Origin of the sequence: Marinobacter persicus (assembly GCF_002934325.1) — a bacterium.
Classification (GTDB): domain Bacteria; phylum Pseudomonadota; class Gammaproteobacteria; order Pseudomonadales; family Oleiphilaceae; genus Marinobacter; species Marinobacter persicus_A.
The window spans coordinates 1-56,551 of sequence record NZ_PTIV01000023.1 but is presented as its reverse complement, the minus strand read 5'-3'; the positions used below and the strand labels follow the sequence as shown (position 1 = coordinate 56,551).

The window sequence follows — 56,551 nt, the reverse complement described above, 5'->3', positions numbered from 1 at the left end:
CAGTTTGACCCGGCTCAGGATGACAGAATTGTTTCCGTCGATGGTCAGGGTCTTCTCTGCCGCATCGTGACGCAGCACTGCCAGCACGGTGCCGGAGTCGGTGCCGGTCATCACCGAGTTGACGACTTCACCGGCGCTTTTGTCGCCTCCCAGTATTTTTGTGCCCGGCACTGGAGCGGTTTCGGAGCCTTGGAAGTCCAGGCGGAACAGGCTCTTCTTCAACTGGCCAAGGAAGTGCATGCGCGCCACCACTTCCTGTCCGGTGTAGCACCCTTTCTTGAAGTGAATGCCCTGCAAGTGCTGAAGGTTCAGCATCTGGGGTACGTAGGCTTCTGTTGTGGCTTCGGTCAACCAGGGCACGCCGGCGGCAATGCTTGATGCCAGCCAGTCGTCACTGGACAGCTGTTCAAGCTCCTGCGGCACCACGGGCTCACCCCCGGTCTGCCAGAATTCATAGCGGGCCACCGGACCGGGCATGTCTTCGATGCGTATCAGGAAGCCCTCGCTGGTAGCCAGTACCTGGCCGGGGTTCGTAAGCGACACTGCCTCTTCGCCTGCGACGGCCCTGGCGGCCAGTTGGCCAATGAGCCCTGTGATTTGGGCCTGGTCCAGGGGTTCCATGGTCGTTCCCCGAAACAGCATCAGGTACTTTCTCAGCTGCCCCAGGGCCCGTTCGGCCAGGCTGTCTTCCACGTCCATCAACAGGTCGTCGCCGTCGCGTACAAAGCGCGTCAGGCAATAGGCTCGGCCTTTGGGGGTGCAGGCGGCCGCCCGCAGCGATTGGTGGGCGGTTATCTCGTCCACGTGCTGGCTGAACTGGCCTTGAACGAACTTATCCGTGCCGGACCCGCTAATGCGGATCATCCGTTTGTGCTCGAGTGGGGCGTAACCACCGCGATTCTCCCACAAGCTCGGTTCAGTGATGTCAGTGGTCATCGTGTTCTCCGGTCGGGTCGGTGAACATCATCAGGCAGGGTGGGGGTAGCCGAGTCTCAGCCACATTGTCAGGCGCCGGATATCGTCGGCTGGCGTATTGGCCCGCAATGGCCCCAGGTCGCTGATGATCAGGGTAAACAGTGTACCTGAGGTGGCGCCGGTTGGCCGAAGTTTCAAGGCCAGAAAACGACTTCCGACACAACTGCTGGAATCGACCGTCACGGGCATAACCCGACCATCGCCACAGCGACAGAACAGGCCGCTATGATCGGCCCTGAGTCCGACGACTGCGGTTTTCCCCCTGAGCAGGCCGCAACCCCGGAAACTGTGCCAGGCAAGGCCTGCGAGGATTGGAAGAAACAGTAAGAGCAATGGCCAGCCCAGGAGCCCGGCCACGGCGGTGAAGCCTGCCAGCGCCAGCCAGGGCGCGGAAGCCAGCAGGCCGGCGGTGGCAGAGGGAAGGAGGTTCAGCTCAATCCGGCTGGACACGGTTCAGAATCATATCCACGATGCGCTGCAGGTCCGGATCCTCCGGCCGCCCCTGCTGCATGAACCACTGGAACATGTCGGCGTCTTCGCAGGTTAGCAGCTTTTCGTAGCGAGCCTGGTCCGCTGGGTCGAGGTCCCGGTAGGCTTCTTCCAGAAACGGCAGGAGCAGCACGTCAAGCTCAAGCATGCCGCGGCGGCTGTGCCACCAGAGGCGGTTAAATTCGATGTTTTCTTTGGAATCGGTGGTCGCTGACATAGATGGGTCCGTTGTAAGAACTGAATGAAACTCCCGCTTCAGGGAGTCTGGGTTCGATAGGTGGTCGGTACCAGGATGGTATCCCGGATTTCGTTCTGGAGGCCCGGGTAATCCAGTGTGTAATGCAGTCCCCGGCTTTCCTTGCGTTGTAATGCCGAGCAGATGATCAGGTCTGCCACGGTTACCAGGTTGCGCAGTTCTATCAGGTCATTGCTGACCCGGTAGTTGCTATAGAATTCATTGATTTCACTGTGCAGCAGGTCCACCCGGTGCTTGGCCCGCTGGAGCCGCTTGGTGGTGCGTACAATGCCGACATAATCCCACATGAAATGACGCAATTCATCCCAGTTGTGGGAAATGACCACGTCTTCGTCAGAATCACGAACCTGGCTTTCGTCCCAGTCCGGCGCTTCCGGGGCGGCCGGGATGTCCGCTTCCCGGCGGGTGATGTCGGCCGCAGCCGCCCGACCGTAGACCAGACACTCGAGCAGCGAGTTGCTGGCCATGCGGTTGGCACCGTGCAGGCCGGTGAAGGCAGCCTCGCCAACGGCATAGAGCTGGTTGATGTCGGTGCGGGCGCGGTCATCGGTCATGATGCCGCCGCAGGTATAGTGGGAGGCCGGCACCACCGGAATCGGGTCGGTGGTGATGTCGATGCCGAACTCCAGGCACTTCTGGTAGATGGTCGGGAAGTGCTGCTTCACGAACTCAGCCGGCTTGTGGCTGATGTCCAGGTAAAGGTGGTCCGCGCCCAGCCGTTTCATTTCATGGTCAATGGCCCGGGCGACAATGTCCCGGGGGGCCAGTTCCGCGCGTTTGTCGAAACGGTCCATGAAGCGGGAGCCGTCCGGGAGTGTCAGTATCCCCCCTTCGCCGCGCACCGCCTCGGTGATCAGGAAGGACTTGGCGTGCGGGTGGTACAGACAGGTGGGGTGGAACTGGTTGAATTCCATGTTCGCCACCCGGCAGCCCGCCCGCCAGGCCATGGCAATGCCATCACCGGACGCACCGTCCGGGTTGGTGGTGTAGCGGTAGGCCTTGGAAGCACCACCGGTCGCCAGAATGGTGAAGCGGGCCCGAAACAGCTCAACGTGGTTGTCTTCCAGGTTGAGAATGTAGGCGCCGACGCAGCGGTTGCCCGGAAGGGACAGCTTGCGGTTGGTGATCAGATCCACCGCGACCCGGCGCGACTTCAGGTCAATGTTCGGGCGTGCCCGGGCCTGGTCAGCGAGGGTGGTGGACACCGCCCGGCCGGTGGCATCGGCGGAATGGATGATGCGGCGATGACTATGGCCGCCTTCCCGGGTCAGGTGGTACTGATCGTTATCGTCTTCGCGGGTGAAATCCACGCCGGCATCGATCAGCCAATCGATGCTTTCCTTGCCATGCTCCACGGTGAAGCGCACCGCGTCCTCGTGGCAGAGGCCGCCGCCGGCTTGCAGGGTGTCCCGGATATGGTCCTCCACCGAATCGGTGGCATCCATAACGGCGGCAATACCACCCTGGGCCCACAGGGTGGCGCCGGAATTGATGTCGGCCTTGCTGATCACGCACACGCGCAGGTGCGCCGGCAGATTGAGCGCTACGGTGAGGCCGGCAGCGCCGCTGCCGATAATGAGGACATCGTATTCGAAGGACTGTGGCATTGAATCGTTATCGCGGGCCATAATGTGAGTGCGTATTGAACTAAACTTTGCGCTTGCTGTCTATTTGGCCTGACGGTTCCTGCTTATGCTCGTACCCGCCAGAGACTGAGGGTTCATGAACGACCACCGGAAAATGCCAATGACACAAGCCGAACAGATGAAGGTGGGGCCGAAGCCCGCCAGAATCCCAGGACACTCTCGAACTCCAGGACACGTCGTTGCTTCGTCCATGACCCCAGAGAATGAACGTAAATCGGCTGAACAGACCGACAGTCAGACCGATCTTCAATTGGTGCGCAAGGTTCGCAGTGGTGACCGTGCTGCCTTCGATTTGCTTGTGGTCAAGTATCAGTCCCGCGTGGCGTCCATAATCAGTCGTTATGTTTACGACAATCAGGAGGTCATGGACCTGACCCAGGAGACCTTCGTAAAGGCGTTCCGGGCCATCGACCGTTTCCGGGGCGACAGCGCATTTTATACCTGGCTGTACCGGATTGCGGTGAACACAGCCAAGAACTTTCTTGAAGCCCGGAACCGCCGGCCGCAAGGTTCGGCCGACGCCAGCGATGCAGAGAATTTCGACGATGGCGGTCGTCTCCGGGATCTGGCTTCCCCGGAAAGGCTGTTGCAACGTGAGCAATTGCAGAAAGCGCTATCGACAGCGATTGCCGGTCTGCCCGAGGAACTGCGCTCGGCATTCCTGCTGCGCGAATACGATGGTCTGAGCTATGAGGACATTGCCCGGATCCTGGAGTGTCCGATTGGCACCGTTCGGTCCCGTATTTTTCGGGCACGAGAAGCAGTGGATCGTCAACTTAGCCCTTTGCTCAATCATTCAGCGACGTAAGTGAGGTTGCATCCGATGGACGAGCGTCTTAGAGAAACCCTGTCAGCGATGATGGATGATGAAGCGGATGAACTGTCGGTTCGTCGCTTGCTGTCGCATCAGGAGCAGACCGACGTCCGTGACCAGTGGCAGCGCTGGCAACAGATCCGTGACCTGATGCACGACCACCATGGCCCCGGCAGTGGCGTCGATGTGGCATCGGCCGTACGAGCGAGCCTCGATGGGCGGGATCAAACCGCGCTCGCGACACCGGCTGCCCCGCCATTGAAGGCCTGGGGTTGGCCATGGTCGGTGGCGGCCATGGTGATGCTGGCCATGGTTGTCGGTTTTGGGGCCGGCACGGGCTGGGAATCCTCGGAAGGCCCAGACGGTCAACTGGTTGCGCACCAGCCTGACGTGCCATCTTCCGCATTGCCGGTATCCATGGAAGAGTTGTCATTGCAGGGGCTGGATGAAGAGCAGCTCAAACAGATGCGCCAGTTCATGCTGGAGCATGCCCAACACAGCAGTGTTGGCGCCGGGCGGGGTTCCGTGGGCTATGCCCGGGTGGTCAGTGCCAACAGTGGCTACTGAATCGGCTATTGGTAAAGGTGTTATTGAATGAATCGTTGGGCGATCGGCAAACAGATAAACCTGGTGGGATGGACGGCCCTGGCGCTGTCCATGCTGTTGTGGGTGTCTGTTGTCGCCGCCCCGGGGGCTTATGCTGCTGAATCGTCCCCTGAAACGCCGGAAACCGCTGTTGACTGGCTGGAACGGCTCGGTCCGGCTTTGAACATGACCTCCTATAAAGGCGTCTTTGTGTACATGCGGGGCGGTCAGGTGCATTCCATGCGCATCGCCCATCGTTTCCGGGAGGGCCGGGTCGAAGAGCGGCTTGTGATCCAGGACGGCGGCAGTGGTGAAATTGTCCGAAAGGGCATGGATGTGGTCTGTGTGCTGCCCGACCAGGGCCGCGTCCGGCTTGATGATGTCATTCCCTCCGGCCCGTTTGCCGAAGCCTTCGCGATGCAGTTCATGCCGGTGGTGCAGTGGTACACGCCGGAACTGACGGGTGAAGACCGGGTGGCCGGATACGACACGGTGACTGTGGCACTGCGGGCGAAAGACGAGAATCGCTATAGCTATCGTCTCTGGCTTGAGCAAGATACCGGTCTTCTGGTGAAAAGCCATGTGCTGGATACCGATGGGAGCGTGCTTGAACAGTTCCAGTTCACCAGCCTGGAAATTACCGACAATATCCCTGACCGGGAGTTTGAGGTGCAGACCGAAGGGCATGAAATCAGCCGGACGCTGGATGGCCCGGAAAATAACCAGTCGCCGTTGCCCCGGATGAATGGCTGGACTCTGGACTGGCGACCGGAGGGCTTCATGCCGGCCGCTGCGCCGCGGTCCAGCAAGGGCAAGGCCGTGGCCTTTTCCGATGGACTGACCGCGTTTTCGGTGTTTGTTGAGCCGGCAGGTAAATTGAAGATGCCCACCGGTGTCTCCCGGGTCGGGGCAACAACGATATACCTGCGCCAGGTTGATGTGGTCGGTCACCCCTTCCTGATCGCGGTGGTGGGGGAGATTCCGCCCAAGACAGCCGGTAAATTGGCCGAAGCTGTACGGATTAATGACGATCTGGCATTGGAGTTGTTGGGGCCATGATCACCGAAACCGGCAAGGTGGTGGCTGTTGATGGCGACCAGGCGTGGGTGCAGACCATTCGCACCAGTGCCTGTCAGAGCTGTTCGGCGAAAGCGGCCTGCGGTCAGCGGGCGTTGGCCCAGGTGACCGGTGGCCGGGCCAATCAGGTGTGTGTGTTTAACAGCGTCAATGCCCGTGTTGGCGATGAAGTCGTGCTGGGTATTGATGAGCAATCGCTGTTGCAAGCGTCTATATGGGTGTATGGGCTGCCCCTGCTGTTGATGGTGCTGTTCAGCATTGCCGGCCACCAGTGGCTGGGCGGTTCCGATCTGTTCGCCATCTTGGGAGCTTTGCTGGGGTTGGCGGGCGGCTTCATCCTGGTGCGGTGCTGGCAGGACCGGGTTGCGGGAAGGCTGCAGCCCAAGATGCTGCGCGTTAATCGGATTGCGACTGTTAATTGCCTGTGATTCCTACGATTTTTTAAGTTGAAAAACACTCTGGTGCCTCCAGAATGTTCACCAGTCAACGACAAAACAGGGGGTTTGACATGCCGAGCGCAAAAACTAAGGTTGCCACGGTATCAAGGGTGTACAGCCCGGCCCGGGTGATCGTCGCCTTGCTGATGCTGGCGGCCATGGTATCGGTTTTCTGGAGTCAGCCACTGGCCGCTGCCCAGTTGCCGGATTTCACCGAACTGGTGGAAGAGAACTCCAGCGCCGTGGTGAACATCAGCACCACCACGGAACCGAAGCGCCAGGGATCAAGGTTCCACGGTTTGCCTTTTGACGAGGACCAGCTTGATCAGTTGCCTCCGTTCCTGCAGGAGTTCTTTCGCGGCCCGCAGTCACCTTTCGGACAATCCCCTCACTCACAGCAGCCCCGTCGCTCCATGGGGTCGGGCTTTATTGTTTCCGCTGACGGCTATGTGTTGACCAACAACCACGTGGTGGAGAACGCCGATGAGGTGATTGTTCGTCTCAGTGATCGCCGTGAATTCAGTGCCACCATTGTTGGCACCGATCCCCGGTCAGACATGGCGGTGCTCAAGATTGAAAACGGTGAAGACCTGCCGGTGGTTCGTATTGGGCGCTCCAGGGATCTTCAGGTAGGTGAATGGGTATTCGCCATTGGCTCGCCCTTCGGTTTTGATTACACGGTAACCGCCGGGATTGTCAGCGCTTTGGGGCGCTCGCTGCCCACCGAGAACTACGTGCCGTTCATCCAGACCGACGTGGCCATCAATCCTGGTAACTCGGGCGGCCCCCTGTTCAACATGGACGGCGAGGTGATTGGTATCAACTCACAGATCTATACCCGTTCCGGTGGGTTCATGGGGGTTTCCTTCGCGATTCCCATCGATGACGCCATGAATGTGTTCCGGCAGATTCGTGACGATGGCTCTGTGGCACGCGGCTGGCTGGGTGTGCTGATCCAGGAGGTAAATCGGGACCTGGCGGAAACTTTCGGACTGGACCGTCCCAGAGGTGCCCTGATCGCTGAGGTCATGGAAGGGTCGCCAGCGGCGGCCAGTGGTTTGCGGTCGGGCGACATCGTTCTGGAATTCAATGGCCAGGACGTGGAAACGTCCGCCGATCTGCCGCCGATGGTTGGCCGCACGCCAGTGGGCGAATCTGCCCGCCTGACCGTGCTGCGAGAGGGCCGGGAGATCGAGCTGGATGTGCAAATTGGCCAGCTGCCGGATGAACGTAACGTGGCGCAGGGCGATTCCAGTCGTGGCAGCCAGGGTGATACGGCTTCCAATCCGCTGGGGCTGGGTGTGGACCCGCTGCCTGCGGAACTGGCCAGTACACTGGGTGTTGAAGGCGGTGTGGTTGTCTCCGATGTTGAGCGCGGGCCGGCGTATGATGCGGGCATCCGGCCGCGTGACATCATCACGGAGATTGACCGCAAGCAGGTGAGCTCGGTGGAAGAGTTTCGCGATGTGGTGGCTGACCTCCCGGAGAATCGTGCGGTTTCCGTGCGTATTGTGCGTGAGGGTCGGGCCAGCTACCTCGTCATGCGTCCTTAAGTTCCGGTGATCCAAAGCCGGACCAACTGGTTTTCATTGCCTACAGCCCAGCCTCTGGGCCGTCCTGGCCCCCGCTGGGGCTGCCAGGCATCGGCAAGGGGCGGCCCGCCCGCGCTTTGCCCGCGTCAACCGGGGCCTTCAGGGCGACAGCGGGGCCCTTTCGCGTTACAATGCCTGCCGTTTTTTTAACTTCCACACCGGGTCATTTTACGATCGTCACACCCGAGTGTTTACACCAGTTGGATTTTGATGAATGTCTGAAGCCGAAAAAGATAACGACATCAATCGTATACGAAATTTCTCCATCATCGCGCATATCGACCACGGCAAATCTACCCTGGCCGACCGCTTTATCCAGATCTGCGGCGGGCTGACCGATCGTGAAATGGCCGAGCAGGTGCTCGACTCCATGGACCTTGAGCGGGAGCGGGGCATTACTATCAAGGCCCAGAGCGTGACGCTCGATTACAAGGCCCGTGACGGTCAAATCTATAAGTTGAACTTTATCGACACGCCAGGCCACGTCGATTTTTCCTATGAGGTATCCCGGTCACTGTATGCCTGTGAAGGTGCGCTGCTCGTTGTGGACGCGGGTCAGGGCGTGGAAGCGCAGTCGGTAGCCAACTGTTACACCGCCATCGAACAGGGCCTGGAAGTGGTGCCGGTCCTGAACAAGATGGACCTGCCCCAGGCCGAGCCGGACCGGGTCTCCGAAGAGATTGAGGACGTGATCGGCATCGAGGCCACCGACGCCGTACGATGCAGCGCCAAAAGCGGCATGGGCGTGGAAGACGTCCTGGAAGACCTGATTCGCCGGATTCCACCCCCCAAAGGCGATCGGAAGGCACCGCTGCAGGCGTTGATCATTGATTCCTGGTTCGACAACTACCTGGGCGTGGTCTCGCTGGTGCGTATCACCGAAGGCACCCTGCGCAAGGGCGACAAGATCGTGATTAAGTCCACCGGCAAGGCGTGGAACGCCGACAAGGTGGGTATTTTCAATCCGAAACCGAAAGACACCAACATTCTCGAAGCCGGTGACGTGGGCTTTGTAGTGGCCGGTATCAAGGATATCCACGGTGCTCCGGTGGGCGACACCATCGTGCACCAGAAGTACGCCGAGGAAACGCCGATGCTGCCAGGCTTCAAGAAGGTGAGGCCGCAGGTCTATGCCGGTTTGTTCCCGGTCAGCTCGGATGACTACGACGACTTCCGGGATGCCCTGGAAAAGCTCACCCTCAACGATGCCTCCCTGTTCTTCGAGCCGGAAAATTCCGACGCCCTGGGCTTTGGCTTCCGCTGTGGTTTCCTGGGCATGCTGCACATGGAAATCATCCAGGAGCGGCTTGAGCGCGAATACGGCATTGACCTGATCACCACGGCGCCGACCGTTATCTATGAGGTGGTGACCACCCAGGGTGAGACTCTGTCGGTGGACAACCCCTCACGCCTGCCGGATATTGGCTCCATTGAAGAAATGCGTGAGCCAATTGTTGAAGCCAGCATCCTCGTGCCCCAGGAGCATCTGGGTAACGTGATCGCCCTGTGTGAAGAAAAGCGCGGGGTACAGAAGAACATGCACTTCATGTCCAACCAGGTGCAGGTGACCTATGAGTTGCCCATGGCGGAAGTGGTGCTGGATTTCTTCGATCGCATCAAGTCGGCGAGCCGGGGCTTTGCTTCCCTGGACTACCAGTTTGTGCGTTTCCAGACCGCCAAGCTGGTTCGTCTGGACGTGCTGATCAACGGTGACCGCGTGGATGCTCTGGCGCTGATTGTGCACAAGGACCAGGCACACTACAAAGGCCGTCAGCTCATCGACAAGATGAAAGAGTTGATCCCCCGCCAGATGTTTGATATTGCCATCCAGGCGGCCATTGGCAACCAGGTGGTGGCTCGGGTAACCGTCAAGGCGCTTCGCAAGAACGTAACCGCAAAATGTTACGGCGGCGATGTCAGCCGGAAGAAAAAACTGCTCCAGAAGCAGAAGGAAGGTAAAAAGCGCATGAAGCAACTGGGTAATGTTGAAGTGCCCCAGGAAGCGTTTCTTGCCGTATTGAAAGTGGATAACTAAATCGAAGGCGCTTGAATGGATATCAATTTTCCGCTGGTACTGGTGGTTCTGACCTTTGCCACCGGCGTGATCTGGTTGGCTGACAAGCTGTTTCTGAGAAAACGCCGGCTGGCTTCGGCTGGCCTGGAAACGGTAGAAGCGGCCGGAGCCCAGGAAGAGCAGGAAGAGCCCAAGGAGCCCTGGCTGGTGGATGTCAGCCGGTCTTTTTTTCCGGTGCTGGTCATCGTGCTGGTACTGCGCTCCTTCCTGGTTGAGCCGTTCCAGATTCCATCAGGTTCGATGCTGCCCACCCTTGAGGTGGGTGATTTCATTCTGGTGAACAAGTACGCCTATGGCTTGAGACTGCCGGTGGCGGGCACCAAAATCCTGGAGGTCGGCGATCCGGAAAGGGGTGATGTCATGGTGTTCCGTTTTCCCGAAGATGGAGAAACCAACTTCATCAAGCGGGTGATTGGGTTGCCGGGTGACCATATCCGTTACCGGAACAAGCAGCTATTTATTAACGGTGAACCCGTGCCCCGGGAATTCGTGGCCCGGTTGCCGCCGCTGGAGCGTTGGCGCGAACAGCTTGGCGATGTGGAACACGACATCTATCTGAGCATGGGGCGTTTGAACAGTGCCGGCGAAGGTGAATGGGTGGTTCCAGAAGGGAATTACTTCGTCATGGGCGATAACCGTGATAATAGTAACGACAGCCGGTTCTGGGGCACCGTGCCCGACGAGATGGTTGTGGGCAAGGCCTTTGCCATCTGGATGCACTGGCAATCGCTGACCAGTCTGCCATCTTTTGAACGGGTAGGCAGCATTGAGTGATTCAGCACTTTAAGGAGCGAAGCGGTCATGAAAACTGATCATCCCGTTGGTACCCGGCAACAGGGCGGGGCCCTGGCCAATGTGATTGTGGCGCTGTTTTTTGGTGCCTTATTGACTGTGGCGATCAAGATTGGCCCGGTCTATATCGATGACCTTACCATCCAGGAAGCCCTGGAAAGCCTGGAAGGGACCGAAGGGCTGTCGAGCATGGGGCCGGCGGAGGTGCGCCGCCTGATCAACAAACGGCTAAGCGTGAACAACGTCAGTGGCTTCGATGCCAAGAACATTTCCGTGGAAAAAAATGGCGAATTTGTAGTGATCTCGGTCGACTACGAAGTACGCAACAATCTTTTTGGCAATGTGGACAGTATCGTTCACTTCCAGCATGAATATGAGTTGAAGGGCCAGTGAATTCACAACCAAACCTTGACGAACTTCAGCGCCGCATCGGCTACCAGTTCAAACAGCCTGAACGACTGCTGCTGGCGCTGACCCATCGCAGTTTTGGTAATCAGAACAACGAGCGCCTGGAATTTCTGGGCGATTCCATCGTTAACATGGTGATTGCCGAGCATCTGTATCAGCATTTCGAGAAAGCCCGGGAGGGCCAGCTCAGCCGCTTGCGGGCGCGCATGGTCAAAGGCGTGACGCTGGCGGAGATCGGACGCGAGTTCGAACTGGGCAAGTATCTGCGCCTGGGCTCGGGCGAGCTCAAGAGCGGGGGCTTCCGCCGGGAATCCATTCTCGCCGATGCCATTGAGTCGATCATCGGCGCGATCTACCTGGACAGCGATTTCTACACCTGCCGTGAGCAGGTGCTGCGCTGGTTTGAGCATCGTCTGGCGCGGCTGGATATCCAGGATACCCAGAAAGACCCCAAGACCCGCCTGCAGGAATACCTCCAGTCCCGACAGTTCCCCCTGCCCAACTACGAAGTGATTTCCGTGGACGGTGAGGCCCACAACCAGACGTTCCACGTTTCCTGTGCCTTGCCCTCGCTCGATCGGAAAACCACCGGCACCGGCAGCAGCCGTCGCGTGGCGGAGCAGCAGGCAGCACGCAATGCGCTCAAGCAGTTGGGCGTGGAGACGGAATCATGAATGACATTACTCGCCCGGAAAACCCGGACAGTCGCTGTGGCTTCGTGGCCATTGTCGGCCGCCCGAACGTGGGTAAATCCACATTGCTCAACCACATTCTGGGCCAGAAACTCAGTATTACGTCTCGCAAGCCCCAGACTACCCGCCATCAGGTACTCGGTATCAAGACCGAAGGGCCGGTGCAGGCCATCTACGTGGATACCCCGGGTATGCACGAGGATGAGCCCCGGGCACTGAACCGCGCGATGAACAAGGCGGCCTCCTCGGCACTGATTGATGTGGACGTGGTGGTCTTTGTGGTGGACCAGTTGAACTGGACCAGTGCCGATGAAATGGTGCTCGAGAAGCTGAAGCGGTTGAGCTGCCCGGTCATCCTGGCGGTGAACAAGGTGGATCGCCTGGAAAACCGGGAGCTGCTGTTGCCGCATCTCGATATGCTGTCGAAAAAGCGGGAGTTTGCCGAGATTATCCCGCTATCAGCCCTGAAAGAGACCAACCTGGAGCCGTTGGAGCAGGCAGTGGGCCGTTTCCTGCCGGAAAGCGTGCACTTCTATCCGGATGACCAGATCACCGACCGCAGCCAGCGCTTCATGGCGGCGGAAATGGTGCGCGAGAAAATCACCCGTCAGTTGGGCGCTGAGCTGCCGTACTCGGTGGCGGTGGAAATTGAAGAATTCAAACAACAGGGCGCCACGCTCCACATATCGGCCCTAATCCTGGTGGAGCGCGAGGGCCAGAAGAAAATCCTGATTGGCGACAAGGGCGAACGCATGCGCCGGATTGGCCAGGAAGCCCGTGCCGATATGGAGCGTATGTTTGATTGCAAGGTCATGCTCCGCCTGTGGGTGAAGGTCAAGCGGGGCTGGGCCGACAGCGACCGGGCGCTGAAAAGCCTGGGTATGAACGATTCCTGAGGCCGCCATGAACGGTGCGGTGCAGCAGGAGCCCGCTTATGTGATCCATCGGCGCCCCTGGCGGGAATCCTCATTGCTGGTGGATCTGTTTACCCTCAATCATGGCCGCATCAGCCTGATTGCGCGCGGGGCCAGTGGGCCCCGCAGTCCGTTGAAAGCCCAGCTGCAGCCCTTCCAGCCCCTGCTGGTGGACTGGCGCGGCCGCAGCGACCTGAAAACACTGATACAGCTGGAAGTCAGGCAGGCAGCGGCCCTGCATCAGACCCGGGCTCTGTACAGTGGCCTCTACCTCAATGAATTGCTGCAGCGGGTCCTGCCCGTTGCCGACTCCCACCCAATGCTTTTCGCCAGTTATATTGACAGCCTTCAGGCATTGTCGGCGCTGCCTGCCGAGGGTGATGTGGAACCTGTTTTGCGCACCTTTGAGCGGGCCTTTGCCAGCGCCCTGGGGTATGACTTTGCCTGGGATTACGCGACCGATGTGGAGCAGGCAGTGCAGGAGCAGGGCGACTATGGTTATGATCCGGCCCAGGGTATTGTCAGTGCCGGTAACCCGGAAGCCTGTTTACGATCGATCCCCGGCAGCACCCTGCAGGCGTTGGCGGCCGGGGACCTGAGCAGCGATCAGCCCCGCCGAACCGCAAAGCGCGTGATGCGGGTTCTGATCGATTATTTATTGCAGGGCAAGCCCCTGCACAGCCGTACCCTTTTCAATGGCACGGTTTCATCATCAGGGAGAAAACCATGAGTTCCAGAGTGCTGTTAGGCGTCAATATTGATCACGTGGCCACCCTGCGCCAGGCGCGTGGCACCCGTTATCCGGACCCCGTGCAGGCGGCGATGGTGGCCGAAGAGGCAGGAGCTGATGGCATCACCATTCATCCCCGGGAGGATCGCCGACACATTCAGGACCGGGATGTCCTGCTGTTGAGGGACACCCTGCAAACCAAGATGAACCTGGAGATGGCGGTCACCGATGCCATGCTGGCGTTTGCCGAAAGGGTGGAGCCGGAGTGTGTGTGTCTGGTGCCGGAGAAACGCGAAGAGTTGACCACCGAAGGCGGCCTCGATGTGGATGGCCAGGAAGAGCGGGTGGCTCGCGCCTGTGACCGGTTGGCCAAAATCGGGGCCGAGGTTTCGCTGTTCATTGATCCGGACCCGGTGCAGATTGACGCGGCAGTGCGCTGCGGGGCGCCGGTGGTTGAGCTGCATACCGGCGAATACGCCGAGGCCCGGGACTCCGTGGCCCTGGAGGCTTCCTTCCAGGTTCTGGAGAACGCGGTTGCCTACGCCCGTAAGCGGGGTCTGATCGTGAACGCGGGCCATGGGCTGCATTACCACAACACCGAAAGAGTGGCGGCGATTCCGGGCATTAACGAATTGAACATTGGTCACGCGATTATTGCCCGGGCGGTCTTTACGGGCCTTAAAGAGGCGGTCAGGGATATGCGGGCCATTCTGGATCGCGCCCGGGCCTGAAAGTCAGTTTTGTGATGTCTCCGACTGTTGCTGTTCGGCCCTGAACATGGCCTGCCAGTCGGTCTGATCACTCCAGGCCCGCAGCCGTTCTATGGCGGCAATCAGATGTTCCTTGTGCTCGGCCATGGCCTGGCTCTGGCATTTGAGGGCGGTTTCGAACTGGTGGGTGGCCTCTCTCAGCTCCGGCACACCGCAATAGCGGGTGGCGCCGTGTAACTTGTGAACACACTCCAGCAGGTTGTCCAGCTCGTCGTTTTCCCAGAGCTGTTCAACCTGTCGCTGGTCATCGTGCAGCTGTTCCAACAGCATGCTGAACAGCTCTTCGGCCAGATCGGCCTTGCCGGCAGCCAATCGAATGCTTTCCTCGATACTGACGCACCCGTGCTGACGGTGGCGGCTGGACGGTCGCGGTGGGTTGCGGGTATCCCGAACTTCGGTGATGGATTGGTGACCGGGGCTGGCAGCCACCTCGTATCCGGTATGCTCGCGAACCAGCTCCCTTAGCTGTCGGCTGCTGATTGGCTTTGGCATATAGCCATCGAATCCTTGCTTGCGCAACTTCGCCTGCTCGTCCGCCATGGCGTGTGCAGTCAGGGCGATGATGCAGGTGTGATGGCCATCCTGGTCCAGCTCGCGGATACGGGCGGTGGCTTCCACGCCGTCCATGCCCGGCATTTGCAGGTCCATCAGGACCAGGTCAAAGGGGGCTTCCCGGGCCAGGTTCAGCGCCTCGAAACCGTTGGCAGCGCCCCACGCCTGTAGTCCCAGCTCCCGCAAAAGTGTGACCACCAGTTTGAGATTGGCTGCGTTATCGTCAACCGCCATGATGCGGGGGCCGGGGTGCTTTTTCTCCGGAGCCGGCAGTGACATGGCCTTGTTGCCGGTGGTTGATTCCTGGGAATAGATGCCGTGAATCAGCAGCAGAAGCTCGTGGTAAAAAGTGTCCCGCCTGACGGGCTTGGTCAGGTGGCTGCTGGCAATGCCGGAGAAGGGCGTATCCTGGGTGTCCAGCGTGGGTGTCAGCAGCATGGTCCGGCAGTCGTGGTCCACCTCCAGGCTGTGGAGCAGTCCGCGATACTGGTTTGAGCGCAACAGGTGGCGGGTAATACCAACCATCGCCAGGGCATAGCCACGGTTGTTCTGTTGGGCGTCTTCCACCTGTTCCAGCAACGCCGTGGGTGTGTCCACCCGATCCACGGTAACGCCCCAGGCCCGAAGCAGGTGTTCGATGGCCAGGCCGGTAGTGGCCTGATGTTCAAGATAGATCACCCGCTCGCCCTTGAGGGCGTCCCTTGGCGCGGGATCTTTGGCCAGAGTGGACAGTTCCGGGTTGAGGGTGAACCAGAACGTGGAACCTTTGCCCAGTTCGCTGTCCAGGCCGATGGCGCCTCCCATTTCCTCCACCAGGCGTTTGGAAATGGCCAGTCCCAGGCCGGTGCCGCCGTACTGCCTTGCCGTGGACGGGTCGGCCTGGCTGAAGGCATTGAATAGGGCATGTTGCTGAGCCCGGGAGAGGCCGACACCGGTGTCGGTCACACTCAGACGCAGGGTGACGCGGTGATTGTCGGGATCTTCCTCTTCAAGGCTTGCGCGCAACACCACTTCACCGGTCTGGGTGAACTTGATGGCGTTGTTGATCAGGTTGGTGATCACCTGTTTCACCCGCAGTGGGTCACCCATGATGTTGTCGGGCACATCCTCGTAAACCAGGGCGACCAGGTCCAGGCTCTTGCTGTGGGCTTCGGGAGCCAGCATCACCATCACTTCCTCGATAATGTCCCGCAGTTGGAAGGGAATGCGGTCCAGGATCAGCTTGCCGGCTTCGATTTTGGAGAAGTCGAGGATGTCGTTGATGATGGTCAGCAGGATTTCCGAGGATTTGCGAATGGTGTTCAGGTGATCACGCTGCTGACGCGGCATGGGACTTTTCAACAGCAATTCGGTGAAGCCGATAATGCCGTTGAGGGGTGTGCGGATTTCGTGGGACATGTTGGCCAGGAATTCCGACTTGATGCGGCTGGCGTCCAGCGCTTCCTTGCGAGCCAGGTCCAGTTCAATATTCTGGATCTCGATGGTTTCCAGAGTCTGGCGCAGGTCTCCGGTGGCCTGGTCAATGTTCTGCTGCATTTCCGCCTGGGCCTGACTGAGCTCCGAGGCCATTTCGTTCAGGCCTGATTCCAGCTGTTCGAATTCCGGACCGGCACCGGTGTATACCCGGGTGTCGAGCTTGCCTTCCTTCAGCCGGGCCACGGCCCCGTTGAGCTGAAAAATCGGGTCGGTGAACGCTTTGCTCAGGCGCATCGAAATGGCCATGCTCAGCAGCACGCCGGCGAGGATCAGTAGCAGGGAAATCAACAGCGCCTTGTAGGTCTCTTTTTCGGTGCGGACATGGGACATTTCGATGGCGGCCCAGCCCAGCGGCGCCTCCAGGTCGGCGGCGGTCTCCCGGGCACCGGGGTCAAACATGGAATCAACCATCAGTTCCTGAAGATGAACCGGGGTGATAAACAGGGTGCTGTCTTCCCGTGTAGCGTGAACGAGACTGTCTGGTCGAAGGGTGATATCGCCGAGTGGTGCGCTACGACCGGGGCCGGTATGCAGCAAGCGTTCGCCGTCACGGTCCAGGAAGGTGATCGAGCGGACGTCCTGTTCTTCAAGCAGGGCGTTGGAGAGATTGGTCAGCAGGCTTCGGTTGGCGGTAAACAGGCCATACTCGGAGCCGGCCGCAAGCTGACGTGACAGTGACTCGCCGCGGTCTCTCAGCAGGTTCTCAATGTTGTTGACCCAGCTATAGGTGAAGAACAGCCCAAGTAGCAAGGTGGTCAGCAACGTCGGGACCAGTGTCACCACCAGTACCTTCTTGCGAATGCCCCAATGTCGCATAGACTTTCCTGTCACCCATCCCTTGCACCTGTGAGCCAGTAATCGGACAGGCCCACTTTCTTCAATCTGAAGTTATAGCCGCCGGTCATGGTATTAGCGACAAGCTGTATTGGGACAATGCGGCTATAACGAGTATGATTCGTTGCCAAAGTGTACCACAGGGTCTGACCATGAGTTTTCCCACCATTGAAGATTATGTCGGGCACACGCCCCTGGTCCGGTTGCAGCGTCTGCCGGGCGACACCTCCAATGTCATCCTGGCGAAACTGGAGGGTAATAATCCGGCCGGTTCGGTGAAGGATCGCCCTGCCATGGGCATGATCCAGGAAGCCGAGCGCCGTGGTGAAATCCAGCCCGGCGACACCCTGATTGAGGCCACCTCCGGCAACACCGGTATCGCGCTGGCGATGGCGGCCGCCATCAAGGGCTACCGGATGAAGCTGATCATGCCGGCGAATATGAGTGAGGAGCGCCGGGCCTCCATGCGTGCCTATGGCGCCGAGCTGATCAGTGTCAGCAAGGAGCAGGGCATGGAAGGCGCCCGGGATCTGGCGCTGAAAATGCAGACTGAAGGGCAGGGCAAGGTGCTGGATCAGTTCGGCAATCCGGACAACCCGCTGTCCCACTACCGCACCACGGGCCCGGAAATCTGGGAGCAGACCGAGGGAAAGGTTACTCACTTTGTCAGCTCCATGGGCACCACCGGTACTATTATGGGTGTATCGAAGTACCTGAAGGAGCGCAACCCGGACATCCGGATCATCGGCCTGCAGCCGGAAGATGGCGCAGCCATTCCGGGCATTCGCCGCTGGCCGCCGGAGTACCTGCCGAAGATTTTTGACGCCAGCCGGGTGGATCAGGTGCTGGACATTGGCCAGCAGGAAGCGGAAGACACTATGCGGGCACTGGCCGCGCAGGAAGGTATCTTCTGCGGTGTTTCCTCCGGCGGTTCCATTGCCGCTGCCCTGAAACTCTCCCGCGAGGTTGAGAATGCGGTCATCGTCGCCATTATCTGTGACCGGGGTGACCGATACCTTTCCACCGGCGTTTTCAACCACGCCTGAGCACAACCGACAAGAGAACGACTATGAGCAAGCGTCGCCGCAAGGCCCCCCTGCCCAAGGAGCCCGTGCGCTGTGAAATCGAGACCCTGAGCCACGATGGCCGGGGTATCGCCCGTGCCGATGGCAAAACCCAGTTCGTGGATGGCGCGCTGCCGGGCGAGACCGTCATGGCCAAAATGGTCGGTTCCCGCAGCCGGTTTGATGAATTGCGCACGCTGGAGGTTCTGGAATCAGCGCCGGAACGCCGGCAGCCACCCTGCGAGTTTGCCGACCTGTGCGGTGGCTGCAGCCTCCAGCACATGAGCCCGGATGCTCAGATTCAATTCAAGGAAAACACGCTGCGCGAGCATTTTGCCCATTTCGGGGGCATTGAGCCGGAGCAGTGGGTTGAACCCATGCGTTCACCGGATTCTTTGGGCTACCGTCGCAAGGCGCGCCTGGGTGTGCGTTATGTGAAAGCCCGTGAATCGGTATTGGTGGGCTTCCGGGAGAAGCGGAACAGCTTTTTGACCGACATCGACCAGTGCCTGGTGCTTGATCCCCGCATTGGTGAGCGTATTGAGCCGCTGCGGGCCCTGCTGCACGACATGCAGGCCTACAACCGCATCCCCCAGGTGGAAGTGGCCTGTGGCTACGATGCCGCCGCCATGGTGTTCCGCAACATGGACGATCTGGTGCCGGAGGATTACGAGAAACTGATCCGTTTTGGCCAGGAGCATGAACTGCACATCTACCTGCAGCCCAAGGGGCCGGACACCGTGCACCGGATCTGGCCGGAATCGCCGGGTCGGGATCAGGAACGCCTCAGCTACCGCATGGACGAGTTTGATCTGACCATGCAGTTCCATCCCATGGATTTCACCCAGGTGAACGCCGGCATTAACCAGGATATGGTGCATCGCGCGGTGGAATGGCTGGATGTGCAGCCGGGTGAGCGGGTGCTGGATCTGTTCTGCGGCCTGGGCAACTTCACCCTGCCGCTGGCCCGCAAGGGCGGCCAGGTGGTCGGCGTGGAAGGCGACGACGCCATGGTGGTCCGGGGCCGGGAAAACGCCCGCCTGAACAACCTGGACAACGTTGAGTTTTTCGGCGCGGACCTGCACGGGGATTTCACCGGCCAGGGCTGGGCAAAGGAAGGCTTCGACAAGATCCTGATTGATCCACCCCGCTCCGGCGCCGAGGAGATCTGCAAATACCTGACGGCCTTTGGCGCCAACCGGATTGTCTATGTCTCGTGCAACCCGGCCACCCTGGCAAGGGACGCGGGCGTCATGGTCCGTAACGGTTACCGCCTGGTTCGCGCGGGCGTGATGGACATGTTCCCCCACACCACGCACGTTGAATCCATCGCGCTGTTTGAGCGGGATACCAACTGATCATCTGATAAGTTTCTGTCATGGTTAAAGTAAGGGAAGATTACGCCACAAGCGGCGACGGCAAGGTGAACATCGACCAGTGGGTTGAACACATTGCCACCCAGACCCATTTGGACAACCCGGAACAACTGCGGCAGGCCTGCGAAGTGGCGGCCGAGATTGATCGGGAAGCCTTCCGGGAAGACCGGCTCTGGGCGCCCGGCGCCAGCAGCTTTGTCACCGGCCTGGAAATGGCCCAGGTGCTGGCGGAGCTGCGCATGGACCAGGCCAGCCTGGTGGCAGCCGTGCTTTATCGCACCGTACGGGAAGAGCGCGTGCCGCTGGAGTCCATCCGCAAGCAGTTTGGCGACGAAGTGGCCGGGCTGATCAACGGTGTCCAGCAGATGGCGGCAATATCCTCCGTCCATCATCCGCTGAAGGGCAACGTGCTGGGCCAGAGTGAAGGCCAGTTGGACAATGTCCGCAAGATGCTGGTGAACATGGTGGACGATGTTCGCGTGGCCCTGATCAAGCTGGCAGAGCGGACATCGGCCATCCGGGCGGTGAAAGATGCCCCGGAGGAAAAGCGCATGCGCGTGGCCCGGGAAGTCTTCGATATCTATGCACCGCTGGCGCATCGGTTGGGCATTGGTCACATCAAGTGGGAGCTGGAAGATCTTTCCTTCCGTTACCTGCATGAGACTGCCTACAAGAAGATCGCCAAGCTGCTGGACGAGAAGCGCCTGGACCGTGACCGATACATTACCCGGGTGATCAACACCCTGCAGACTGAGCTGGCCGCCTCCGGCATTAAGGCCGAGCTCAATGGCCGGGCCAAGCACATCTACAGCATCTGGCGCAAAATGCGCCGCAAAGGCATCGACTTCTCCCAGGTCTACGACGTGCGCGCCGTGCGCGTGCTGGTGCCGGAAGTGAAGGACTGCTATGCGGCCCTGGGTATTGTGCACACCCTGTGGCGGCACATTCCCAACGAATTCGATGACTACATCGCCAACCCCAAGGAGAACGGTTACCAGTCCCTGCACACGGCGGTAATCGGTCCCGAGGGCAAGGTGATGGAAGTGCAGATCCGTACCCATGAAATGCACGAAGAGGCGGAGCTGGGCGTCTGTGCCCACTGGCTCTACAAGGGCACGGATACCAAGAACAAGTCCACCGGCTACGACGCCAAGATCAACTGGCTGCGCCAGGTTCTGGAATGGCAGGAAGAGCTGGGCGACCTTTCCGGCCTGGCCGACCACCTGAAAAGCGATGTCACCTCCGACCGGGTCTACGTCTTCACCCCGGAGGGCCATGTGGTGGACATGCCCCAGGGTGCCACACCGGTGGATTTTGCCTACCGGGTGCATACCGAGATTGGGCATGCCTGTCGGGGTGCCCGGGTGAACAGCCGCATTGTGCCGCTGACCTACCCGCTGAAAACCGGCGACCAGGTGTTCATCCTTACATCCAACAACGAGGCGCCGAGCCGGGACTGGCTGAACCCCAGCCTGGGCTATATCCAGACCTCACGAGCCCGGGCCAAGGTCACGCACTGGTTCAAGCAGCAGGATCGGGATCGCAACATCCTCGACGGCCGCGCCATTCTCGAGGACGAATTCAAGCGCCTGTCGTTGTACGACGTGGATTTGTTCGAGTTGGCGAAGAAGGTCAACTACCACTCCACGGATGATATGTTCGCGGCGGTGGGTGCGGGCGACCTGCGCCCGACCCACGTGGCCAACGTAGCCCAGCAGTTGCTGGTTCCGAAATCCGAACAGCTGGATCTCAAGATCAGTGCGCCCCGGAAAACGGCCTACGACACCGAGTCGGACATCCAGATTCAGGGCGTGGGCAAGCTCAAGACCCAGGTGGCCAAGTGCTGCAAGCCTCTGCCCGGTGATCCTATCGGTGGTTACATTACCGTGGGGCGGGGCGTAACCGTCCATCGCCAGGATTGCCTCACCTTCCTGAACCTGTGTGAATTCGAGCCCAACCGCATCATCGAGGTGAACTGGGGTGGCACGCCGGCGGCTGTGTACCCCGTGGATATCGACATTGAGGCCTACGACCGGTCTGGTCTGTTGCGGGACATCACCCAGTTGCTGTCGTCCTCGCGCAGCGACGTGTTGTCACTCAATACCCTCACCAACAAGGACGAGAACACGGCCCACATCCGCATCACCGTGGAAATCTCGAGCCTGGAGCAACTGGCCCGGCTGCTGGCGCAGATTCGCAACCTGCCGAACATCATCGACGTGAGGCGAAAACGCGGATGAGTTATTCCATTGACGATCTCAAGTACCTGATGGCCCGCCTGCGGGAGCCGGAAACCGGTTGCCCGTGGGACACCAAACAGACCTTCAAGACCATCGTACCCCACACCATCGAAGAGGCCTACGAGGTGGCCGACGCCATCGAGCAGGAGGACTACCCGCACCTCAAGGACGAGCTGGGTGATCTGCTGTTCCAGGTGATCTTCTACGCCCAGATGGGTCGTGAGCAGGAGCATTTTGATTTCGATGCCGTGGTGGACCATCTTGTGCGCAAACTGGTGCGCCGCCACCCTCACGTGTTCCCTGAGGGAACGCTGGAAAGTCGGGTGGACCCGGACAACCGGCCGGACGAAGCCTGGATCAAGGAAAGCTGGGAGCGCATCAAGGCCGAAGAGCGCGCCGAAAAGGCCGAAACAGACGAGCCCGAAAGCCGGCTGGATGGCATTGCCCGTACCCTGCCAGCCATGGCTCGCGCCGACAAACTGCAGCGCCGGGCGGCCCGGCACGGCTTTGACTGGCCGAACGTCGAGCCGGTGTTCGACAAGCTGCACGAGGAAATCGACGAACTCAAGGAAGCCTGGCAGGCCGCCGAGGCCGGTACTGGTGAGCCGGATGCGGTGGAAGACGAGCTGGGCGATCTGCTGTTTGTCTGCGTGAACCTGGCCCGGTTCATGAAAGTCGCCCCCGAGCAGGCGCTGAACCGCACCAATCACAAGTTCGAGGCCCGCTTCCGGGCCATTGAAAAGGTGCTGGCCGAGCAGGGTCGGGATATGGATGAGGAATCACTGGCGGCCCTGGATGAAATCTGGCAGTCCGTCAAGGGTGTGGAAAAGCAATAAGCAGCGCTCGCAACGTCTTGATCATAAGTAGAATTCTTTACCGTTAGGGGTCACGTCATCACGGTTCTTGGGCTACACTCTGGTTACAGACACGTGAATGTGTTTAATGCGTGATTGAATCCGATGTAGAGGTGAATGCCATATGAAAATCCAGCAACTGGTCGAGCACTGGGATGAACACGGTCGTGGTCGGCTGACTCGCGAGCCGACGTTTGTGTCCCTGTCGGAAGAACACCACGAACTGGTTCAGAAGCTGGTAGAGATGTACCCCATGAAGTCGCCTCAGGATCTGATGCGCGATCTGATTACCGCAGCGCTGGATGACCTGGAGACCGGCCTGCCATACAAGCAGGGTGACAAGGTGGTTGCCTATGATGAGGATGGTTTCGAGATTTACGAGGATGCGGGCCTGACGCCCCAGCTCGTCGCCCTCAGCAAGAAACACATGGAACGGCTGAAGGCGCGGCAGATGGAGTCGGTTGCCTGATATCAGTTCGTGTTCTTTAGCCTTTCTTTCAGTGGTCCCTGGCTGACCAGATCGTCCAGGGCCGCTGCCACCATGTCATTCAGAATGTCACTTTCCGTACGGTCGGGGTAGAGCTCGGCCAGAGCCGCAATCCGTGCCGCATCCTCCAGGGGTACCCGAAGGTTGTATTCGTGCGGACGTTCCACGTCTTGTTTTTCTTTTTCCCATTGCTGGGGGAGATCGGTTACTTTCATAGAGAGTCCTCGGCTGGGATGATGAATCGTCAATAGACTTTCGCTGTTGACTCTTAGTATCGTAAGTTTAATTCGCTCCCGTCAATCCAGAAGGAACCTATTGTGACTGAACTGCATCCGGATCTGCGAGACAATGTGCGTATGCTGGGCGAGCTGCTGGGCCACAGCATCCTGCGGTTCCCCGGGCAGCAATGTTACGACCGGATCGAAGAGATCCGGGCTGCCGCGAAAGCTGACCGCAAACAGGAAAGCGGCTCCGGTCAGCGCCTGGTCACGCTGCTGCGTCAACTGGATGACGACGAGCTTTTGCCCGTCACGCGGGCTTTCAACCAGTTTCTCAACCTGGCCAACCTGGCCGAGCAGTACCACGGCATCCGCCGTAAGCAGGGGCACCCGTCCGACCTGGTGGTGGAATCGCTCAGTGAGGTCTTCGACCGACTGCAGAGTGGCGGCGTGGACGCTGACGAGCTGCATCGCCGGGTGGCCGATCTGCGCATCGAATTTGTGCTTACCGCCCATCCCACCGAAGTGGCCCGACGCACGCTGATCCTGAAATACGATGATATGTCTGAGTGCCTGGCACAGCTGGACCATGAAGATCTGCTGCCGGCGGAGCGTGATGAAATCGTCGAGCGCTTGGCGCGGCTGATTACCGAGGCCTGGCACACAGACGAGATCCGGCAGCAGCGGCCCACCGCCGTGGATGAGGCCAAGTGGGGTTTCGCGGTTATCGAAAACAGCCTCTGGCATGCGCTGCCACACTTTCTCCGTAATCTCGACGCCTCGCTGGAAGGGGCTACGGGTAAGGGCCTGCCCCTGCAGGCATCGCCCATCCGTATCGCTTCCTGGATGGGCGGTGACCGGGACGGCAACCCCAATGTGACTCACGAAGTCAGCCGCGAAGTTTTCATGGTGGGGCGCTATCGGGCTGCGGACCTGTACCTGAGCGATCTCAGGGCGCTTCGCAACGAACTCTCCATGTGGCAGGCCAGTGATGAACTCAAGGCCGTGGTCGATGGTGCTCCCGAACCCTACCGGGTGGTTCTTGATGAGCTGCGGGTGCGCATGCGCCGGACCCGTGAATGGGCCTTCGCCCGTGCCCACGGAAGAGTGGCGGATGACGAAGGTATTCTGTTTAAAAAAGAAGATCTTACCGCCCCGCTGGAGCTTTGTTACCGCTCGCTGGTGGATTGCGGGCTCAAGACCATCGCCGACGGGCCCCTGCTGGACATGATCCGCCGGGCCCACACCTTTGGTCTGTCGCTGATTCGGCTGGACATCCGTCAGGAGGCCGACCGCCACACCGAAGCGGTGGCTGAAATGGTTGATTACCTGGGCCTGGGGGATTACCAATCCTGGCCCGAGGAAGAGCGCCAGGCGTTCCTGCTCCGGGAGCTGGAAGGGCGCCGGCCGCTGGTGCCCCGCCATTGGGAACCTTCCGAATCCGTCCGGGAAGTCCTGGCAACCTGCGAAGTGGTTGCCCAGCAAACCCCGGAAGCCCTGGGCTCCTACGTGATTTCCATGGCCAGCCAACCCTCGGATGTGCTCAGTGTTATCCTGCTGTTGCGGGAAGCGGGCATGACCTTCCCCATGCGCGTGGTGCCGCTGTTTGAAACCCTGGACGATCTGCGGGGCGCCCCGAAGAGCATGGAAGCCCTGTTCGAGGTGGACTGGTACCGACACTACTGCGACGGACGCCAGGAAGTGATGATCGGCTACTCCGACTCCTCCAAGGACGCCGGCCAGCTGATGGCGGCCTGGGCCCAGTATCGGGCCCAGGAACAGCTCACCGAACTGGCCGGCAAGTACGGCGTGCACCTGACCCTGTTCCACGGCCGGGGTGGCACCGTGGGTCGCGGTGGTGGCCCGGCCAACCGGGCGATTCTGTCCCAGCCGCCGGGCTCCGTGAACGGCAGTTTCCGCATCACCGAGCAGGGTGAGATGATCCGCTTCAAGTTTGGCCTGCCGAGGCTGGCGGTCCAGAGCCTGACCCTCTACACCACGGCGGTGGTGGAAGCCACGCTGGCACCACCACCCGCGCCCAAGGACAGCTGGCGCGAGATGATGGACTGGCTGACCGAGAAGTCCTTGAAATCCTACCGGGATGTGGTGCGCGAACATCCGGATTTTGTCCCATACTTCCGCCAGGTCACCCCGGAAACGGCACTCGGTAAACTGGCCCTGGGCAGTCGCCCGGCGCGTCGTAAGCCCACCGGTGGTGTGGAAAGCCTGCGGGCCATTCCCTGGATTTTCGCCTGGACCCAGATGCGCATGATGCTGCCGGCCTGGCTGGGCAGTGACGAAGCGCTCGAAGCCGCCGCCCGAGAGGATCGTCTGCCCGAATTGCGAGAAATGATGGCTGGTTGGCCGTTTTTCCGGACATATGTCGATATGCTGGAGATGGTTTTGGCCAAATCGGACCTTCGCATTGCCAGCTATTACGAGCAGGTACTGGTGGATGATGAGAAGCTGCGGGTGTTGGGGGCCAGTCTGCGCGAGCGTCTGCGTAACTGCATTGCCCGGTTGCTGGAGCTCAAGGAACAGCAGACCCTGCTGGAAGCCGAGCCGGTCTTCGCCCAGTCCATGAAAGTACGTAACCCTTACACCGATCCGTTGCATTACCTGCAGGCGGAATTGCTGCGCCGGGATCGCGAAGGGGAAGGCAAGGGCGAGGTGCCCGATGTGGTTGAACGTGCCCTGAAAGTGACCATGGCGGGCATCGCCGCTGGCATGCGCAACACCGGTTAACCTGCAGACACTATGGGCCGGCGCGGGAAAGCGCCGGCTTATCATAAACAGGAGCTTTTACCTTGGCATTGTCGGAACGACTGTCCAATTACCTGGCCCGCAAGGCCATTCCCTACCGCCAGATCAACATCCAGCCAGCCGAAAACCTCGATGCTGCCGTGATTGCCTCGGGCAGATCCCAGAGTGAGTTTGTCCGGGCCAGTCTGCTGATCGACCTTAATGGCGTGGTGATGGCGGTTCATCGTTTTGACAGTGCACTCGATCCCGACGCCGTCAGCCGTTTCACCGAACGACGCCTCCAGCCGTTGACCGCCCGCCAAACCTCGCACCTGTTTGCCGATTGTCAGCCAGGTTTTGTACCTCCCCTGGGCGCCCCGTGGGATCTGCCAGTGATCCTGGATGAGGACGTGGCCTCGGCGGAACAGGTGATCTTTACCGGAGGCAGCGATGACACACTGGTCAGTATGGACGGCCGTTCCCTGCGCCTGGCGCTGGCCGGAGCCCGCAGTGGGCATATCGTGATCCGGGGGCAGGGCAGCGAGAAAGCCGCCGGCCTGACCCTTGAGGAAGTCGCCGACAGGCTGCAGAAGCTCTACCGGTTGCCGCCAATGCCGGCGCTGGCGCTGCGTATTCTGCGTCTGACGGCTGATAACAATGCCACTGCCCGGCAACTGGCCGAGCTGATTGAATTCGACCCCAGCCTGACCGCCCAGATCCTGCGTTACGCCCGATCCGCCCTGTTTAACTATCCGGGCAAGATCCACTCGGTGCAGGAGGCGGTCACTCGCGTGCTCGGGTTCGATCGGGTGGCCCACATTGCCCTCGGGATTGCCTCGGTACGTGCCTTCGATGTGCCCCGGGATGGCGCCCTGGGAATGGACAACTTCTGGCGCCATTCACTGTACTGCGCGTTTCTGACCCAGGGGCTGGCCGAGGCGAGCGGTCGGGACAAAGGCCTGGGCTACCTGTGTGGCCTGCTGCACAACTTTGGGCTGCTGTTGGTGGGCCACCTGTTCCCCGCCGAGTTTGACGAGCTTAACGCCCTGCGGGAGACCAATCCGGACGCCAGCATGCACGCGTTGGAGCAGGAAGTGTTTGGCCACAGCGCGGAGCCGGACATCCTGGCGGTCGGGCATGGCGCCATTGGCGGCATCCTGCATCGCTTGTGGCAGTTGCCCGAGCCGGTGATCAAGGCAGCCGGCATGCACCAACATCCGGGCTATCGGGGCGATCATGAGGATTACGTCTGGCTGGTCCAGTTGGCGAACGCCCTGCTCAAGGAACAGGGCGTGGGTGATGAATTTAATCCGGACGACACCGCTGGGTTATCAGCCGCTTTGGGGCTGTCGCCGGCCGCAGTAGAGCGGGTTCAGCAGGATGTGGCGCGGGTTGCCTCGGACCTGGATGTTCTGGCATCCTCCCTCGCCCGGTAGAGTAGATCAGCCAATGTTTCGAGCCCGGGCTTTCTCTGTGGGCTACGACTTCGGTATAATCCTCACCCGTTTTTGGTTCGGTGCGCCAATGGTCATTGCCGGCAGCAAAAAAGCTGCCGCCAACGTATCGGTCTTTGTCGTAGCTTTTCCAAAGATATACAAGACAATGGGAGCACAAGGTATATGCGAATTATCATGTTAGGTGCGCCGGGCGCCGGTAAGGGTACACAGGCTCAGTTTATTACCGAGCGTTTCTCCATTCCCCAGATTTCTACCGGTGACATGCTGCGTGCCGCAATCAAGGCTGGCTCCGAGCTGGGTGAGAAGGTCAAGGAAGTCATGGCCAGCGGTGGTCTTGTTTCCGACGACATCATCATTGCCCTGATTGAAGAGCGCATTCAGCAGCCGGACTGCAAGAACGGGTTCCTGTTGGACGGTTTCCCCCGCACCATTCCCCAGGCGGAAGCCCTGAAAGATCAGGGTATCGACATTGATTATGTGGTTGAGATCGCCGTCGATGACGAGGAAATCGTCAGCCGCCTGTCCGGTCGTCGCGTACACGAGGGCAGTGGTCGTATCTATCACGTGAAATACGATCCCCCCAAGGAAGACAACAAGGACGACCAGACCGGCGAGCCGCTGGTTCAGCGTGAAGACGACAAGGAAGAGACGGTTCGCAAGCGCCTGCAGGTTTACCATGATCAGACCGCGCCGCTGGTGGATTTCTACCAGCAGTGGGCCGACAAGGCACCGTCCGAGGCGCCTGAATACGTTCGGGTTGAAGGCGTTGGCAGCATGGACAGCATCCGGGACGAAATTCTGTCCAAACTCAAGTAAACCTCGTTGAGGAAGCCCCGGAGGCATGGATTCTGTGAAGTTATTGGCACTGGACACGTCTTCGGAAGGCTGCTCGGCCGCGTTGTGGCTTGATGGCCAGATCACCGAGCGGTTTGAAGTGGCACCGCGCGGTCATACCCGCCTTTTGATGCCCATGGTCCGCGAACTGCTTGCGGAGCAGGGGCTTTCCCCCTCGGATCTTGACGCCCTGGCGTTTGCCCGTGGCCCAGGCTCGTTTACCGGCTTGCGTATCGCCACCGGCGTGATCCAGGGTATGGCCTGGGGACTCGACCTGCCCGTGGTGCCGGTGTCCTCTCTGGCGGCTGTGGCGCTCAATGCCATTGAGCAGCAATCACTGGGTGAGGGCGACGGTATTGCGGTGGCCTTTGATGCGCGCATGGGGGAAGTCTACTGGGGTACCTTTGTGTGCCGTGATGGCCTGCCTGAAGCACTTGGCAATGAGCGGGTGTGCCCGCCCGAGGCTGTGGCTCTGCCTGAGTCAGGGGCCGGCGTGTCCGGACACTGGTTCGGCGCTGGCCAGGGCTGGAAATACCGGGACGCCATGCCCCAGGCTGTGACGGAGCATATCAGCGGCATGGACGACTCCTTGGTGCCCCGGGCTGCCCAGGTCGCTCGCCTGGCTGAACGGGGATTCCATAATGGCGAGGCGGTCAGCGCCGACCAGGCCCAGCCGGTCTATGTCCGGGACGAAGTGACCTGGAAGAAGCTGCCCGGGCGGTAGTAAAACTCCCTCACTTTCCATCCTGCCCGGATTCTTCCATAATGCTTTTGATGACTCATTATCGTTACGGTGATCGCCCATGATCGGCGGTATCAATTCGGCCAATTATCCCCAGGTCCAGTCGGGCAACAACACGCCTGCTCGTGAGCGTGGGGAGAACGCACGTGCGTCTGCCGCATCGCCGATGGCCGATGCGGTGGAATCCGCACGCCGGGATCTGGGTGCACCGGCCCAAAGCCGCGACGGCGCTCCTCAGGGCCAGAACGCCAGCGAATCCCAGGAGTTCCTGCCCCGCCGGGTTGAGGCTCGTCGGGCCGCAGAAGATGCTCGCCTGGAAATCTTCCGCGCGGACGATGTGTCGCCTTCGGCCGCCCGCGCCCTGTCGACTTTTGCCGGTGTGGCTGCCGCTGGCCAGGAATACGAGAATGGCTCAGTGCTGACCGGCATTGATATCATGGTCTGATGCCGGATTCCCTTTCCTCTCCCTTGTCTCCCGAATTGATCAACATCCTTGCCGTGGGCTGCACGCCCCTTGGTGATCAGAACGCCGGTCAGGCGCTTGCCCGTGACCTGGGCTTAACCTGGCTGGGGTCGGTGCTCCCGAAAAAAGTCCGCGAATTTGAGCTGCTACTGCTTTTCGACGAACAGGGTCTGGCCCTGCAGGTCACCGGCAAGGGCGCACCTGGGCCGGTGCGGGCAGAATTTGTGACCGGCAAGATGGGGTATCGGCGCGAACATGGCGGCGGAGCCGGGCAACTGGTGGCCAAGGCCGTGGGGTTGCAGAAAACCCAGGCGCCATTGCATGTGCTGGATGCCACTGCCGGTCTGGGTCAGGATGCCTTTGTCCTGGCGGGGCTGGGGTGTCGTGTCACCCTCTTGGAACGCAACCCGGTAATCCATGCCCTGCTGGCCGATGGCCTGGCCCGGGCGGCCCTGAACCCGGATTGCGCTCCGATTGTGGCGAGGATGGAGCTGAAACCCGGCAGTTCCATTGAGTGGTTACAGCAAGCCGGGCCGGACGTCGCCGATGTAATTTACCTGGACCCCATGTTTCCCCACCGGGACAAGTCCGCCCTGGTGAAAAAAGAAATGCAGGTGTTCCGACGTGTGGTGGGTGACGACGACGATTCCAGTGAGTTGCTGGCGGCCGCGTTGGCCAGTGCCCGTTACCGGGTGGTGGTGAAGCGCCCACGCAAGGCGCCTGCCGTGGAGGGCCCGGAACCGGCCACCCGCATCGAAGGCAAAAGCAGCCGCTACGACATCTACGCCCTCAAGGCCCTGCCAGGCTAGACCCGTCGCTCAAGTCAGGCATCCATCATGGTGATCTGCTGGATCGCCTGCTGCTTCTCCACACTCAGTACCAGCCGGGCGTCTTCCGCGACCTGCTCCAACACTTCGTGATAAACCAACAAGCCCTGCTCATTGGCTTCCAAAACGCCGTTTTCCTGCATGTTGGCAATGAAGTTGCGGAACAGGGTCTTGTCGAAGAACTCCGGCGCATTCAGCCCGAACAGGATCGACATACGTTCGGCCAGCAGCGTACTTTGCTCTTCCAGCTCTTCGGCGGTCAGTGTGCCGGACCCGTATTTGCGCAGAATGCCCAGCACAAGGTGGTAGCGCTCCAGGGTCTGGATGATAAACCGGGCCAGGATTCGCACTCGCAGCATCTCATCGGTGCCTTCCTCCGGACGCCCGATGCGGTCGTTTTCCAGCTGGTGCAGCAGACCCTGCTCAATCAATACGTCAATCCAGTGCTGGATAACGGTTTCAATCTCCTCCCGGGGATAGTGCAGGAACAGCTCCGACTGCAGGTAGGGGTAGGCGGCGGTCGCCAGGAACACAATCTTTTCGCGGCGAAGGCTGGGCCGGGTCTCGAACAGGCTGGCAATCAGGGCCGGCAGCGCGAACAGGTGCTGGATGTTGTTCCGGTAATAGGTCATCAGGATGGCGTTGCGACCTTCCAGGGCGATGATGTCGCCCAGCTTCTGGGGCTGGCGGATCACCAGGCCCATGTTTTCGCAATACGCCAGCCAGTCCCGCCCGCTGCCGTCGGGCAGTGTTACGGTGTCTGCGTAGGGGTAGGCCCGTAAGAGGTTGGCGTACTGATCCATCAGGCGGATCAACTGGCCCTCGTCCATGGCCATGCGTTCGGTGCCCAGCAGGGTGGTGGCGGTCAGGCCAATGGGGTTCACTGCCACGGCGGCATTGATGCCACTGGCGACACGCCCGGCCAGATCATTGACCACCTGGGGCAGCCAGTAGGGTCGGTAATCCTCGCTGTAGGTTTCCGTGCGCCAGTTCGGGTGATCTTCATCCAGCACGTCGGCCAGGTGCAAAGGCTCACCAAAGTTCACGGACACCTTGCCGAAGGAGTGGCGCAGCTTGCGGGCGGTTTTTGCCAGCCCCAATACGCTCTCTTTTTGTTTCTTCTTGCCCCGCAGCTCGCCCAGATAGGATCGCCCTTCCATGACCTTCTCATAGCCAATGTAGACCGGTACAAACACGATGGGTTTGCGGTGATCGCGCAGGAAGCTGCGCACGGTCATGGCCAGCATGCCCGCCCGTGGTTGCAACATGCGCCCGGTACGGGAGCGCCCGCCTTCCACGAAGTATTCCACCGAATAGCCCCGGGTGAAGATCACGTGCATGTATTCATTGAACACCGTGGCGTACAGCGGGTTATCCCGGAAGCTCCGGCGCATGAAAAAGGCGCCGCCACGGCGCAGGATGGGGCCAACGATGGGCATATTCAGATTGATGCCGGCGGCAATGTGGGGCGGCATCAATCCGTTGCGGTAGAGCACGTAGGACAGCAGAAGATAGTCCACGTGGGAGCGGTGGCAGGGCACATAGACCACGGCGTTGTCCTGGGCCGCTTCCCGGGCAATTTCTATGTTGTGCACATCCACGCCATCGTAGATCCGGTTCCACAGGCGGGATAGAAGCCGCTCCAGCACCCTGATGGCGACCACCGACATATTCGCGGCAATCTCGTCGGCGTATTTGTAGGCCCTGCGGCGAACCTTATGCTGCGGAACCTTGTCTGTGGCCGCCGTTTTCTGGATTGACTCTTTTACCGCCTGGGACCGAATCAGTCCATCCACAAGGGTGCGGCGGTGGGATAGATCGGGGCCCAATACCGCCTGACGCACCCGGCGGAAATAGGTGCGAAGGAGCCGTGCCAGCTTGCGGTTGGCCTTGGCCTCGTTGTCCCGGTATTCGTCAATGGTTTCCTGGAGCGACAGCGGTTGGCCGAACTGCACATAGGTATTGCGCCCGTGCAGAAGAATGATCAGGAACTTCTGCAGGCGACCGGCCACCGACCAGTTATCTGACAGCAGCAGTTTGACCAGGGATCGCTCTTTGTCGGGTGCCCGGCCCCAGAGCATGGCCACGGGAACCACCTGTACTTCCTGTTCCGGGTGCTCCAGGCCAAAGCGCACCAGTTCGTTGAATTCGTCGGTGGCCACCAGCTTTTGGCGGCGCCCCCGGAACAGGCCGGTAATGCGCTTGTACAGGAAGAAAAAGGCATGGCCTGGACCATCCTTGACTGGCAACGTGTCGTGGGACCCCGGCAGTTTGGCTCGACGCACTTCCTGCTCCAGCACCAGCCGGCTGGACAGGGAGCGGTACTGAAGCACGTAGCAAACCGGTTTGTCCGGGTCCAGGCCCAGCGCTTCCAGGGTGTTGCCGCTTACATCAGTCCTGACCCACAAAAACAGGATTTTGCGAAGAAGAGACAGGATCAGGTTACGAACGCCCTGGTAAAATCGCATGTAAAGGTTTCTCCGGCCCTGGGAACAGGCCACAAGTCTACCGGGTTGTGTGAGGGTGGCAAAGCCTGGCAATTCTTGTGGATGTTGAAGATGTGGTACATTTCCCGGCACGCAAATCAGTGGTTGGCAGAGTAGGGTTTATGGTGGATAACGGATCGGATTGGTTGCCGGGCTGGTCGGAGGCCTCGCCAGAGGACGGGGACCTGCTGCTGGCATTTTCCGGAAACGCGATCCTGAAGCCAAGGGACGACTGGTTCCTCACCTGGGGTGGCCCGGAAATGGGCGACAGCCGGCCCGAGGCCCTGGCCATGGGCAGCTGGCGCGGGCGCAAGGTGTTTGTCACCGAACTGCCCGATCCCGGCTTGCCGGGGTTTGAATTGCTGACCCTGCGTGAAGCGCTGCTCGAACGCCCCGATTCCCCGGCTGACCTTCTCAATACCGGTTTCCAGCTCTGGCAATGGTGGCAGGACAATCGCTTTTGTGGTCGCTGCGGGGAGCGAACCGGCCCCCATCCCCGGGAGCGGGCCCGCTGGTGCTCGCGCTGCAATATGCCCTGGTATCCTCGCATTGCTCCCTGTGTCATTACCGTAATCCGCCGTGATGACCGCTTCCTGCTGGCCAAATCCTCCCGGGTGACCCGCAACTTCTACAGCCTGATTGCCGGTTTCGTGGAGCCGGGGGAAAATCTGGAGCAGGCCGTGGCCCGGGAAGTGAAGGAAGAAACCGGGTTGGATATTGAGAACATCCGCTATCAGGCGTCCCAGCCCTGGCCCTTTCCGCACCAACTGATGGTGGGCTTTTTCGCCGATTACCGCAGTGGTGAGTTGCGTTTGCAGGAAGACGAGCTGGCCGATGCCGGCTGGTTCACGGTGGACGACCATCCGCCGGTACCGCCGTCCACCACTATTGCCGGACGGCTGATTCGCGCCATGAAAGCTGACATTGCCGATCAGGGAGGCGAGAACGCCTGTGATTGATCGGTGTGCCCGGGTGTTGGTGTTTGATTCCGGCGTTGGCGGTTTGAGTGTGGCTGACTGCATTCATCGCGCGCGCCCGGATGTGGAGTTGGTCTACCTGGCTGATAACGCTGGTTTCCCCTATGGGGGCCAGCCGGAAGAGGTGGTGGTGGAACGTTGCTGTCACCTGATTGAGCAGTCCCAGGCCGAGCTTCTCTGTGATGTGATTGTGGTGGCCTGCAATACCGCCAGTACCGTCGTGCTGCCGGCCTTGCGGGCCCGTACCGACATTCCGGTGGTGGGCGTGGTGCCCGCCATTAAGCCGGCAGCGGCTTGCAGCAAAAATCGCCGGATCGGTGTTCTGGCCACCCCCGCCACCATTCAGCGGCCCTATCTGGAGGACCTGATCCAGACCTTTGCCGCCGACTGCGAGATTGTCCGGGTCGGCAATCCGGATCTGGTGTGCTGGGCTGAAGGGTTGGTGGCCGGCATTGAGCCGCCTCGCGAGGGAATTGAGCGAGCGTTGGCCCCGTTGCGAGAGACGGGTGTCGATACCGTGGTGCTTGGCTGCACTCATTACCCGTTATTGCTGCCGTGGCTTCGGGCCAGCCTGCCGGACGTCATTACCTGGATGGATTCGGGCGAAGCCATTGCCCGGCGTGTCGATTGCCTGCTGGAGCAGGGCGGCTTCAAAGCGGGCTCCCGGTGTCATCCGGTTGGGAATGACGTTGTGGTCCGGCTCTCCTTTAGCGGCCCCATGCCGGCCAACATCCATTGCTTCATGCGTGAACTGGGGCTCAGCGTCGCGCACACAGGTCAATGAACCCGGACGAGCCCCCGTGTATGCTGTACACTTCGTTCGCCGCTGGTACTCGCTGCCTGGACTGCTTAAGATGTGTTCTGGCAAGATTATGCGCCGCATTTTGGGTAAAATCGCTGCCAACAACCTGTAAGGAATCTGTTGAATGAGTCAAACAATTATCATCGCTGATGATCACCCGCTGTTCCGGGCAGCTTTGAAGCAGGCGGTTAATCAGGCAGTGCCGGATGCCAACACCGTTGAGGTCGACAGCATCAAGTCACTGCAGGCAGCGGTGGAATCCCATCCGGATGCAGATCTCATTCTTCTGGATTTGACCATGCCCGGTGCCCATGGCTTCTCGGGGCTGGTGTTTATGCGCGGGCAGTACCCGGGGTTGCCGGTGGTGGTTGTGTCCGGCTCCGAAGATCTCCAGGTGATGCGCCGCTCCATTGATTATGGCGCTTCCGGTTTCATTCCAAAGTCCGCGCCGCTGCCGACCATCACCCTGGCCATCCAGGCCGTGCTTGAAGGTGATGTCTGGCTTCCAGACGGTGTGGCTGAAAAGATCGAGCGCATGCAGGCCGAGGCAACTGATTTCTCCGACCGCCTGGCCTCGCTGACCCCGCAGCAGTTCCGGGTACTCGGCATGCTGGCCGAGGGCCTGCTCAACAAGCAGATTGCCTACGACCTGGACGTTTCCGAGGCCACCATTAAGGCCCATATTACCGCTGTTTTCCGCAAGCTGGGCGTGCGTAACCGCACCCAGGCGGTGATTGCCATCCAGCAGATGGAAATTGACCCGACGGACCAGTCGCTGTCGGGTGACTGAGGCGAGACGCCCAGCAGCGATTGAAAAGCAGTCAATAAAAAGGGAGCCGTGTGGCTCCCTTTTTCGTCGCGGCTTGTCTTCGTTGCGAAGCGTTATTTCTTGGCGTAACCCAGCTTCTTGTCCACCAGGTTGAACCGGTCCTTGCCCTGCTGCCACAGATCGAAGTTTTCCAGGAACTGGTCGGTCAGCGCCCGCTTCCAGCCGATGAAATCGCCGGCCATGTGGGCGCTCATGGTCACGTTCTCGTAGTCCCACAGCGGGTGGTCTTCCGGTACAGGTTCTTCCTCGAACACGTCCAGGCCGGCACCGGCGATCTCGCCATTATCCAGGGCGCTGATCAGATCGTCGGTTTTGACGATCGGGCCGCGGCCGATGTTGATCAGCCGTGCGCTGTTTTTCATGGCCTTGAAAGCTTTCTGGTCAAACAGGCCCTCGGTCTGCGGTGTCAGCGGCGCGGCAATGACCACGAAATCCGCCTGTGGCAACTGATCGAACAGGTCGTCGTTGCTGTGAATGGCTTCAAAATCCGGGTCGTCCGTCTTGGCCTTGCGGGCAATGCCATGGGGTTCCATGCCGATGCCCCTGGCCAGGCGGGCAATCTGGTGGCCGATGGAACCGGCGCCCACCACCAGCACCCGTTTCTTGTGCACTAGCTCCGTGTCGCGGTGCTTCCACTGGTGCTTTTGCTGCAGCCGGATGTTTTGCGGGAAGTCCTTGGCAAACATCAGCATGGTGCAGGCCACGTACTCCGCGATGCCCCGGTCAAAAATACCCCGGGCGTTGGTTACGGTTACGTCACTTTCAATCAGTCCAGGAAACATCAGGGCATCCACCCCGGCACTGGTGGCGTGGATCCACTGAAGCTTGTCAGCACAGGACCACGCGGCCTCCAGCGCCTCGGTTCGGAAATCCGTAACCATCATCACATCGGTGCCGGGAAGCGTGTCCCGCAACGTTTGCTCATCACTGGCGAAGCGGACTTCGGCCCGCGCCTGCACGTCTTCGATGCCTGGCGGTGCGTCCTCGCCAGGAGCGGTAAGTACGGTTACGACCGGTTTGCTGGATGCTGTCATCTGACCTCCGATGAACCTGCTGTTAAGGAATTAATCTGGTTACAGTCTGGTTCCCGATACAACGCTGGTCAACCCGCTTGCTCCCGCCTGTGTAACTGGCTAACCTGCAGGTACAGTTACCCACTTTTCCCGCCGTCCGGAGGTGTATATGGCAGAAGCCCTGAACAGAGACACCGGCCAAAGCAAACCGCGTAAAATGAAGTACCGCAAAGCCAAGGCCAGTTGGAACCCGGCCATGCAGGCCATTCCGGTATCAGGGATTCGACGGCTGGTGAACATGGCGTCGAACATGAAAGATGTCATTCACCTTTCCATCGGCCAGCCAGATCTGCCAACGCCCAAGCACATCATTGACGCCTACGTGGACGCCCTGAATGCGGGCCAGACCGGCTACACCATGGATGCCGGCCTGCCGGAGCTTCTCGTCGCGCTTCGGGATTATTACGGCAGGCGCTATAACCGCAAGCTGACCCGGGATAACATCCTGATCACCAGTGGCGCCACCGAGGCACTGTACCTGGCAATTTCGGCGACATCGGCGCCGGGCCGCCAGTTCCTGGTAACCGACCCGTCGTTCCTCCTGTACGCACCGCTGATCCGGATGAACGGCGGCGAGGTGAAGTACATTCCCACCCGGGCGGAGAACAACCACCAGCTGGATCCGGATGAGGTTATCCGGGCCATGGGCTCGCGCACCTTTGCGCTGATCCTGAACAACCCGAATAACCCGACAGGCGCGGTCTATCCTCGCAGCACTGTGGAGACCATCCTGGAGGAGTGCGCCTACCGGGGTATCCAGGTCTACGCCGATGAGGTGTACGACCACATGGTGTTCGATGATGACGACTTTGCCAGTGTCCTCAACTGCTCCATGGACCTGGACAACATCATGTGCATCAGTAGCTTCTCCAAGACCTACAGCATGGCGGGGCTGCGCGTGGGCTGGGTGATTTCCAGCCAGGCGGCGATCAAGTCCCTGCGGCGCTACCACATGTTCACCACCTCGGTGGCCAATACCCCGGCCCAGTTTGCTGGGGTAGCAGCACTGACCGCCGATCAGAAGTGTGTCAACGACATGGTGGACATCTATCGGGAGCGTCGGGACAAGATTGTGGAGTTGATCGACCAGACGCCACACATGACCGGCTACAAACCGGGCGGGGCTTTCTACGCCTTCCCGAATCTGCCGCCCCATGTCGACGGTTCCGATCTGGCCCTGAGGATGCTCAAGGAGACGGGTGTTTGCGCCGTGCCGGGGGATGCCTTCGGCGACAACTGCACGAATGCCCTGCGCTTCAGTTTCGCCACCAGCGTGGAGAAGATGGAAGAAGCGTTTGACCGCATCATTCCCTGGATGGCCAAGCAGCAGTTCTAAAGCGCCATGGCCGCAATGGACTCGGTGATGGTGCAATGCCCCTACTGTTGGGAGATGCTGGAAATCAGCATCGACCCTTCAGTGGCGGATCAGGAATACGTGGAAGATTGTCAGGTCTGCTGCCACCCGATTCTACTGACCGTGCACATCGATGAGCAGCAGGTGCCGACAGTCGAGGCCCGGGCCGAAAACGAGTAAGTTGACGATTCAATAACCGGGACACAGAGATCATGTTGAGAACAAAACTGCGCGGGGTGCTGTTACTGGCAGGGACCATGATGGCCTTGTTGGTCAGTGGCTGCGCTAGCATGGCGCCTTACTCCATTTCCGAAGCTGAGATTGAGGATCACCTGAAGAAGGCGGTCTCGGACTTTGACCGCCAACAGCTGCAAAGTGGGTCTCCGCTCAGCCTGAGCCTGAGCGATGCCGACATCACCCTCGGGCCGGATGGCCGTAACGTGGCGGTGATCGATCTGCGAGGCCAGGTGGCGCTCAATGCATTGATGGCCAAACTGCCGGTGGACCTGGCCCTGAAAGTGGAAGGCTCGCCGGTGTATGACAGCGAGGAAAAAGCGGTCTACGTGCGCAGGCTGCGGTTGCTGGAAAGCTCCATTGATTCGCCGTTTTTCAAGGGGGACCTGGCGCCGGTAACCGACTCGGTGATGCGGGTGGTCTCCCAGATGCTGGAAACCATGCCGGTGTACCGGCTGGATGAAAGTGATCTTAAGCAGCGGATGTTCGGAATGGTGCCGATGGATATCCGGGTTGCGCCGGGCCGGCTGGAGTTTGTGATGGCTGAGTGAGAAGCCCTAAACGAGTCTTGCAAAAGAAAAGGGGAGTGACCAATGTCACTCCCCTTTTTAATGCAAAAAGAGAATAGGGGCCGTCTCAGGAGCCGCGAAGGCGTTTGCAGACAGCGTCACCGATTTCCCGGCTGGTTCTTTGCTGGTTGCCGCACTCTGCCAGGTCTGCGGCCATGGCGTCGAACAGTTCCTGGCCGGCCAATGCCAGGGAGGGATCTTTTCGCCCCAGCCATTCAAGCATGCGTGCGGTGGTAAACAGCATGGCTGTCGGGTCAGCGATGCCCTGGCCAGCTATATCCGGTGCACTGCCATGCGTGGGCTCGAACATGGAGGGCATGTTCGGATTGGTAGGGTTCAGGTTGCAGGACGGAGCAACCCCCATGCCGCCAGACAGCACCGCTGCCAGGTCGGTCAGGATGTCCCCTTGCAGGTTACTGGCCACCACCACGTCGAAAGCCCAGGGGCACTGAACAAACTTCATGCAGGCGGCGTCCACCAGTTCATGGTGGACTGCCACATCGGGGTATTCCTTGCTGATTTCCTCGAACGCTTCGGTGTACATATCGCCCCAGTGGCGCAGGGCATTGCGTTTGGTGATCAGGCACACCTGGCTCTCGCAGGTGCGGCCATCAAGGGTCCGGAAGCTGCGGGTGCGTCCTTCCTGCAGGCGGTCAGCCGCACGCTTCCTGGCCTGGTCAAAGCCATAGCGGATAATCCTGTCGGTCGCCTTGCGGGTAAACACCTCCAACTGAGTGGCCACTTCGTCTGGAGTGCCCTTGCGCAGGCGGCCACCCTGGCTGACGTACTCGCCCTCGCTGTTTTCCCGGATGACCAGCATGTCGATGTCCTTGGCCCGTTCGTCCTTGAGGTACTGACGGGCGCCGGGGAGTAACCGTGCCGGGCGTTCGCACACCCACTGGTCAAAGTTTTTGCGCATGTCCAGCAGCGGGCCCAGGGAAACCGCGTCAGACAGCAGGTAGCGGTCCGGGTCATCCGCAGGGCCGGGATCGCCGAGCGCGCCGAGCAGAATGGCCTGGTAATCACGGAGTTGATCCAGCGCATCCGCCGGCCAGGATTCACCGTGTTGCTCGTGCCAGGCATGCGATGGCCAGGGGAAACGAGTCCACTCCAGCGCCAGATCGTGCTTGGCACGAAGTACTTCCAGGCAGCGTACTGCCTCGGCGATGACCTCCGGGCCAATACCGTCCCCGGGTGTGATTGCAATGCGCGTGGTTTCGGCCATTCAGTAACCTCCAGGTAACCAAGTTTCTTAATGCGGCCCGCTTCCAGTGTAGTCCTCGCGGGACCAGATGCCAGTTACCTATACGTCTGATAGGTAAAGGATGTTTTACCAAGTGAGGGTTGGTCACTATAGTGGGATTCAGTTGATTCCTTTTATTATGTGTATACATTTATGGCATGTGTCTAATCTGGAGAGTCCGTGGAAAAGCCAGACGTATTATTTGACGAATCGCACTGCGAGCAGTGCGCCTGTGGAACCGGGCTGGACTTCTCGTTCAGCTTTGCCTTTCAACCGATTGTGGATGCCGTTACCAAGAGCGTCTTTGCCTACGAGGCGCTGGTTCGTGGGGTGGAAGGCGAAGGTGCCATGTCGGTGCTCTCGAAGGTGAACGAGACAAACCGGTATTCGTTTGACCAGATTTGCCGGGTAAAGGCGGTCAAGCTGGCGGCGAAGCTGGATATGCAGGCATTGCTCAGCATCAATTTCATGCCCAATGCCGTTTACAAGGCCGAGTACTGCATTCGCACCACCCTGGCAGCAGCGAGGACCTACAACTTCGACACCCGCAAGATCATTTTCGAGCTGACCGAAGGCGAAAACCTCTCCTCGGTGGAGCATCTGACCTCCATCATAGAGGCCTACCAGGAAATGGGCTTCAGCACCGCGATTGATGACTTCGGCGCCGGCTACTCCCGCTTCAACATCATGATGGCCAGTCCGCCGGATTTGCTTAAACTGGATATGGGGCTTGTGCGTAACATCCATAACGAGCCTAACAAACAGGCCGTGGTTGCGGGCATCATCACCATGATGCGCCAACTGGGTGGCAGGATTGTGGCCGAAGGTGTGGAAACGCCGGAAGAGTACTTCTGGCTGCGCTCACAGGGGATCACCCTGTACCAGGGGTTCCTGTTTGCCAAACCCGGCTTTGAATGCCTGCCCGAACCTGTCTGGCCGGATTGATTCATCACTAACAGGGGCTGAGAGTGTTCTATCGCCTGATTACCCTTATTGGCGGTCTGGTCTTTGTCGCCGCATTGTTTGGTCTGATCTGGTTTTTCTGCAAGAAATTCCTGCAGCACCAGGGTGTGACCGAACAAGTAGATGACCGCGCCACCGTACTGGCCACCTGGACTTTCGCGGGTGTGGCCGTAGGGCTGGTCTTTGCCGTGGTTGGCGCCTTTGTGCTTGGCCCCTGGGCCTTCTACCGCACCTTGCGAGGCCATGACGTGGATATTTCCGACGCCGCCGCCATCTGGTGGGGACTCGGCATCGTGGTGCTTTCGCTGGGGATTGTCGGCGCCGGTTTCTTTGGCTTCCTGATGCTTGTCGGGGCTTACTAGGCGCTGCCATGACAATAAAATGAAGGGGACTCCATGAGCCAAACCAACCTTTTTGACCTGACCGGCCGTGTTGCACTGGTTACCGGTGCCAGCAGGGGTATCGGCGAAAGCGTCGCACGCACACTGGCGGATTACGGCGCCCACGTGATCGTCTCGAGCCGCAAGATCGACGCCTGTGAAGCCGTGGCCCAGAGCATCCGGGAAGGGGGCGGCAGCGCCGAGGCGGTTGCCTGCCATATTGGCGAAATGGAACAGATCGACGCAATTTGGGATCACATTGGCGAAACCCACGGCAAGCTCGATATTCTGGTCAACAATGCCGCCGCCAACCCCTATTTCGGGCCCATTGAAGACACGGACCTGGGTGCGTTCCAGAAAACCGTGGATGTGAATATCAGGGGCTATTTCTTCATGTGTGCCCGGGGCGCCCAGCTGATGAAAAAAGCCGGTGGCGGCTCAATCGTGAATGTGGCGTCGGTGAATGGCGTGAATCCCGGCCACTTCCAGGGCATCTACTCCATCACCAAGGCGGCGGTGATTTCCATGACCAAGTCGTTCGCCATGGAACTGGGCCAGCAGGGCGTGCGGGTAAACGCGTTGCTTCCGGGGCTGACGGACACCAGATTTGCCAGCGCGCTGACCAGCAACGACGCCATCAAGAAACAGGCCATGGCCCATATTCCCATGAAGCGGGTGGCTGACCCGTCGGAAATGGCAGGCACCGTGCTGTATCTCGTCTCTGACGCTTCCACCTACACCACCGGCGCCTGCATCAACGCGGATGGCGGCTACCTCACCATCTGATCGGTGGCCTGATCGCAGACCAGAGGCCTGGAATTACCGCTCACAAATCCATATGGCAAAACATCGTTTGCTTGCTAAGATGTGCGCCTTCAGAGGGTGGCGCATATCTGTGCAATGTACGGGGTGTTTGCCTGTTTGGATGGTAACGAAGGCGCTCAAGGCGGAGAGAGCATGTCAAAACAGAGAGTGACACGGGTTCGACGGTTTGTGTTTGCGTTTTACATGTCTGGCATCATGTCGTTGCTGATGTCGGGGATTATTACCACGATCAACACTGGCATAAGCGACGGCTTTATTACGCGCTGGGGAGCCGCGTTCCTGGTGGCCTGGGGTGTGGCTTTTCCGCTGGTCAGTTTTATCGCACCACTGGCAAACAAGCTCGCCGACCGCACAATGGCGAAGTTGTTCGGCGCTGAGTGACCGCTATTGGATATTGCTTGAGCCGGTAACGCTGGACTGCGAAATGGTGGTGCCCGTCGGCGGTTGGAAGTGCAGGGAATAGAGCACCCGATCCAGCACGGCCTTGCCATTCCAGGCTGGATCGTTGTTAACCATGCCCACCACCGCCCAGGTGGTGTTGTTCTCATCGCGGGTAAATCCGGCAACGGACCGCACGTTCGCCAACAGGCCAGTCTTGATCCGGCCTTCACCGTCCATGCCGATGTCTTTCAGGCGATTGGCCATGGTTCCGTCCATGGCAATAATCGGCATTGAGGCCATCAGATCGGCCGCGAAAGGGCTGTTCCAGGCGTGTTGCAGAATGTCCGCGCCCTGGCGGGCAGTGATCCGGCCATGGCGGGTCAGGCCGGAGCCGTTGTCGATTACCATGCCCGCCGTGTTGATCCCCTTGCCTTCCAGCCAGGTGTAGATGGCTTTGATGCCGGCCACCCGGTCGTCAAGATCGTCTTCCTGCCGTAGCTCCGCCCCGATGTTCAGCAGCATCTGCCGGGCCATCACGTTACTGCTCCATTTATTGATGTCGCGAATCATGGATACCAGATCCGGCGAACGGGTGCGCATGACCAGCTCCGCCTCTTCGGGAACCTGGGCCAAACGATTAACACCGGCGACCTGCACGCCCACGTCAGACAGCAATGAGCGGATCAGCGACGCTGAGTATTGTTCCTGGGACAGCAGCGACAGGTACTTGGAGGTCCGACAACCCTGTGGCAGCTCGCCCGTGACACGCACGGTCACCTGGTTGCTCTCGTGGAAAACCGGCGTCCAGTCAAAGTTCCGGCGGGCCGGGCAGGGGCCTTCCGGCAAGGCGGTGACCTGGTTGTCGATGGTGATTCCCTGCAATGCCGGAGCGCTCCAGGCTCGGGTGCCACGCTCATCGGAGCGAACCTGGAAATGCAGCAGGTTCAGGTTGGTGAGGTAGGCAGAGGGTTCCACCAGAAACGGAGCGTAGGGATCATCGCCGGAATCGTCGAACTTTGGAAAACCGCCGTCCACCCGGAAACGGCTGCCATCCAGCACCAGATCTCCGGTGATGTGGCTGATGCCCATAGCCCGAAGCTCGCCAAGGGTGGTCCACAGCCGCTCAATGGTCAGCTTGGGATCGCCACTGAAACGGACGTAGAGATTGCCATCCAGGGTGTCACCGTTCATGTGGCCATCGGTCAGGAAATCGGTGGTCCAGCGATAATTGGGGCCAAGCAGTTCAAGGGCGGCGTAGGTGGTCACCAGCTTCATGATCGAGCCGGGGCTCATCAGCTGGTCAGCGTTTACATACTGGTCAATGCCCGGGCCATTAAGGGGAATGGCGGCAACACTGAGGCCTTCGGTGGTGTGCAGGGATTGTTCGGCGTAATCCCGAACTTCCTTGGCCCAGAGTGGCGAGCCGGAAAAAGAATGACGCTCCTGAGCGGAGACGCCTTGAGCGAGGGTGCAACTGGCAGCCAATGCCAGGGCGAGCAGCTTCGACCCGCGGACTTTTGCCGGCGGGAGAATCCTTTTGCGTAAGCCCTGAGCCAGCATGACGGTAGTCCTCTGTAGTCGCTCAAGTTGAAGATAGCGGATTCCGGGCCTTCGGTCCATGGCGGACAGCGCTGGAATCGGCCTATATATTACTTGAAAACCTAGCGCCAGCTGTTTGGTTTGTAAAGGATTTCGAGGGCAGGGTGTGAAATTTAATAAAAGGGTTTATGATCACGCTCCTGAATCTTCAGAAAATACCGGGAGTTAGTGGTGGTTACAGGTCAGTGTTTGTGTGGCGATATCAAATTTGAATACGACGGCCCGCTGGGGCCCATCGCACTTTGCCACTGCAGCCAGTGCCGCCGAGCCCATGGCAGCGCCTTTTCCGCCAGTGCGCCGGTGCAGAAGGTGCGTTTCCGGTTTGTTTCCGGTGAGGAACTGGTTACCGAGTATGAGTCCCGGCCGGGTAAGTACCGGGCTTTCTGCCCACGTTGCGGCAGCCAGTTGTACAGTCGCGTGGATGCGATTCCCGGTATTCTCCGGCTGAGAGTTGGAGCGCTGGATGGCCCCCTTGGCAAGAAGGCCGCGCAGCATGTGTTTGTCGGTTCCAAATCAGACTGGTTCGAGATCACCGATGATCTGCCCCAGTACGAGAAAACGGAGCGCACGAACGATCCGCACTAGGTAGTGGGGGCCGATCAAACCCTGGGGTTCACTCTGTTGGCACCATCCGATAAACCTTCCCACGCGGGGAATCCGTGAGCAGCCAGAGCGCCCCATCCGGCCCCATGCGCACATCGCGGATGCGCTCGCCCAGCTCGGTCAGAAGGTTCTCGATTTCCACCACATCCCCATCTTCAATGGTCAGGCGGACGACTTTGCGCATGGCCAATGCGCCCACGAATAAATCTCCCCGCCACTCGGGAAACAGCTCACCGGTATAGAACGCCATGCCAGAGGGCGCGATGGACGGGTCCCAGAAATGCAGGGGATCTTTCACCCCTTCCATGGTGGTCTTGTTGGAAATGGGCAGCCCCGAGTAGCCAATGCCGTAAGTGACCTTCGGCCAGCCATAGTTGGCGCCGGCTTCCAGGATGTTGATTTCATCCCCGCCCCGGGGCCCGTGTTCGTGGGTCCAGATCTCGCCGGTGTCCGGGTGAATGGTCATACCCTGGATGTTGCGGTTGCCGTAGGTGAAGAAAGTGTCGTTGGCTGAAGGGTCATCCAGGAAGGGGTTGCCCGGCGCTGGTTTGCCGTTGATGGTGATGCGATGAACGCCGCCCGCGTCGTCGCCCAGGTCTTGCGCGCGCTCCTTTTGCCCCCGGTCACCGACTGAAACGTAGAGGTAGCCATTCCGGTCGAATTCCAGACGCCCCGCAAAATGCCGGGTGGTATTGGACCGTGGCAAGGCTTCAAAGATCACCTCAACATCCTCCAAAGCGTCGCCGGTGAATCGCGCTCGGGCAACGCGGGTGGTCATACCGTCCAGGTTGCGGTGGGCGTGGCTCAGAAACAGCAGGCGGTTTTCTTCGAACTGTGGGTGCAGGATCACATCCAGCAGACCGCCCTGACCGGCGGCCACCAAGTCTGGCAGGCCGCTGATGTGGTCCTTCTGCAATTTGCCATCACGGATCACGCGTAGCCGGCCGGCCCTTTCGGTCACCAACTGGTCACCGTTGGGCAGGAAAGCCAGGCTCCAGGGGTGCTCCAGGTTGGTGGCAACAGTCTCCAGGCGAAAATCAGCTTTGTCGGACGAAAACCGTTCATTCGCCAGGCTGGTAGGGCCGGCGGTAAGCAACAGGGTGAATGAGATAACAGCGAGGATCCAGCGCATGGTGCCTCCCGTAGTTAGTCGATAAGCCGCGTACGTCTTTGAACTAAACCATAGGTGTTTGCCTGGGGTTGCGCCAACGGTGAGGCCACTCTGTTGCAATGGCGGATGATAATCATTACTATCCATAGAGTTGTTTTGAGAACTCTCATTCCTTTTCAGGGGAGACGTGGTCATGGAAAGAGAAGTCATTGAAGGACTGAAAATTGCACTCCTGGCTACCGGTTTCACCGCCCTGGCAGTCACCGTTTTGGCGGTGGGCCTTTAATCCCGGGCTCCTTGAGTTCCTCCAGGCGCTGCTTGCGATAGACGCCGCAAGTACCGCAGTAGCCGCCTTCCGGTAGCCGGTATTTCAGGCAACACCCCTTGCGCTGGGGAATGGCGGTTTTTTGCTCACCGAACACGGCGGGTATCCAGTCGATAAAACGGTTGGCGTCGTTATTGAATTGCTCCAGCCATCGTTGCGCCAGCTCACACACCGAATCCGGCTCTGCCAGGTTCCACACCGCCGAGAAAGGCGCACCCAAGCCCAGTCCCACGCTGCTCCAGTAAGCCCCCGGGCTCACGCCCAGCTGTTGCCGGAACACCGGGTACCATTGCCGGGTGTAGTCCGCCATTCCCCTGATGAAATCCGGCTCGTTGACCGGCTGTTGGCTCGGCGTAAGGAGCCACCGGGAGGTCGTCTGCCCGGGCTGGTCTTTCGGGGCCAGGAAGATACGGTTGGGGTCTGGCAGAGGCGCTTGTTCATGGCGGAACAGTCGCAGAACCAGCGGAGCGAGAACGCTTAAGGCCAGGTCCTGCTGCAGGACCGAAGCGTAGGTGCGAATATCGCGCTGGTCAGAAGCCTGCGGGTAATCGGCCTGGATTTGGCGCACCAGCAGTTCGGGTGCCGCCAGGCACTGGGCCAGGGAGAACAGCCCCCGGCGTTCGGAACCGTTGGTCTGCAGGGCGCCGGCCAGTAAGGCTTCCCGGTCCAGCTCCGAGGCCTCCAGCAATCGGGTGTAACGCTGGACCCAACCGACTTCTGTGGCTAAGGGCTCAGGCTTTGCCATGACGGCTGAGCCCCCAGAGGAAATAAAGCCCGCCAACCAGTGCCGCCAGCAGCCCGGCGGGCAATTGGTTCGGGTAGACCACGATGCGGGACAGGTAATCGGCCACGGCCAGCAGCACGCCGCCCACCAGGCCGGCCACAATCAGCTGGCGGCCAACCGTTTGCTGGCCCAGTACCCGGGCGAGGTGAGGGGCAATCAGGCCGACAAAACTCAACGGGCCAATCACCACCGTGGCGGCGGCGGTCAGCACGGCGGCAAGCAGTAGCAGGACCAGCCGCGCCCGTGCCACCGGCAGCCCCAGGGACGACGCCGAGACGTCCCCAAGCGGCAGGATGGTCAGCGGGCGAACGATAACCGCCAACACCGCGCTTATGGTCAGGATGATCGCCATCAGGCTGAACGCTTCGGTTTCCGACACCAGCCAGGTGGAACCGTACATCCAGTTCAGCAGTTTCGAGGCCTGGGTACCGCCTGAAGCCATCACCAGGCGTAATCCCGCATCCATGAATACATACAGCGCCAGCCCGCCCAGCAACAGCTGGTTGCCGGCGAAACGGTGTTTGCGGGCCAGCAGTATCAACAGGCCCAGGGCGCCAGCGGCGCCGGTGGTGGCGGCCAGTACCTGTATGGCACGCCCCGCCTCGATGCCGGAAAGCACCACCAGAACCATAACCAGCGCCGCACCCCCGCTGATGCCCAGCATTTCCGGGCTGCCCATGGGGTTGCCGGTCATGCGCTGGATCAGCGTGCCGGCCAGCCCCAGGGCGACACCGGCCAGGATGGCGGCCAGCATGCGCGGCCCGCGCCAGACCCAGGCTTCGTTCCAGTTGGTCACGGCTGTCCAGTTCCAGCCCTCAAGCCCGGGCGACCAGCCCATGGAAATCACAACGGTTGCCGCCAATAACACCAGCAGAATGCCGGCAATCACGCCGGTGGCTCGGCGTTGGGGCAGGAAACCGGGCGGGCTGGAGGCCTGGCCCGGCATGTGGTGAGTGTTCCGGAACCCCTGCAGGGCCAGAAGAATAATCGGCCCGCCGATCAGCGCGGTGGTGGTGCCGGTGGGAATCAGCGAGCCGTCGCCCCAGGTGGAAGCCCAGTGGGCCAGGGTGTCGGCCAATAACAGCAGCCCGGCCCCCAGCAGCGGGCTCCAGACCAGTTTTTCGCCCAGGGTGCGAGCACCCAGCAGGCGTGCCAGTACCGGCGCGGCCAGGCCGACAAAGGCAATGACGCCCACGCGGCTGACCACCGTGGCGCTCAGCAGCACCACCAGGAACAGCGCCAGCGCCCGGACCCAGGCCACCTTCGCACCCAGCGAGCGGGCGGAAGTCTCGCCCAATTGCAGCAGTTGCAGGGGGCGCATCAGTAGCAGCATAAGCGCAGCGATGATGAGCACCCGGGGCCAGAGATCCAGGAACGGCTGCCAGTTGTTCTGCACCAGAGAACCGGCACCCCAGATAAACAGGTTGCCCAGCCATTCGCCCTTGAGCAGCAGGAACGCCATGTTGGTGGCGCCCAGGAAGAAAGTGATCACCAGCCCGGCCAGGATCACGGTGACCGGTGAGAACCCCAGGCGCCAGGTCAGGGCAATGACCATGGCAATGGCCAGCAGGCCACCCAGAATGGCAGGGATATCCGCACTCCAGGCCAGCAGGCCGGGGAAGAACAGGGAGGCGACGGTGACACCAAACTGGCTGCCGGCGGCCACACCCAAAGTGGTGGGCGAGGCCAGTGGGTTGCCGAGGATCTGCTGGGTAACGGCACCGGCAAGGCCGAGCGCAGCGCCAATCAGAATCGCCATGGAAACCCGCGGGGCCCAGCTGAAGTGGGCCATGACCGAGGCGTAGCTGTCTGCATTAAAACCGATGAAGGCTTCCAGCAACGCCAGGGGCGAGAGCTGCCCCAGCCAGGGGGCAGAGCTGGCCAGTATGGCCGCCGCCCAGAGAACGCCGGCCATTAATGGCAGGCGGGCGGGCATGGATGGCCCCTGCAGGGGAGAGGTGGCGATATTACTCGACATTGTCAGAGCCTCCGGCGAGCAGGGCATCGGTCAGGTAATTGGCCAGGCGCTTGACCTGATAGGCACCGCCAAAGGGCCACACCGGGTCAATCTGGTACACTTGATTGCGTTGTGCGGCGGGCAGGTAAGTCCAGAAGGGGCTGTCGGCCAGGGTGTCCCGCAGGCCCGGCGGAGTGGGGGAGATGGCAATCAGACGGGCATTCCGATGATCTGCCAGAGCCTCCAGACCAACCACCGAGAAGCCCCAGAAATTGCCGTCGTGAGGCCAGGCGTTGTCCAGCCCAAGCGCATCCAGCGCCGTCTGGTAAAGCCCGTTCGGGGCATGGACCCGAACGTGGCGGGCATCCAGGAAGTTCACCAGCGCCACGGGGCGTCCCTGCAAATCAGCCTGTTCCAGCCGGGCACGTTCGTGCTCCAGAGTCTGCTCGATATCGGCCAGCACCGCTTCGGCTTGCTCACGGCGGTCGAGCATGTCACCGAGGGTCAGCAACATTTTTCGAGCCTGCTCGAAAGCATTGATGTCTGGGCGGTAGACACTGATCACGTAGGTGGGGGCGATGCGTTCCAGCAGGCTTTCAGCGGGCGCCATTTCAGCGCTGGTGACGATCAAATCCGGCTCCAGTTCGGCAATGGCCTCCAGGCTGGGGGCGACCCGAGTGCCCACGTTGGCCACGCCTTCCTCGGGCAGAGCGGGTTGCCGGACCCAGTGGTGATAGCCCTGCAGGTCCGCTACGCCCACCGGCGTTACGCCCAGTAGCAGGGCGGCTTCGGTGGCCGCCCAATTGAGCGTGATGATGCGTTTGGGTGGCTGCTCCAGAGTCAGGGAGCCGTTCTCATGCTGCCAGGTGTCCGCAGCGGCGGGGGCCGCCGGCAACGCCATGGCCAGTATCAGGGCCGCGAAAACACAGAGCCTAGTGAACATAGGAAACCCACTGGCTCGGGGCTCGTTCCATCACACCCATGGGCACACTGTAGATCGCCTCCAGCGTGCCCTCTTTCATGATCTCGTCCGGGCGGCCATCGGCAATCAGCCGGCCGGCCTTCAGTGCCACCAGTCGGTCACAAAAACGGGCGGCCAGGTCCACGTCATGCAGCACCACAATCACCGTCAGTTCCCGGCTCTCGGCCAGCCGATGCACCAGGCGCAGGGTCTCCACCTGGTGCTTCACATCCAGCGCGGAGATGGGTTCGTCCAGCAGCAGGCAACGGGTTTGCTGGGCCAGCAGCATGGCAATCCATGCGCGCTGGCGTTCGCCGCCGGAGAGGGTGTCCACGGAACGTTGTGCGAAGGCTTGCAGGCCCGTGTCGGCAATGGCCTGGTCAATCAGTTGTTGGTCTTCCGTGGTGTAACGCCCGAGCGGCCCGCGCCAGGGGTAGCGGCCCAGTGCCACCAGCTCACGGACCGTCAGGCCATCGGTGGCCGGGGGGTGTTGGGGCAGGTAGCCCACCGTGCGGGCAAATTCCCGAGCGGCGGTGTGTTGGAATGGCTTGCCCAGCAGGTGGGTCTGGCCTGTGCTCGGAGCCTGATGCCGGGCCAGCACTTTCAGCAGGGTGGACTTGCCCGAGCCGTTGTGGCCCAGCAGTGCGGTTACTTCACCCTCGGTAAAGCCCAGGTTTACGTCATGAAGAATCGGGGTGTCGCCAATGCGAACCCCGAGGTTGGATACTTCGAAAAATGCCGACATGCTGACTCTCCGTCCTCGAGTGCCGGCATGGTAATCTAAATAATAATTACTATCAATTGTTTGTGTGTGCCAAAACCTGACCGGTCTGTACCTGCCACTGGGCATGATAAGCACCTTGGCGGGCAAGCAGTGACTGGTGGTCGCCCTGCTCAATCACCCGGCCATTCTCAACCACCGCTATGGTGTCAGCTTCCACGATCGTGGACAGCCGGTGGGCAATCATGATCACCGTCCGGTTATGGCCAATCCGCGCAAGCGAACGTTGAATGGCGGCTTCGGTTTCGTTGTCCACGGCACTGGTGGCTTCATCCAGCACCAGGATCGGCGGGTCTTTCAGTAGGGCGCGGGCCAGGGACAGGCGCTGGCGCTGGCCGCCGGACAGCCGCACGCCTCGTTCGCCCACGGCGGTATCCAGGCCTTCAGGCAGTGCGCTGATGAACGACCAGGCCTCGGCTGTTTTTGCCGCCTTTATGATCTCCTCGTCGCTTGCGCCGGGTTTGCCGTAGGCCAGATTGTCGCGAATGCTGCCCTCGAACAGGTACACATCCTGGCTCACCAGGCCAATGGCATCGCGTAGGGATGTCAGGCTGACATCACGGATGGGCTGGCCGTCGATGCGGATCTCGCCACCAGCCGGGTCGTAGAAGCGCAGCAGAAGCTTGATCAGTGTGGACTTGCCGGAACCCGTCGCGCCCACCAGGGCCAGGGTATGCCCCGCCGGTACGTCCAGGCTGATGCCATGTACGCCGGCACCACTGCTGCCATACCGGAATTCAATATTATTGAAGCTGACCTCGCCACGTACCGGCTGGGCCAGGGGTGTTCCGGCCTGGTCATGCACGTTCACCGGCTCGGCCAGCAGGTCCAGGATGCGGCGGGTACTGGCCATGGCCCGTTCGAACAGATCAATCACGGCGGCCAGGCCGGTCAGCGGCCAGAGCAGGCGCTGGGTGAGGAATACCAGCACGCCGTAGGCACCGACATTCAGCGAGCCTTCCAGGGCCATCATCCCGCCCACCGTGAAGGTGGCCAGAAAGCCAGCCAGGATGGCCATGCGGATGACCGGAATGAACGCCGAGCTGATGCGAATAGCGCGCTCGTTGGCCTGCACGTAGGCCTCGCTGGCCTCTCTCAGGCGTTTGGCTTCGCGCTGCTCGGCGGTGAAGCTCTTGATGGTGGCAATGCCGCCCAGGTTATTGGCCAGCCGGCTGGAGAGATCGCCCACTTTCTCACGCACATCGGCATACAGGGGCCCGGCCTTGCGCTGGAAGTAGAACGCGCCCCAGATGATCAGGGGAATCGGCGTGAAGGCCAGCAGGGCAATCAGAGGCGACAGCACGAAGAACACCGCGCCCACGGCCACCACCGTGACACCCACCTGGATCATCGCGTTGGCGCCGCCGTCCAGAAACCGCTCCAGCTGGTTCACGTCGTCGTTCATGGTGGCCACCAACTGGCCGGAGCTGGTGGACTCGAAAAAGCTCATGTCCAGGCGCTGGGCGTGCTCGTAGGCATCCTGGCGAAGATCGGACTGCAGGCGCTGGGCCAGGTTGCGCCAGAGTATCTGGAACAGGTATTCGAACAGCGATTCACCCGCCCAGATGAAGAAGGTGAGGGCGGCCAGCACCGTGATCTGCTCCTGGGCTGTGTCAAAGCCCAGGCCAGCCACGAAGCTTTCCTCCTGGTTGACCACTACATCGATGGCCACACCGATGAGAATTTCCGGGGCAATGTCGAACAGCTTGTTGATGATCGAGCAGGTGGTGGCGGCGATGATCCGGCGGCGGTATCCGCGGGCGTAGCGCAGTAGCCGGAGAAGGGCAGAAAAACTATTGGTATGGGAATCAGGATGGCTGGACATGTTGCGCTCTGGTCTGGGGTTGATCAGTGAGCGCAAAGCCTATCTTTTTACAGGGGCAAATAAAAGAGAATCATTATCATAAAGGCCCCGCCTGATGCGGGGCCTTGGACCTTCAACCGGAAACCTATCAGGACTTGCTGTCATCCAGAAGTGTGACAACACTATCAGCCATGAGTTCCGTTGTTTCAAAGGTGTCGTCTTCCATGTCGCCCGTAACGGTTACCTGATCACCTTCGTTGATTTGCTGGAAGCCTTCATCGTCCATTGGATCGTAAGGCATAAGCGCGGTATCCACGCTCATTTCCTGGGAGCCCGTATCAATGGTGAACTCGGAGCCATTAACACTGGTTACGGTGCCGGTCAGTACCAGCTCGCCGATATCAACTGTGGGGGCCAGGTCCAGGTCCGTAAATGCTTCCTCGTCAGCCGGACTGGCGTAGAAGAAAGTACCCAAGCTGTCGACATAGACGCTGCTGGCTTCAATCTTGGCGGACTCGAATGTATCGTCATCGACTTCGCCATAAACCGTCACTTCATCGCCAGGCAGCACCTCACCGTTTTCTTCGAACCAGTCCCAATCATCCATCTCAACGTCAACCAAGCCTGTGCCGTAGTCCATTGTGAACGTATCGGCTGTTGTGCTGGTAACCTTGCCGCTGAGAGTGATCCACGAACCGTCTGACTTCAGGTAGGGGTTCTCATGATCGGTGGCCAGCGCGGTTGCTGGTGCTGCAATCAGCGTTGAGGCAATTGCGAGGGATAGTGTTGTGCGTTTCATAACTCTCAGATCTCCTTACCAAATGTTTTGGATTTGATCTGTGAATGTATGAATGCCATGTATCGCTTTGCTCAAAGCATTCGATGCCTGTATCAAAACATTAGTAACGGTCCAGGCTTAATAAAAGAACTCTGAAACTCTCGTAATAGTCCGGAAAGGAGCTGTATACACAGTACGCTAGCGCCTTTGATGGCGCTGCAGCCAGCGGTCCAGCTTGTCAGCAAATTCTTTACGGTCCGTCTGGCTGAACGGAGCCGGGCCGCCGGTCACCTGGCCGGCGTTGCGCATTTCTTCCATAAAGTTGCGCATCGCCAGTCGTTGGCGGATGTTCTCCTTGGTAAATGCCTGGCCGCGCGGGTTGAACACATCCGCGCCTTTCTCAATGGCCTCGGCGGCCAGGGGAATGTCCTGGGTGATCACCAGGTCGCCGTTAGTCATCTGGTCCATAATCTCGTTATCCGCCACATCAAAGCCGTGGGCCACCTGCCGACGCTTGATGAACGGGCTGGGCGGCAGGCTGATGGCGTGGTTGGCGATGAACGTGGTCTGGATCTGCCAGCGGACGGCGGCGCGGCAGAGAATTTCCCGGATGGGCACGGGGCAGGCGTCAGCGTCGACCCAGATTGGCATGGCGGTGATCCTTTAAGCGGGTTTTGGTGAGAAGTTTAACCGATGCCTGCGGAGAAATCCTTGCCCGGGAAGGGGTATAATCGCGTTCACACTTTATTAACAGGAAATGATAATGTCTCAACTTCCTCCTTGCCCCCAGTGCAGCTCTGAATACACCTACGAAGACGGTGTGCAACTCGTGTGCCCCGAGTGCGGCCACGAATGGACCGAAGCCGAGCAGGCGGAAGCTGAGTCCGGCCCGGTGGTGCGTGATGCCAACGGCAACGAACTTCAGGACGGCGATGCGGTCACTGTTATCAAGGACCTGAAAGTGAAGGGTTCCAGCACCGTGGTAAAGGTTGGCACCAAAGTAAAAAGCATCCGCCTGGTGGACGGCGACCACGACATCGATTGTAAAATCGACGGTATTGGTGCTATGAAGTTGAAATCGGAGTTCGTTAAAAAGGCCTGATGCGCTTAAAACCACGCAGGCCACGATGGAGATGGCTCATGGCGGGTTCGAACGGTGAGAAAGAAGAGCTGGCGGTTCCGGAGCAGGAAAAGAAACACGAGCTTCACCAGGAACTGCCCATTGATTTCCCCGACCCGTTCTTCCGGGGCCTGCACCGGGTTATCCGGTTTGCCATCCGCGTGCTTGCGGTACTTATGGTGGCAGTGATCCTCTGGGGCGTGGGTGATGTGATTTATATCATCTACGACCGGCTGGTCACGCCACCGTTCCTCCTGCTCGATATCAACGACATCTTTTTCACCTTCGGCGCCTTCATGGCCGTGCTGATTGCCGTGGAAATCTTCATCAATATTCGCCTGTACCTGGGTACCAACGTGTTCCCCGTGCAGTTAGTGGTGGCCACCGCCCTCATGGCCATTGCCCGGAAAGTGATCGTGCTCGACTTCGAAACCCTCACCCCCATGTACCTTCTGGGCATTGCCGCCACCACCCTGGCATTGGGTATTACCTACTGGTTGTTACGCCACGGCGACTCCAGCCGAGACTGGTAGCCTGAAGCGGAACGCTGCGACAATTTGACGCTTGCACGCGATCGGCTGCTGCGCCGATGATTCCTGCAGGAAAAGACCGAAAAACAAGCACCTGGTGATCGAATATGAAGCGACTGAATTCCCTGGCCTGCGCCTCCGCCCTGGCCTGCGCCTTCGCCCTGGCCTGCAGCACCCTGGCTCCGACCGCTCTGGCATCCAACCACGGCACCGTCGGCATCTCCGACCCCTGGACCCGCCCAACCCCGCCGGGCACCCCCATGGGCGTGGGCTACATGGTGATCAGTAATCACACCCACCAGGAAGTCCGCCTGGTAGGCGCCCAAACCCCCAAAGCCGGCCACGTCTCTATCCATGAAACCGTGATGAAGGACGACGTAATGCGCATGCAGCCCGTAAAAGGCGGCTTGGCCATCCCAGCCGGTGAGACTGTCAAGCTCAAGCCGATGAGCTACCACCTGATGCTGGAACAGCTGAACAGCCCCATCGTGGAAGGCGAGCCGGTACCCGTGACCCTGGAATTCGAAGGTGCCGGGCCGATGGATGTGGAATTGCAGGTTCAGCCCATGGATGGAGGCATGACCATGGACCATTCCAAGATGGAACACTGACGCCTGCCAAGCCATGCCTTGCGGAGCTCGACGGCGTTTGCCGTTTGGCTCCGGTATCCCTCCTTTCTTTCCCCCCGTTTTAAGCCTGCCATATCACAAACTAATCAGCCGCGGGGTTGCTCTAGTGGGCCTCTCAAATTGCGTGAAAAAGCGGAGATATGCGACAACTGTCGCGAAAGGCCAGAGTTATGCTGCCAAAGGCGGTGCAAGTGTTTGAAAAATAGTGGCAATCAGTCATGCGAGTTTGGAAATAGGCGAACGCATGATCTGGGACAATCCCGACAATTGACGCCTATTTTCCGGGGCGGTACTGTCGGAGAAAGATAGGTTTCTGATAAAAGGGAAGAAAATGGCGAGTGACTTTGAACTGGTGGCGGGAATAGGCGCGCCTCGGATAGAAGTCATTTGTCGGTGAATTACGCAGTTAACAGTAGGGAGTAGATTTGGGCATAAGTCACCATGACGTTCATGTGCTGGACAGGTTTATAAGGCCATTCGGCAGTTCAGTTTTTGTCCTGATCCTAGCTACGACTTCAGCATTGATCGGTATTTACCTTTCACAGCGAGGTTGTGACTGGACTTGGTTCTCACGGTTTGGTTCAGTGATCACTGTTGCTGGGCTACTCCTCGTAAGCTCGCCCGTATTTGATCAAGGGGTGTATTTATCTCACGCATCAGCGTTCGGCTTTGCCAGCAGAGATGAACATGGGAACTCTCGGATAACCGACGAGACATCAAGAAAAACGGGCAACAAAGTCCTCATCGGTATTGCCGTATCCATTTGCGGTACATTGATCTGGGGATTCGGTGACCTTATTGGGAAGCTAGGCATCTGTTAACAAGTCGCTGTAGTACGCGGCCGATGGCCGCCGGACGCCCTTTTCATTGCGGCTTCGCCTCCATTACAAGGTCGCCGCTAAGCTTTGCGTTAATGGCAAAGGCCTCAGTCTTTTGGTTGGCTTTGTGCCAGTGGCCTTGGTGCCGGGCTTTACTGCCAAAACCGCCTGGTTTGGTGAGCACCAAGGCCGTCAGGGTCCGCGTCTGATTTGGTTGC

55 protein-coding genes (1 of these 55 cut by a window edge) are annotated in these 56,551 nt (G+C 59.9%); 37 read left to right on the top strand and 18 right to left on the bottom strand.

Features of this window, described 5'->3' with window-relative positions:
- The 4 genes in view from ygfZ to nadB are tightly spaced (at most 38 nt apart) and all read right to left on the bottom strand, a layout consistent with a single transcriptional unit that may run on beyond the window.
- Nucleotides 1-936, bottom strand: the 5' portion of a protein-coding gene (gene ygfZ, locus BY454_RS12175) for a CAF17-like 4Fe-4S cluster assembly/insertion protein YgfZ (RefSeq protein ID WP_104416745.1). 48 nt of this gene lie to the left of the window's left edge; 936 of the gene's 984 nt are visible here — the first part of the coding sequence; its start codon is at nt 934-936; its stop codon lies off the left edge, out of view.
- Nucleotides 937-966: 30 nt separating this feature from the next.
- Nucleotides 967-1,425 carry a hypothetical protein gene (locus BY454_RS12170; RefSeq protein ID WP_104416744.1) on the bottom strand — a complete coding sequence of 153 codons (459 nt, stop codon included), beginning with the start codon at nt 1,423-1,425 and terminating at the stop codon, nt 967-969.
- Entirely contained in the window at nt 1,409-1,681 is a 273-nt protein-coding gene (locus tag BY454_RS12165; RefSeq protein ID WP_104416743.1) for an FAD assembly factor SdhE, read from the bottom strand. The genes BY454_RS12170 and BY454_RS12165 overlap by 17 nt, the downstream gene beginning before the upstream one ends.
- A gap of 38 nt (nt 1,682-1,719) precedes the next feature.
- On the bottom strand, nt 1,720-3,327 hold the full coding sequence (gene nadB / locus BY454_RS12160; RefSeq protein WP_181049694.1) for an L-aspartate oxidase: 1,608 nt from the start codon (nt 3,325-3,327) through the stop codon (nt 1,720-1,722).
- 229 nt (nt 3,328-3,556) lie between these two features.
- On the opposite strand from nadB, the gene rpoE reads away from it, so the two are divergent.
- From rpoE to pdxJ, 12 genes are all read left to right on the top strand, one after another.
- The gene (gene rpoE, locus BY454_RS12155) at nt 3,557-4,174 is read left to right on the top strand and encodes an RNA polymerase sigma factor RpoE (RefSeq protein ID WP_104416741.1); all 618 of its coding nucleotides are present in this window, start codon (nt 3,557-3,559) and stop codon (nt 4,172-4,174) included.
- A 15-nt stretch (nt 4,175-4,189) separates the two neighbouring features.
- Nucleotides 4,190-4,747, top strand: coding sequence for a sigma-E factor negative regulatory protein (locus tag BY454_RS12150; RefSeq protein WP_104416740.1), 558 nt, complete (start codon nt 4,190-4,192; stop codon nt 4,745-4,747).
- Between the two features lie 27 nt (nt 4,748-4,774).
- On the top strand, nt 4,775-5,824 hold the full coding sequence (locus BY454_RS12145; protein ID WP_258075645.1) for a MucB/RseB C-terminal domain-containing protein: 1,050 nt from the start codon (nt 4,775-4,777) through the stop codon (nt 5,822-5,824).
- Nucleotides 5,821-6,270 (top strand): SoxR reducing system RseC family protein, encoded by a 450-nt coding sequence (locus BY454_RS12140; protein ID WP_104416739.1) that lies wholly within the window; start codon nt 5,821-5,823, stop codon nt 6,268-6,270. The genes BY454_RS12145 and BY454_RS12140 overlap by 4 nt, the downstream gene beginning before the upstream one ends.
- Nucleotides 6,271-6,350: 80 nt before the next feature.
- The gene (locus BY454_RS12135; protein ID WP_104416738.1) at nt 6,351-7,832 is read left to right on the top strand and encodes a DegQ family serine endoprotease; all 1,482 of its coding nucleotides are present in this window, start codon (nt 6,351-6,353) and stop codon (nt 7,830-7,832) included.
- Between the two features lie 253 nt (nt 7,833-8,085).
- Nucleotides 8,086-9,906, top strand: coding sequence for a translation elongation factor 4 (gene lepA, locus BY454_RS12130; protein WP_104416737.1), 1,821 nt, complete (start codon nt 8,086-8,088; stop codon nt 9,904-9,906).
- Nucleotides 9,907-9,921: 15 nt separating this feature from the next.
- Nucleotides 9,922-10,719 (top strand): signal peptidase I, encoded by a 798-nt coding sequence (gene lepB, locus BY454_RS12125; protein ID WP_104416736.1) that lies wholly within the window; start codon nt 9,922-9,924, stop codon nt 10,717-10,719.
- Between the two features lie 27 nt (nt 10,720-10,746).
- Nucleotides 10,747-11,130 carry a DUF4845 domain-containing protein gene (locus BY454_RS12120; RefSeq protein ID WP_104416735.1) on the top strand — a complete coding sequence of 128 codons (384 nt, stop codon included), beginning with the start codon at nt 10,747-10,749 and terminating at the stop codon, nt 11,128-11,130.
- The gene (gene rnc / locus BY454_RS12115) at nt 11,127-11,819 is read left to right on the top strand and encodes a ribonuclease III (protein WP_104416734.1); all 693 of its coding nucleotides are present in this window, start codon (nt 11,127-11,129) and stop codon (nt 11,817-11,819) included. Before BY454_RS12120 ends, rnc begins: the two co-directional genes overlap by 4 nt.
- Entirely contained in the window at nt 11,816-12,733 is a 918-nt protein-coding gene (gene era / locus BY454_RS12110; protein ID WP_104416733.1) for a GTPase Era, read from the top strand. Before rnc ends, era begins: the two co-directional genes overlap by 4 nt.
- Before the next feature lie 7 nt (nt 12,734-12,740).
- Nucleotides 12,741-13,481: a DNA repair protein RecO gene (gene recO, locus BY454_RS12105; protein ID WP_104416732.1), complete on the top strand. Its 741-nt coding sequence runs from the start codon at nt 12,741-12,743 to the stop codon at nt 13,479-13,481.
- A complete protein-coding gene (gene pdxJ, locus BY454_RS12100) occupies nt 13,478-14,212 on the top strand; it encodes a pyridoxine 5'-phosphate synthase (RefSeq protein ID WP_104416731.1) in 735 nt (244 codons plus the stop codon). The genes recO and pdxJ overlap by 4 nt, the downstream gene beginning before the upstream one ends.
- 3 nt (nt 14,213-14,215) lie before the next feature.
- Here pdxJ and BY454_RS12095 read toward each other — a convergent pair whose 3' ends face one another.
- Complete coding sequence (locus BY454_RS12095) at nt 14,216-17,095, bottom strand: ATP-binding protein (RefSeq protein ID WP_104416730.1); 2,880 nt, start codon at nt 17,093-17,095, stop codon at nt 14,216-14,218.
- 170 nt (nt 17,096-17,265) lie between these two features.
- Between BY454_RS12095 and cysM the strand changes: the two genes are divergently transcribed.
- The 5 genes from cysM (at nt 17,266) to BY454_RS12070 (ending at nt 23,116) form a co-directional block, all read left to right on the top strand.
- Nucleotides 17,266-18,159, top strand: coding sequence for a cysteine synthase CysM (gene cysM, locus BY454_RS12090; protein WP_104416729.1), 894 nt, complete (start codon nt 17,266-17,268; stop codon nt 18,157-18,159).
- Between the two features lie 23 nt (nt 18,160-18,182).
- The gene (gene rlmD / locus BY454_RS12085; protein WP_104416728.1) at nt 18,183-19,535 is read left to right on the top strand and encodes a 23S rRNA (uracil(1939)-C(5))-methyltransferase RlmD; all 1,353 of its coding nucleotides are present in this window, start codon (nt 18,183-18,185) and stop codon (nt 19,533-19,535) included.
- A 20-nt stretch (nt 19,536-19,555) separates the two neighbouring features.
- A complete protein-coding gene (gene relA, locus BY454_RS12080) occupies nt 19,556-21,793 on the top strand; it encodes a GTP diphosphokinase (protein WP_104416727.1) in 2,238 nt (745 codons plus the stop codon).
- Nucleotides 21,790-22,629, top strand: a complete 840-nt coding sequence (gene mazG, locus BY454_RS12075; protein WP_104416726.1) for a nucleoside triphosphate pyrophosphohydrolase — start codon at nt 21,790-21,792, stop codon at nt 22,627-22,629. The genes relA and mazG overlap by 4 nt, the downstream gene beginning before the upstream one ends.
- Before the next feature lie 142 nt (nt 22,630-22,771).
- Nucleotides 22,772-23,116: a pilin assembly protein gene (locus BY454_RS12070; protein ID WP_104416725.1), complete on the top strand. Its 345-nt coding sequence runs from the start codon at nt 22,772-22,774 to the stop codon at nt 23,114-23,116.
- 2 nt (nt 23,117-23,118) lie between these two features.
- On the opposite strand, the gene BY454_RS12065 is transcribed toward BY454_RS12070, so the two are convergent.
- On the bottom strand, nt 23,119-23,349 hold the full coding sequence (locus BY454_RS12065; protein ID WP_104416724.1) for a hypothetical protein: 231 nt from the start codon (nt 23,347-23,349) through the stop codon (nt 23,119-23,121).
- Between the two features lie 102 nt (nt 23,350-23,451).
- Between BY454_RS12065 and ppc the strand changes: the two genes are divergently transcribed.
- The 6 genes from ppc to BY454_RS12035 all read left to right on the top strand — a co-directional run bounded on the left by ppc (nt 23,452) and on the right by BY454_RS12035 (nt 30,399).
- The gene (gene ppc, locus BY454_RS12060; protein ID WP_104416723.1) at nt 23,452-26,097 is read left to right on the top strand and encodes a phosphoenolpyruvate carboxylase; all 2,646 of its coding nucleotides are present in this window, start codon (nt 23,452-23,454) and stop codon (nt 26,095-26,097) included.
- Nucleotides 26,098-26,159: 62 nt separating this feature from the next.
- Entirely contained in the window at nt 26,160-27,530 is a 1,371-nt protein-coding gene (locus BY454_RS12055; RefSeq protein WP_104416722.1) for an HDOD domain-containing protein, read from the top strand.
- Between the two features lie 183 nt (nt 27,531-27,713).
- Nucleotides 27,714-28,367 (top strand): adenylate kinase, encoded by a 654-nt coding sequence (gene adk / locus BY454_RS12050; RefSeq protein WP_104416721.1) that lies wholly within the window; start codon nt 27,714-27,716, stop codon nt 28,365-28,367.
- Nucleotides 28,368-28,401: 34 nt separating this feature from the next.
- Nucleotides 28,402-29,109 carry a tRNA (adenosine(37)-N6)-threonylcarbamoyltransferase complex dimerization subunit type 1 TsaB gene (gene tsaB / locus BY454_RS12045; protein ID WP_104416758.1) on the top strand — a complete coding sequence of 236 codons (708 nt, stop codon included), beginning with the start codon at nt 28,402-28,404 and terminating at the stop codon, nt 29,107-29,109.
- 79 nt (nt 29,110-29,188) lie between these two features.
- Entirely contained in the window at nt 29,189-29,572 is a 384-nt protein-coding gene (locus tag BY454_RS12040) for a UDP pyrophosphate phosphatase (RefSeq protein WP_104416720.1), read from the top strand.
- A complete protein-coding gene (locus tag BY454_RS12035; protein ID WP_104416719.1) occupies nt 29,572-30,399 on the top strand; it encodes a class I SAM-dependent methyltransferase in 828 nt (275 codons plus the stop codon). Before BY454_RS12040 ends, BY454_RS12035 begins: the two co-directional genes overlap by 1 nt.
- A gap of 14 nt (nt 30,400-30,413) precedes the next feature.
- On the opposite strand, the gene plsB is transcribed toward BY454_RS12035, so the two are convergent.
- Nucleotides 30,414-32,885 carry a glycerol-3-phosphate 1-O-acyltransferase PlsB gene (gene plsB, locus BY454_RS12030; protein ID WP_104416718.1) on the bottom strand — a complete coding sequence of 824 codons (2,472 nt, stop codon included), beginning with the start codon at nt 32,883-32,885 and terminating at the stop codon, nt 30,414-30,416.
- A gap of 140 nt (nt 32,886-33,025) precedes the next feature.
- Between plsB and nudC the strand changes: the two genes are divergently transcribed.
- The 3 genes from nudC to BY454_RS12015 all read left to right on the top strand — a co-directional run bounded on the left by nudC (nt 33,026) and on the right by BY454_RS12015 (nt 35,472).
- Nucleotides 33,026-33,862: an NAD(+) diphosphatase gene (gene nudC / locus BY454_RS12025; protein ID WP_104416717.1), complete on the top strand. Its 837-nt coding sequence runs from the start codon at nt 33,026-33,028 to the stop codon at nt 33,860-33,862.
- Nucleotides 33,855-34,664 (top strand): glutamate racemase, encoded by an 810-nt coding sequence (gene murI, locus BY454_RS12020; protein WP_104416716.1) that lies wholly within the window; start codon nt 33,855-33,857, stop codon nt 34,662-34,664. The genes nudC and murI overlap by 8 nt, the downstream gene beginning before the upstream one ends.
- A 142-nt stretch (nt 34,665-34,806) precedes the next feature.
- Complete coding sequence (locus tag BY454_RS12015) at nt 34,807-35,472, top strand: LuxR C-terminal-related transcriptional regulator (RefSeq protein ID WP_104416715.1); 666 nt, start codon at nt 34,807-34,809, stop codon at nt 35,470-35,472.
- A gap of 92 nt (nt 35,473-35,564) precedes the next feature.
- On the opposite strand, the gene BY454_RS12010 is transcribed toward BY454_RS12015, so the two are convergent.
- Nucleotides 35,565-36,545 (bottom strand): D-2-hydroxyacid dehydrogenase, encoded by a 981-nt coding sequence (locus tag BY454_RS12010; protein WP_181049693.1) that lies wholly within the window; start codon nt 36,543-36,545, stop codon nt 35,565-35,567.
- Between the two features lie 148 nt (nt 36,546-36,693).
- Between BY454_RS12010 and BY454_RS12005 the strand changes: the two genes are divergently transcribed.
- The 3 genes from BY454_RS12005 to BY454_RS11995 are packed head-to-tail and all read left to right on the top strand — an operon-like array spanning nt 36,694 to nt 38,723.
- Nucleotides 36,694-37,920, top strand: a complete 1,227-nt coding sequence (locus BY454_RS12005) for a pyridoxal phosphate-dependent aminotransferase (RefSeq protein ID WP_104416713.1) — start codon at nt 36,694-36,696, stop codon at nt 37,918-37,920.
- A gap of 6 nt (nt 37,921-37,926) precedes the next feature.
- On the top strand, nt 37,927-38,118 hold the full coding sequence (locus BY454_RS12000) for a CPXCG motif-containing cysteine-rich protein (protein WP_104416712.1): 192 nt from the start codon (nt 37,927-37,929) through the stop codon (nt 38,116-38,118).
- A 32-nt stretch (nt 38,119-38,150) separates the two neighbouring features.
- On the top strand, nt 38,151-38,723 hold the full coding sequence (locus tag BY454_RS11995; RefSeq protein WP_258075644.1) for a DUF1439 domain-containing protein: 573 nt from the start codon (nt 38,151-38,153) through the stop codon (nt 38,721-38,723).
- Nucleotides 38,724-38,808: 85 nt separating this feature from the next.
- On the opposite strand, the gene BY454_RS11990 is transcribed toward BY454_RS11995, so the two are convergent.
- Nucleotides 38,809-39,966 carry an isocitrate/isopropylmalate dehydrogenase family protein gene (locus tag BY454_RS11990; protein WP_104416711.1) on the bottom strand — a complete coding sequence of 386 codons (1,158 nt, stop codon included), beginning with the start codon at nt 39,964-39,966 and terminating at the stop codon, nt 38,809-38,811.
- A gap of 198 nt (nt 39,967-40,164) precedes the next feature.
- Between BY454_RS11990 and BY454_RS11985 the strand changes: the two genes are divergently transcribed.
- The 4 genes from BY454_RS11985 (at nt 40,165) to BY454_RS11970 (ending at nt 42,533) form a co-directional block, all read left to right on the top strand.
- Nucleotides 40,165-40,929: an EAL domain-containing protein gene (locus tag BY454_RS11985; RefSeq protein WP_181049692.1), complete on the top strand. Its 765-nt coding sequence runs from the start codon at nt 40,165-40,167 to the stop codon at nt 40,927-40,929.
- Nucleotides 40,930-40,952: 23 nt separating this feature from the next.
- Nucleotides 40,953-41,309 (top strand): hypothetical protein, encoded by a 357-nt coding sequence (locus BY454_RS11980; RefSeq protein WP_181049691.1) that lies wholly within the window; start codon nt 40,953-40,955, stop codon nt 41,307-41,309.
- A 33-nt stretch (nt 41,310-41,342) separates the two neighbouring features.
- A complete protein-coding gene (locus BY454_RS11975; RefSeq protein WP_104416710.1) occupies nt 41,343-42,113 on the top strand; it encodes an SDR family oxidoreductase in 771 nt (256 codons plus the stop codon).
- Nucleotides 42,114-42,284: 171 nt separating this feature from the next.
- Complete coding sequence (locus tag BY454_RS11970; RefSeq protein ID WP_104416709.1) at nt 42,285-42,533, top strand: DUF2798 domain-containing protein; 249 nt, start codon at nt 42,285-42,287, stop codon at nt 42,531-42,533.
- 3 nt (nt 42,534-42,536) lie between these two features.
- Here the strand turns inward: BY454_RS11970 and dacB are convergent, their stop codons facing one another.
- Entirely contained in the window at nt 42,537-44,093 is a 1,557-nt protein-coding gene (dacB, locus tag BY454_RS11965; RefSeq protein ID WP_104416708.1) for a D-alanyl-D-alanine carboxypeptidase/D-alanyl-D-alanine endopeptidase, read from the bottom strand.
- Between the two features lie 210 nt (nt 44,094-44,303).
- Between dacB and BY454_RS11960 the strand changes: the two genes are divergently transcribed.
- The gene (locus tag BY454_RS11960) at nt 44,304-44,717 is read left to right on the top strand and encodes a GFA family protein (protein ID WP_104416707.1); all 414 of its coding nucleotides are present in this window, start codon (nt 44,304-44,306) and stop codon (nt 44,715-44,717) included.
- Nucleotides 44,718-44,745: 28 nt separating this feature from the next.
- On the opposite strand, the gene BY454_RS11955 is transcribed toward BY454_RS11960, so the two are convergent.
- From BY454_RS11955 to BY454_RS11920, 8 genes are all read right to left on the bottom strand, one after another.
- Nucleotides 44,746-45,867, bottom strand: coding sequence for a PQQ-dependent sugar dehydrogenase (locus BY454_RS11955; protein WP_104416706.1), 1,122 nt, complete (start codon nt 45,865-45,867; stop codon nt 44,746-44,748).
- A gap of 239 nt (nt 45,868-46,106) precedes the next feature.
- Nucleotides 46,107-46,916: a (2Fe-2S)-binding protein gene (locus BY454_RS11950; RefSeq protein WP_104416705.1), complete on the bottom strand. Its 810-nt coding sequence runs from the start codon at nt 46,914-46,916 to the stop codon at nt 46,107-46,109.
- Nucleotides 46,903-48,933, bottom strand: coding sequence for a Fe(3+)-hydroxamate ABC transporter permease FhuB (gene fhuB, locus BY454_RS11945; RefSeq protein WP_104416704.1), 2,031 nt, complete (start codon nt 48,931-48,933; stop codon nt 46,903-46,905). The genes BY454_RS11950 and fhuB overlap by 14 nt, the downstream gene beginning before the upstream one ends.
- Nucleotides 48,923-49,855, bottom strand: a complete 933-nt coding sequence (locus BY454_RS11940; RefSeq protein WP_104416703.1) for an iron-siderophore ABC transporter substrate-binding protein — start codon at nt 49,853-49,855, stop codon at nt 48,923-48,925. Before BY454_RS11940 ends, fhuB begins: the two co-directional genes overlap by 11 nt.
- Nucleotides 49,845-50,618 (bottom strand): ABC transporter ATP-binding protein, encoded by a 774-nt coding sequence (locus tag BY454_RS11935; protein WP_104416702.1) that lies wholly within the window; start codon nt 50,616-50,618, stop codon nt 49,845-49,847. Before BY454_RS11935 ends, BY454_RS11940 begins: the two co-directional genes overlap by 11 nt.
- A 52-nt stretch (nt 50,619-50,670) precedes the next feature.
- Nucleotides 50,671-52,479, bottom strand: a complete 1,809-nt coding sequence (locus tag BY454_RS11930) for an ABC transporter ATP-binding protein (RefSeq protein WP_104416701.1) — start codon at nt 52,477-52,479, stop codon at nt 50,671-50,673.
- Between the two features lie 127 nt (nt 52,480-52,606).
- Entirely contained in the window at nt 52,607-53,257 is a 651-nt protein-coding gene (locus BY454_RS11925; RefSeq protein ID WP_104416700.1) for a NirD/YgiW/YdeI family stress tolerance protein, read from the bottom strand.
- Nucleotides 53,258-53,434: 177 nt separating this feature from the next.
- A complete protein-coding gene (locus BY454_RS11920) occupies nt 53,435-53,887 on the bottom strand; it encodes a YaiI/YqxD family protein (protein WP_104416699.1) in 453 nt (150 codons plus the stop codon).
- Nucleotides 53,888-53,999: 112 nt separating this feature from the next.
- Here BY454_RS11920 and BY454_RS11915 point away from each other — a divergent pair, with 112 nt between their 5' ends.
- From BY454_RS11915 to BY454_RS11905, 3 genes are all read left to right on the top strand, one after another.
- Complete coding sequence (locus tag BY454_RS11915) at nt 54,000-54,338, top strand: zinc ribbon domain-containing protein YjdM (protein ID WP_104416698.1); 339 nt, start codon at nt 54,000-54,002, stop codon at nt 54,336-54,338.
- A 38-nt stretch (nt 54,339-54,376) separates the two neighbouring features.
- Nucleotides 54,377-54,889: a phosphate-starvation-inducible PsiE family protein gene (locus tag BY454_RS11910; RefSeq protein WP_104416697.1), complete on the top strand. Its 513-nt coding sequence runs from the start codon at nt 54,377-54,379 to the stop codon at nt 54,887-54,889.
- A gap of 104 nt (nt 54,890-54,993) precedes the next feature.
- The gene (locus BY454_RS11905; protein WP_104416696.1) at nt 54,994-55,497 is read left to right on the top strand and encodes a copper chaperone PCu(A)C; all 504 of its coding nucleotides are present in this window, start codon (nt 54,994-54,996) and stop codon (nt 55,495-55,497) included.
- Nucleotides 55,498-56,551 lie beyond the last annotated feature (1,054 nt).

Bases quoted from the DNA above. Each gene is read 5' to 3' on its own strand.
- BY454_RS11920 (WP_104416699.1), bottom strand. From the start codon at position 53,887: ATGCCAATCTGGGTCGACGCTGACGCCTGCCCCGTGCCCATCCGGGAA.
- BY454_RS12095 (WP_104416730.1), bottom strand. From the start codon at position 17,095: ATGCGACATTGGGGCATTCGCAAGAAGGTACTGGTGGTGACACTGGTC.
- BY454_RS11970 (WP_104416709.1), top strand. From the start codon at position 42,285: ATGTCAAAACAGAGAGTGACACGGGTTCGACGGTTTGTGTTTGCGTTT.
- dacB (WP_104416708.1), bottom strand. From the start codon at position 44,093: ATGCTGGCTCAGGGCTTACGCAAAAGGATTCTCCCGCCGGCAAAAGTC.
- BY454_RS11910 (WP_104416697.1), top strand. From the start codon at position 54,377: ATGGCGGGTTCGAACGGTGAGAAAGAAGAGCTGGCGGTTCCGGAGCAG.
- BY454_RS12005 (WP_104416713.1), top strand. From the start codon at position 36,694: ATGGCAGAAGCCCTGAACAGAGACACCGGCCAAAGCAAACCGCGTAAA.
- BY454_RS12000 (WP_104416712.1), top strand. From the start codon at position 37,927: ATGGCCGCAATGGACTCGGTGATGGTGCAATGCCCCTACTGTTGGGAG.
- BY454_RS12145 (WP_258075645.1), top strand. From the start codon at position 4,775: ATGAATCGTTGGGCGATCGGCAAACAGATAAACCTGGTGGGATGGACG.
- BY454_RS11935 (WP_104416702.1), bottom strand. From the start codon at position 50,618: ATGTCGGCATTTTTCGAAGTATCCAACCTCGGGGTTCGCATTGGCGAC.
- BY454_RS11925 (WP_104416700.1), bottom strand. From the start codon at position 53,257: ATGAAACGCACAACACTATCCCTCGCAATTGCCTCAACGCTGATTGCA.
- rlmD (WP_104416728.1), top strand. From the start codon at position 18,183: ATGAGCAAGCGTCGCCGCAAGGCCCCCCTGCCCAAGGAGCCCGTGCGC.
- BY454_RS11950 (WP_104416705.1), bottom strand. From the start codon at position 46,916: ATGGCAAAGCCTGAGCCCTTAGCCACAGAAGTCGGTTGGGTCCAGCGT.
- fhuB (WP_104416704.1), bottom strand. From the start codon at position 48,933: ATGTCGAGTAATATCGCCACCTCTCCCCTGCAGGGGCCATCCATGCCC.
- BY454_RS12140 (WP_104416739.1), top strand. From the start codon at position 5,821: ATGATCACCGAAACCGGCAAGGTGGTGGCTGTTGATGGCGACCAGGCG.
- BY454_RS11930 (WP_104416701.1), bottom strand. From the start codon at position 52,479: ATGTCCAGCCATCCTGATTCCCATACCAATAGTTTTTCTGCCCTTCTC.
- BY454_RS11940 (WP_104416703.1), bottom strand. From the start codon at position 49,855: ATGTTCACTAGGCTCTGTGTTTTCGCGGCCCTGATACTGGCCATGGCG.
- plsB (WP_104416718.1), bottom strand. From the start codon at position 32,885: ATGCGATTTTACCAGGGCGTTCGTAACCTGATCCTGTCTCTTCTTCGC.
- BY454_RS12010 (WP_181049693.1), bottom strand. From the start codon at position 36,545: ATGACAGCATCCAGCAAACCGGTCGTAACCGTACTTACCGCTCCTGGC.
- BY454_RS11990 (WP_104416711.1), bottom strand. From the start codon at position 39,966: ATGGCCGAAACCACGCGCATTGCAATCACACCCGGGGACGGTATTGGC.
- mazG (WP_104416726.1), top strand. From the start codon at position 21,790: ATGAGTTATTCCATTGACGATCTCAAGTACCTGATGGCCCGCCTGCGG.
- BY454_RS12070 (WP_104416725.1), top strand. From the start codon at position 22,772: ATGAAAATCCAGCAACTGGTCGAGCACTGGGATGAACACGGTCGTGGT.
- BY454_RS12150 (WP_104416740.1), top strand. From the start codon at position 4,190: ATGGACGAGCGTCTTAGAGAAACCCTGTCAGCGATGATGGATGATGAA.
- BY454_RS12165 (WP_104416743.1), bottom strand. From the start codon at position 1,681: ATGTCAGCGACCACCGATTCCAAAGAAAACATCGAATTTAACCGCCTC.
- rpoE (WP_104416741.1), top strand. From the start codon at position 3,557: ATGACCCCAGAGAATGAACGTAAATCGGCTGAACAGACCGACAGTCAG.
- BY454_RS12015 (WP_104416715.1), top strand. From the start codon at position 34,807: ATGAGTCAAACAATTATCATCGCTGATGATCACCCGCTGTTCCGGGCA.
- BY454_RS12135 (WP_104416738.1), top strand. From the start codon at position 6,351: ATGCCGAGCGCAAAAACTAAGGTTGCCACGGTATCAAGGGTGTACAGC.
- BY454_RS11995 (WP_258075644.1), top strand. From the start codon at position 38,151: ATGTTGAGAACAAAACTGCGCGGGGTGCTGTTACTGGCAGGGACCATG.
- pdxJ (WP_104416731.1), top strand. From the start codon at position 13,478: ATGAGTTCCAGAGTGCTGTTAGGCGTCAATATTGATCACGTGGCCACC.
- BY454_RS11915 (WP_104416698.1), top strand. From the start codon at position 54,000: ATGTCTCAACTTCCTCCTTGCCCCCAGTGCAGCTCTGAATACACCTAC.
- adk (WP_104416721.1), top strand. From the start codon at position 27,714: ATGCGAATTATCATGTTAGGTGCGCCGGGCGCCGGTAAGGGTACACAG.
- nadB (WP_181049694.1), bottom strand. From the start codon at position 3,327: ATGCCACAGTCCTTCGAATACGATGTCCTCATTATCGGCAGCGGCGCT.
- recO (WP_104416732.1), top strand. From the start codon at position 12,741: ATGAACGGTGCGGTGCAGCAGGAGCCCGCTTATGTGATCCATCGGCGC.
- nudC (WP_104416717.1), top strand. From the start codon at position 33,026: ATGGTGGATAACGGATCGGATTGGTTGCCGGGCTGGTCGGAGGCCTCG.
- BY454_RS11905 (WP_104416696.1), top strand. From the start codon at position 54,994: ATGAAGCGACTGAATTCCCTGGCCTGCGCCTCCGCCCTGGCCTGCGCC.
- lepB (WP_104416736.1), top strand. From the start codon at position 9,922: ATGGATATCAATTTTCCGCTGGTACTGGTGGTTCTGACCTTTGCCACC.
- cysM (WP_104416729.1), top strand. From the start codon at position 17,266: ATGAGTTTTCCCACCATTGAAGATTATGTCGGGCACACGCCCCTGGTC.
- relA (WP_104416727.1), top strand. From the start codon at position 19,556: ATGGTTAAAGTAAGGGAAGATTACGCCACAAGCGGCGACGGCAAGGTG.
- BY454_RS12040 (WP_104416720.1), top strand. From the start codon at position 29,189: ATGATCGGCGGTATCAATTCGGCCAATTATCCCCAGGTCCAGTCGGGC.
- BY454_RS12120 (WP_104416735.1), top strand. From the start codon at position 10,747: ATGAAAACTGATCATCCCGTTGGTACCCGGCAACAGGGCGGGGCCCTG.
- era (WP_104416733.1), top strand. From the start codon at position 11,816: ATGAATGACATTACTCGCCCGGAAAACCCGGACAGTCGCTGTGGCTTC.
- BY454_RS12065 (WP_104416724.1), bottom strand. From the start codon at position 23,349: ATGAAAGTAACCGATCTCCCCCAGCAATGGGAAAAAGAAAAACAAGAC.
- lepA (WP_104416737.1), top strand. From the start codon at position 8,086: ATGTCTGAAGCCGAAAAAGATAACGACATCAATCGTATACGAAATTTC.
- BY454_RS11975 (WP_104416710.1), top strand. From the start codon at position 41,343: ATGAGCCAAACCAACCTTTTTGACCTGACCGGCCGTGTTGCACTGGTT.
- BY454_RS12035 (WP_104416719.1), top strand. From the start codon at position 29,572: ATGCCGGATTCCCTTTCCTCTCCCTTGTCTCCCGAATTGATCAACATC.
- BY454_RS11955 (WP_104416706.1), bottom strand. From the start codon at position 45,867: ATGCGCTGGATCCTCGCTGTTATCTCATTCACCCTGTTGCTTACCGCC.